General features: G+C 57.7%; 47 protein-coding genes, 1 other RNA gene and 1 pseudogene (2 of these 49 only partly in view). 33 read left to right on the top strand and 16 right to left on the bottom strand.

All coding sequences use genetic code 11. The annotated features are described in order from the left end of the window. The 11 genes from rsmH to AC1AWD_RS05395 form a co-directional block, all read left to right on the top strand. Positions 1–918 carry the 3' portion of a 16S rRNA (cytosine(1402)-N(4))-methyltransferase RsmH gene (rsmH, locus tag AC1AWD_RS05445; RefSeq protein WP_476564342.1) on the top strand. The gene continues 168 nt to the left of window position 1, outside the view, so 918 of the gene's 1,086 nt are visible here — the last part of the coding sequence; the start codon falls outside the window, past its left edge; its stop codon occupies positions 916–918. A 1-nt stretch (position 919) separates the two neighbouring features. After that, complete coding sequence (gene ftsL / locus AC1AWD_RS05440; protein WP_476564340.1) at positions 920–1,378, top strand: cell division protein FtsL; 459 nt, start codon at positions 920–922, stop codon at positions 1,376–1,378. Then, positions 1,375–3,171, top strand: coding sequence for a peptidoglycan D,D-transpeptidase FtsI family protein (locus AC1AWD_RS05435; RefSeq protein WP_476564338.1), 1,797 nt, complete (start codon positions 1,375–1,377; stop codon positions 3,169–3,171). Before ftsL ends, AC1AWD_RS05435 begins: the two co-directional genes overlap by 4 nt. A 95-nt stretch (positions 3,172–3,266) precedes the next feature. Continuing rightward, positions 3,267–4,154, top strand: coding sequence for a UDP-N-acetylmuramyl peptide synthase (locus AC1AWD_RS05430; RefSeq protein WP_476564336.1), 888 nt, complete (start codon positions 3,267–3,269; stop codon positions 4,152–4,154). A gap of 56 nt (positions 4,155–4,210) precedes the next feature. Then, positions 4,211–5,719, top strand: a complete 1,509-nt coding sequence (locus AC1AWD_RS05425; RefSeq protein ID WP_476564621.1) for a UDP-N-acetylmuramoyl-tripeptide--D-alanyl-D-alanine ligase — start codon at positions 4,211–4,213, stop codon at positions 5,717–5,719. 64 nt (positions 5,720–5,783) lie between these two features. Continuing rightward, on the top strand, positions 5,784–6,890 hold the full coding sequence (gene mraY, locus AC1AWD_RS05420) for a phospho-N-acetylmuramoyl-pentapeptide-transferase (protein ID WP_476564334.1): 1,107 nt from the start codon (positions 5,784–5,786) through the stop codon (positions 6,888–6,890). Between the two features lie 62 nt (positions 6,891–6,952). Beyond that, positions 6,953–8,386, top strand: coding sequence for a UDP-N-acetylmuramoyl-L-alanine--D-glutamate ligase (gene murD / locus AC1AWD_RS05415; protein WP_476564333.1), 1,434 nt, complete (start codon positions 6,953–6,955; stop codon positions 8,384–8,386). Then, on the top strand, positions 8,319–9,638 hold the full coding sequence (locus AC1AWD_RS05410; RefSeq protein WP_476564331.1) for a peptidoglycan glycosyltransferase FtsW: 1,320 nt from the start codon (positions 8,319–8,321) through the stop codon (positions 9,636–9,638). The genes murD and AC1AWD_RS05410 overlap by 68 nt, the downstream gene beginning before the upstream one ends. A gap of 108 nt (positions 9,639–9,746) precedes the next feature. Beyond that, positions 9,747–10,931, top strand: coding sequence for an undecaprenyldiphospho-muramoylpentapeptide beta-N-acetylglucosaminyltransferase (gene murG / locus AC1AWD_RS05405; protein ID WP_476564329.1), 1,185 nt, complete (start codon positions 9,747–9,749; stop codon positions 10,929–10,931). A gap of 87 nt (positions 10,932–11,018) precedes the next feature. Then, positions 11,019–12,587, top strand: a complete 1,569-nt coding sequence (gene murC, locus AC1AWD_RS05400; RefSeq protein ID WP_476564327.1) for a UDP-N-acetylmuramate--L-alanine ligase — start codon at positions 11,019–11,021, stop codon at positions 12,585–12,587. 410 nt (positions 12,588–12,997) lie between these two features. Beyond that, positions 12,998–13,870, top strand: a complete 873-nt coding sequence (locus AC1AWD_RS05395) for a cell division protein FtsQ/DivIB (protein WP_476564325.1) — start codon at positions 12,998–13,000, stop codon at positions 13,868–13,870. Positions 13,871–13,972: 102 nt separating this feature from the next. Here AC1AWD_RS05395 and dtd read toward each other — a convergent pair whose 3' ends face one another. The 4 genes from dtd to AC1AWD_RS05375 form a co-directional block, all read right to left on the bottom strand. Beyond that, positions 13,973–14,452 (bottom strand): D-aminoacyl-tRNA deacylase, encoded by a 480-nt coding sequence (gene dtd, locus AC1AWD_RS05390; RefSeq protein ID WP_476564323.1) that lies wholly within the window; start codon positions 14,450–14,452, stop codon positions 13,973–13,975. Positions 14,453–14,902: 450 nt separating this feature from the next. Further along, positions 14,903–15,300, bottom strand: a transfer-messenger RNA (tmRNA) gene (gene ssrA / locus AC1AWD_RS05385). Between the two features lie 278 nt (positions 15,301–15,578). Continuing rightward, on the bottom strand, positions 15,579–16,478 hold the full coding sequence (locus tag AC1AWD_RS05380; RefSeq protein ID WP_476564321.1) for a carbohydrate kinase family protein: 900 nt from the start codon (positions 16,476–16,478) through the stop codon (positions 15,579–15,581). 109 nt (positions 16,479–16,587) lie between these two features. Then, complete coding sequence (locus tag AC1AWD_RS05375) at positions 16,588–17,790, bottom strand: ROK family transcriptional regulator (RefSeq protein ID WP_476564319.1); 1,203 nt, start codon at positions 17,788–17,790, stop codon at positions 16,588–16,590. A 225-nt stretch (positions 17,791–18,015) separates the two neighbouring features. Here AC1AWD_RS05375 and AC1AWD_RS05370 point away from each other — a divergent pair, with 225 nt between their 5' ends. From AC1AWD_RS05370 to AC1AWD_RS05335, 8 genes are all read left to right on the top strand, one after another. Then, the gene (locus AC1AWD_RS05370; protein ID WP_476564317.1) at positions 18,016–18,777 is read left to right on the top strand and encodes a copper homeostasis protein CutC; all 762 of its coding nucleotides are present in this window, start codon (positions 18,016–18,018) and stop codon (positions 18,775–18,777) included. An 87-nt stretch (positions 18,778–18,864) separates the two neighbouring features. Further along, complete coding sequence (gene nagB / locus AC1AWD_RS05365) at positions 18,865–19,677, top strand: glucosamine-6-phosphate deaminase (RefSeq protein ID WP_476564315.1); 813 nt, start codon at positions 18,865–18,867, stop codon at positions 19,675–19,677. Positions 19,678–19,711: 34 nt separating this feature from the next. After that, entirely contained in the window at positions 19,712–20,965 is a 1,254-nt protein-coding gene (locus AC1AWD_RS05360; RefSeq protein ID WP_476564313.1) for an N-acetylglucosamine-6-phosphate deacetylase, read from the top strand. Between the two features lie 371 nt (positions 20,966–21,336). Further along, positions 21,337–22,968, top strand: a complete 1,632-nt coding sequence (locus AC1AWD_RS05355; protein WP_476564311.1) for an ABC transporter substrate-binding protein — start codon at positions 21,337–21,339, stop codon at positions 22,966–22,968. Positions 22,969–23,200: 232 nt separating this feature from the next. After that, positions 23,201–24,226 (top strand): ABC transporter permease, encoded by a 1,026-nt coding sequence (locus tag AC1AWD_RS05350; RefSeq protein ID WP_476564619.1) that lies wholly within the window; start codon positions 23,201–23,203, stop codon positions 24,224–24,226. A 2-nt stretch (positions 24,227–24,228) separates the two neighbouring features. After that, a complete protein-coding gene (locus tag AC1AWD_RS05345; protein WP_476564309.1) occupies positions 24,229–25,395 on the top strand; it encodes an ABC transporter permease in 1,167 nt (388 codons plus the stop codon). Between the two features lie 3 nt (positions 25,396–25,398). Next, the gene (locus tag AC1AWD_RS05340) at positions 25,399–27,123 is read left to right on the top strand and encodes a dipeptide ABC transporter ATP-binding protein (protein WP_476564307.1); all 1,725 of its coding nucleotides are present in this window, start codon (positions 25,399–25,401) and stop codon (positions 27,121–27,123) included. A gap of 244 nt (positions 27,124–27,367) precedes the next feature. Next, on the top strand, positions 27,368–29,374 hold the full coding sequence (locus AC1AWD_RS05335) for a glycoside hydrolase family 20 zincin-like fold domain-containing protein (RefSeq protein ID WP_476564305.1): 2,007 nt from the start codon (positions 27,368–27,370) through the stop codon (positions 29,372–29,374). Between the two features lie 167 nt (positions 29,375–29,541). Here the strand turns inward: AC1AWD_RS05335 and AC1AWD_RS05330 are convergent, their stop codons facing one another. The 5 genes from AC1AWD_RS05330 to AC1AWD_RS05310 all read right to left on the bottom strand — a co-directional run bounded on the left by AC1AWD_RS05330 (position 29,542) and on the right by AC1AWD_RS05310 (position 34,482). Continuing rightward, positions 29,542–30,063 (bottom strand): NUDIX hydrolase, encoded by a 522-nt coding sequence (locus AC1AWD_RS05330; protein ID WP_476564303.1) that lies wholly within the window; start codon positions 30,061–30,063, stop codon positions 29,542–29,544. A gap of 71 nt (positions 30,064–30,134) precedes the next feature. Then, entirely contained in the window at positions 30,135–31,724 is a 1,590-nt protein-coding gene (locus AC1AWD_RS05325; RefSeq protein ID WP_476564301.1) for an aminopeptidase P family protein, read from the bottom strand. A 32-nt stretch (positions 31,725–31,756) separates the two neighbouring features. Then, the gene (locus tag AC1AWD_RS05320; protein WP_476564299.1) at positions 31,757–32,149 is read right to left on the bottom strand and encodes a hypothetical protein; all 393 of its coding nucleotides are present in this window, start codon (positions 32,147–32,149) and stop codon (positions 31,757–31,759) included. Then, entirely contained in the window at positions 32,146–34,164 is a 2,019-nt protein-coding gene (gene feoB / locus AC1AWD_RS05315; RefSeq protein ID WP_476564298.1) for a ferrous iron transporter B, read from the bottom strand. The genes AC1AWD_RS05320 and feoB overlap by 4 nt, the downstream gene beginning before the upstream one ends. Before the next feature lie 105 nt (positions 34,165–34,269). Next, positions 34,270–34,482 carry a FeoA family protein gene (locus AC1AWD_RS05310; protein ID WP_476564296.1) on the bottom strand — a complete coding sequence of 71 codons (213 nt, stop codon included), beginning with the start codon at positions 34,480–34,482 and terminating at the stop codon, positions 34,270–34,272. Positions 34,483–34,781: 299 nt separating this feature from the next. On the opposite strand from AC1AWD_RS05310, the pseudogene AC1AWD_RS05305 reads away from it, so the two are divergent. After that, positions 34,782–36,197 (top strand): annotated as a pseudogene (locus tag AC1AWD_RS05305) (bifunctional folylpolyglutamate synthase/dihydrofolate synthase); the annotation flags it as partial. A gap of 8 nt (positions 36,198–36,205) precedes the next feature. Beyond that, a complete protein-coding gene (smc, locus tag AC1AWD_RS05300; RefSeq protein ID WP_476564294.1) occupies positions 36,206–39,766 on the top strand; it encodes a chromosome segregation protein SMC in 3,561 nt (1,186 codons plus the stop codon). A 245-nt stretch (positions 39,767–40,011) separates the two neighbouring features. Here smc and AC1AWD_RS05295 read toward each other — a convergent pair whose 3' ends face one another. Further along, positions 40,012–41,016 carry a lipid II:glycine glycyltransferase FemX gene (locus tag AC1AWD_RS05295; protein ID WP_476564292.1) on the bottom strand — a complete coding sequence of 335 codons (1,005 nt, stop codon included), beginning with the start codon at positions 41,014–41,016 and terminating at the stop codon, positions 40,012–40,014. Between the two features lie 30 nt (positions 41,017–41,046). Beyond that, positions 41,047–42,648 (bottom strand): UDP-N-acetylmuramoyl-L-alanyl-D-glutamate--2,6-diaminopimelate ligase, encoded by a 1,602-nt coding sequence (locus tag AC1AWD_RS05290; RefSeq protein WP_476564290.1) that lies wholly within the window; start codon positions 42,646–42,648, stop codon positions 41,047–41,049. Positions 42,649–42,920: 272 nt separating this feature from the next. Between AC1AWD_RS05290 and AC1AWD_RS05285 the strand changes: the two genes are divergently transcribed. Then, entirely contained in the window at positions 42,921–43,667 is a 747-nt protein-coding gene (locus tag AC1AWD_RS05285) for a sigma-70 family RNA polymerase sigma factor (protein WP_476564617.1), read from the top strand. Continuing rightward, positions 43,664–44,008 (top strand): hypothetical protein, encoded by a 345-nt coding sequence (locus AC1AWD_RS05280; protein WP_476564289.1) that lies wholly within the window; start codon positions 43,664–43,666, stop codon positions 44,006–44,008. Before AC1AWD_RS05285 ends, AC1AWD_RS05280 begins: the two co-directional genes overlap by 4 nt. A 236-nt stretch (positions 44,009–44,244) precedes the next feature. Here AC1AWD_RS05280 and AC1AWD_RS05275 read toward each other — a convergent pair whose 3' ends face one another. Further along, on the bottom strand, positions 44,245–44,319 hold the full coding sequence (locus AC1AWD_RS05275; protein ID WP_476508394.1) for a 50S ribosomal protein bL37: 75 nt from the start codon (positions 44,317–44,319) through the stop codon (positions 44,245–44,247). A gap of 136 nt (positions 44,320–44,455) precedes the next feature. Beyond that, on the bottom strand, positions 44,456–45,403 hold the full coding sequence (locus tag AC1AWD_RS05270; protein ID WP_476564287.1) for an aldose 1-epimerase family protein: 948 nt from the start codon (positions 45,401–45,403) through the stop codon (positions 44,456–44,458). 298 nt (positions 45,404–45,701) lie between these two features. On the opposite strand from AC1AWD_RS05270, the gene AC1AWD_RS05265 reads away from it, so the two are divergent. Then, complete coding sequence (locus AC1AWD_RS05265; RefSeq protein WP_476564285.1) at positions 45,702–46,727, top strand: 4-hydroxy-3-methylbut-2-enyl diphosphate reductase; 1,026 nt, start codon at positions 45,702–45,704, stop codon at positions 46,725–46,727. A 50-nt stretch (positions 46,728–46,777) separates the two neighbouring features. Here the strand turns inward: AC1AWD_RS05265 and ybaK are convergent, their stop codons facing one another. The 3 genes from ybaK to AC1AWD_RS05250 all read right to left on the bottom strand — a co-directional run bounded on the left by ybaK (position 46,778) and on the right by AC1AWD_RS05250 (position 49,709). Then, positions 46,778–47,278: a Cys-tRNA(Pro) deacylase gene (gene ybaK, locus AC1AWD_RS05260; RefSeq protein WP_476564283.1), complete on the bottom strand. Its 501-nt coding sequence runs from the start codon at positions 47,276–47,278 to the stop codon at positions 46,778–46,780. 415 nt (positions 47,279–47,693) lie between these two features. Next, positions 47,694–48,752: a type I glyceraldehyde-3-phosphate dehydrogenase gene (gene gap, locus AC1AWD_RS05255; RefSeq protein ID WP_476564281.1), complete on the bottom strand. Its 1,059-nt coding sequence runs from the start codon at positions 48,750–48,752 to the stop codon at positions 47,694–47,696. A gap of 198 nt (positions 48,753–48,950) precedes the next feature. Further along, on the bottom strand, positions 48,951–49,709 hold the full coding sequence (locus AC1AWD_RS05250) for a thiamine diphosphokinase (RefSeq protein WP_476564279.1): 759 nt from the start codon (positions 49,707–49,709) through the stop codon (positions 48,951–48,953). A gap of 376 nt (positions 49,710–50,085) precedes the next feature. Here AC1AWD_RS05250 and infC point away from each other — a divergent pair, with 376 nt between their 5' ends. The 9 genes from infC to AC1AWD_RS05205 all read left to right on the top strand — a co-directional run. Beyond that, entirely contained in the window at positions 50,086–50,763 is a 678-nt protein-coding gene (gene infC, locus AC1AWD_RS05245) for a translation initiation factor IF-3 (protein WP_476564277.1), read from the top strand. A gap of 41 nt (positions 50,764–50,804) precedes the next feature. Beyond that, entirely contained in the window at positions 50,805–50,999 is a 195-nt protein-coding gene (gene rpmI, locus AC1AWD_RS05240) for a 50S ribosomal protein L35 (RefSeq protein WP_476508242.1), read from the top strand. A gap of 56 nt (positions 51,000–51,055) precedes the next feature. Further along, the gene (gene rplT, locus AC1AWD_RS05235) at positions 51,056–51,439 is read left to right on the top strand and encodes a 50S ribosomal protein L20 (protein ID WP_476564274.1); all 384 of its coding nucleotides are present in this window, start codon (positions 51,056–51,058) and stop codon (positions 51,437–51,439) included. Positions 51,440–51,787: 348 nt separating this feature from the next. Beyond that, positions 51,788–52,855 (top strand): site-specific tyrosine recombinase, encoded by a 1,068-nt coding sequence (locus tag AC1AWD_RS05230; protein WP_476564273.1) that lies wholly within the window; start codon positions 51,788–51,790, stop codon positions 52,853–52,855. A 170-nt stretch (positions 52,856–53,025) separates the two neighbouring features. Then, positions 53,026–53,889, top strand: coding sequence for a ParA family protein (locus AC1AWD_RS05225; protein WP_476564272.1), 864 nt, complete (start codon positions 53,026–53,028; stop codon positions 53,887–53,889). Between the two features lie 99 nt (positions 53,890–53,988). Next, a complete protein-coding gene (locus tag AC1AWD_RS05220) occupies positions 53,989–54,891 on the top strand; it encodes a segregation and condensation protein A (protein WP_476564615.1) in 903 nt (300 codons plus the stop codon). Beyond that, positions 54,891–55,484 (top strand): SMC-Scp complex subunit ScpB, encoded by a 594-nt coding sequence (gene scpB / locus AC1AWD_RS05215; protein ID WP_476564270.1) that lies wholly within the window; start codon positions 54,891–54,893, stop codon positions 55,482–55,484. The genes AC1AWD_RS05220 and scpB overlap by 1 nt, the downstream gene beginning before the upstream one ends. A gap of 106 nt (positions 55,485–55,590) precedes the next feature. Further along, positions 55,591–56,421: an NUDIX hydrolase gene (locus tag AC1AWD_RS05210; RefSeq protein ID WP_476564268.1), complete on the top strand. Its 831-nt coding sequence runs from the start codon at positions 55,591–55,593 to the stop codon at positions 56,419–56,421. A 103-nt stretch (positions 56,422–56,524) separates the two neighbouring features. Further along, positions 56,525–57,671: the 5' portion of an MFS transporter gene (locus AC1AWD_RS05205; protein WP_476564266.1), read on the top strand. The gene runs 224 nt beyond the window's last position; only the first 1,147 of its 1,371 coding nucleotides appear in the window; the start codon lies at positions 56,525–56,527; its stop codon lies beyond the right edge, outside the window.

Raw genomic sequence — 57,671 nt, 5'->3', positions numbered from 1 at the left:
ATTGACCGCGATGAGGAAGCTCTTGCCTTGGCCACCGAACGTATGCGCCAGGAAGGCCTCGCCGATCGTTTCATCCCGGTGCATGCGGCGTTTGATGCGTTTTCCGATGTTCTCGATGCCCAGGGAATCGAATATGTGGATGCGGTGTTCATGGATTTGGGCCTGTCCAGTCTGCAAATCGATGAAACGGAACGCGGTTTTTCATATTCCCATGATGCGCCGCTTGACATGCGTATGGATGTAAGCCAGCCGCTGACCGCGGAATATGTGCTGGCACAGTATTCGTTCGAAGATTTGGTCCGTATTTTCCACACCTACGGCGAAGAACGATTCTCCAAGCAGATTGCTCGCGAAATCGTACGCCGCAGGGAAACCGAACCATTGACCACATCCGGTCAGTTGAATCGGCTTGTCGATGAAGTGGTGCCGCAGGCCCATCGCCCTGCCGGCAACCCCGCAAAGCGCGTGTTCCAAGCATTGCGTATCGAAGTGAACGGCGAATTGGACAAGCTGGCCTCCACTTTGCCGCAGATCGGCAATCATCTGTCTGTCGGAGGACGGTTGGTGGTTGAGTCCTACCATTCCCTCGAAGACAAAACGGTGAAAAGCTTCATGGCGCAAGGCCTGAGAATCGATGTGCCTCGGGGCATGCCGATGGTTCCCGAAGACGCCAAGCCATTCTTCAAGGAACTAACCCGCGGCGCTATCAAGGCCGACGAAGCTGAAATCGCCTCCAATCCGCGATCGGCATCAGTGCGCCTGCGCGCCGTCGAAATGATTCGACCGGTTCCGGATCGTTGGCGTGCGCAATTTGAAAGGGATAGCGTGCCACGCAGCGTCAGTCGCAGCGGCGCACGTGACTCACGCAAGCGTTTCAATGCTCATCAGACGGATCGTCGCCGTGTAAGGAAGGGCTGATATGACCGCGACACCAAGAAGCGTGCGCTCGAACGCCGTTCCTGCAGGGCGCAAACGCAGCAGTGTTGATTCCGCCCCCAAAAGGCCTGAATTCCGGACCGTGACCGGCGGCCGCATCGACAAGGAATCGATGCTGCACGGATTGGGTAAGGTCATGGAATGGACCCGTACCAGAAGTCTGCGTCTACTGCATTTGGGGCTTGCCGTGGTTTTTCTGGTGGCGTGCCTGCTGATTTCTCTGATGCTGCGTACGCAGATGGTGCAGGATTCCTTTGCTGCATCGGAAGCACAGTCGAATATCACACGTCTTGAACAGGACGTGGAGGCCGAACAGACCGAGCTCGACAAGCTTGAGGCTTCTTTGCTCAGCAAAGCCGAAGAAATGGGTATGGTTCCGCAAAGCGGATCTCTGTCCATTGACCTGAATGGATATAAGCCAAGCGAAGGTGGGACACAGTGAATCGTGTTACCCGTGGTGTCCGGCAGGGACAATATCGCCGGCGTTGCGTCACCGTTGGCATAATTCTCGCATTTATCGCGCTGGCTTGTTTCGGCAAGCTGGCGTATATCCAGCTATTCGCCGGCCAAGGCATCGCCCAAGCCGCCACGAGCATGCGTACGGTATCTGTGCCGCTTACCGCGCAGCGAGGCAAAATCCTCGATACCAATGGAACGATTCTGGCGCAGAGCGTGGAACGCTACAACATCATCGGCAATCCTGAAGCCGCGCAGCAGTTCAAACCGATTGAATGTGATACGGACAACCAAAGCTACTGCCATGAAATCAGCGGCAAGCCACTCGACGTGACCGGAGCCGCCGCCGTGGCACGACTGCTGGCCACTGTGCTTGATGGTTCAAATGCCATGGAACTTGGCGGCAAATTGTCTGGAAGTGGGCAATACGCCGTTTTAGCGAGGGACGTTACTCCGGAAGTCAAACGTAAAATCGACGATCTGCATTTAAGCGGCATCATTTACTGCGAACTGAGCAACGAGCGCGTGTATTCCGACGAATCCGTGATGGGCGCACTGCTTGGCGGCGTCAATGACGAAGGCGTGGGTGTCGCCGGTTTGGAAATGATGCAAAACGACGTGCTGACCGGCACCGACGGTTATGAGGTGTATCAGCAAGGCTCCACGGGCGAACAGATTCCGGGGACCGTAACCGAATCCAAAGCCGCCGTCAACGGTTCCGACGTGACGCTGACCATCGATCAGTACGTGCAGAGCTATTGTGAGAAGGTGCTGCGCGACGCGAAGGAGAAATACGGCTCTCCATGGGGCATTGCCGTCGTCGAAGAGGTCGGCACTGGAAACATCCTCGCGCTGGCCAGCAGCGACGAAGTCGAAGCCGGCAGCGACGAAGCGAAAATGGGAACGTCGCGCGCGGTCAGCGAAACCTTTGAACCAGGCTCCATTGGTAAGGTCTTCACCATGTCGGCGATGCTGCAGACGGGCTTACATAAGCTTTCCGATCAGTTCACCGTAACCGACACCATTACGGTGGACGGTCAGACCTTCAAGGACGCAAGCACCCACGGCACGCAGCATTGGACGCTTGCGGGCATTCTCGAACAATCCTCGAACGTCGGCATGATCATGGCCGGCGAGAATCTGTCGAATGACCAGCGATACGAATTCATCAGCAAATTCGGCATCGGACAGGGATCGGGATTGGACCTTCCGGGCGAATATGCCGGGTCGTTGACTTCTCCGGACACATGGGATCTGCGTACGCAGAATACGGTGCTGTTCGGCCAGGGCTATTCGACCAATGCGCTTGAAATCAGCAACGCCATCGCGGTCATCGCGAATAAGGGTGTTAAGGTGCAACCGAAAATCGTCAAATCCACCACTGATGCTGAAGGACGTACCACTGAAAGCCCGGCCGGGGACACAACCCGCATCCTTGATGAGGATGTCGCCAATCAGATGATGAACGCCATGGAATCCGTGGCCGAACACTATCAGGACTTCGCGGGCGTCAGCGGCTACCGCGTTGCGGCGAAGTCGGGTACAGCGGAAGTCGTGGGCGACGACGGACAACTGAGTTCGATTATCAGCGATTATTCCGCGATCATTCCGGCGGATAATCCGCGGTTCGTCGTCACCGTTGTCCTGAAAGATCCGCAAGGCGGCTTCGGCGGTCTGACCGCAGGTCCGGTATTCGCGGAAATTGGTGAATTCCTTATGCAGAAGTACGAAGTGCCGACTTCCAGCCCTCGCACTGATGCTATTCCGGTGACTTGGTGATTTGATAGCTTGAAGGTTTGGCGGCCGCCCGACGACCGCCGCGTGGCCTCGGCGATTTCGCGACATATGCAGACGAAAGGCAAGGTATATACGACATGAGTGCGGTCAGTGAATCCGCATCCCAACGGATGACTTTGGAATGGCTAGCCGAACATTACGGGTTTGAGTTGATACCTGATTTCGCCGGCGATGTGACGGTTACGTCGATTGCCGATGACAAGGATTCGGTGCGTCCGGGATGTCTGTATATGCCGTCGAAAACCATCGACGTCGAACGTCTGCGCCAAGCTCGCGACCAAGGCGCGTACGCCGCGGTCGTGCCACGTTCGATGCGTGATTGCGGAATCGCAGGTGATTTCCCGCTGCTGTGCGGCGAGCCGAGCGCCAGGCAATTGGGATTGATCGCCTCGGATATGGCTGGCGCTCCATCCGAATCTCTGGCCGTGTTCGTCGTGGCTGGGCGCAACGGCGAGGCGGTCGCCGAAGACGTGAGGACTTTGGCTGATTTCCTGCATATGCTGGGCAATCCCGTCGGCGTGATCAGCGCATCATATTCGCAGTCGCTTGACCGTTTCCTCGATCTGCAATATCCGTTGGGAATCCTTGACATGCAGCGCACTTTGTCGGTATGCGTTGAAGACGGCGCCTCCGCGATCATCATCGCCATGGACGAAGCCACATTGCGTCATGACGCATTGCAGGCGGTAAACGTGGACGTTCTCGGCATCGACGGCGCTCGCGGTGCGTCGGTTGACGATAGCATCATCAGCCGGTTGTGTTCACCGTACGGTTATGCGTCCGGTAAACAGACCCATGTGACGGCGCGCACGACGGAATCCGATTCGTTGGCCGCCCAAGCCGCCGTTTCGTACGAGCAGGGAAGTCTGAATTCGTTGTCATTGGCCATTGCGATGGTTTTGGCCGCAGGCGTGCGGAAAAACAACATTAAAAGCGCACTGCGCGTTTCACGGGACCTGCTGTGATCAGCATGGATGAAAAGCTTGCATGGAAAGGAAATAGTATGAACGACAATCCGACTATGATGCCGATGTCGCTGCGCCAAATCGCCCAGGCGGTTGCCGGTCGTCTGATCACGTCGGAATCCCAGTCGTCTCATGATCCGATTGCGACCAGCGCGGTCAGCGATTCCCGACAGGTTCGTGAAGGATCCGTATTCGTCGCCATAGCCGGCGAACGTGTTGACGGTCATGATTATGTTGCGCGCGCGAGCGGACTGGGGGCCGTCGTCGCCTTGGTCGAGCACGAAGTGAAGGACGCCGCAATCGCGCAGATCGTGGTGCCGAATACGGTTGAAGCGCTTGGTCTGCTTGCGAAATACAATATCGAGCTTCGCCGTGCGAAGGACACACCGTTCTCGGTTGTAGGCATTACCGGTTCGGTCGGCAAAACGACGACGAAGGACCTTCTTGCGGCGCTGCTGAGCGACATGGGTTCGACCGTCGCTCCCGTCGGATCATTCAACAATGAAATCGGTCTGCCGCTGACCGCATTGAAAGTGGGGGAGAATACCCGTTTCCTTGTCGCCGAAATGGGTGCCAATCATGTTGGTGAAATCGCGAATCTGACTTCGCTGGTGCCGCCGGACCTGGCGGTTGTATTGAAGGTCGGAGTCGCGCATCTGGGCGAATTCGGCTCTCCTGAACGCATTGTGCAGGCCAAGCGTGAAATCGTCGAAGGCCTGTTGCCGGGCGGGACGGCGATTCTGAACGCCAACGATGCGCGCGTGGCTTCCATGGCGAGCGCCGCCGCAGACGTGATCTGGTTCGGTATGGACGACGGAACGTTGCCGGAAGGTTCGATGCGTGCGGACAATGTGTCCACCGATGATGCCGACCGTCCGCATTTCACGCTTACCGCCCCGAACGGTGAGCGTTGCGATGTCACATTGGGTATTCGCGGCGCTCATAATGTGATGAATGCGTTGGCTGCCTCCACGGTGGCGTTGCATTTGGGGATGTCGTTGGATCGCATTGGCGAAGTGCTTGAAAGTGTTGCCAGCATCAGTCCGCATCGTATGGCCGTGTCTCACGTGCGCCGTGCAGGCGTCGCTTTTACGTTGATTGATGATTCATTCAATGCGAATCCGGATTCAACCAAGGCTGGTTTGGATGGTTTGAAGCGTTGGCGGGCGGGGCGTACGACTGCGCCGTTCCGCGTTGCGGTGTTGGGCGCGATGTTGGAGCTTGGCGGCGACGAGCGCGAATTGCATCGGCAGGTTGGCGCATACGCTGTTGAAAGTGGTGTTGATGCGCTGATTGCCGTTGGCAATGCTACGGATAAGCATTTTGATTCGTTGGCTGAGTCTCTGTCTGTGGGCGGCGTTGAAGCGCAGTCGGCATCCGGCGATGACCATGCCGTGATTCAGTGGGTGCATGACATTGATGAGGCCGATAAGGTCGTGTGCTCATTGGCTGGCGGACACGACGATGTTGTGGTGCTGCTGAAGGGATCGCATTTTTCCGGTTTAAGCGCTTTGGCGGAACGTTGGTCCGCGGATGCAATCGCAAATGCGAATGTACAGGTGTGAATTCACTCAATAGTTTTGAGGGAATAAGAGAGAACAAACGACATAGATCGATTGGAGAGTTCAGGTGATTTCGCTCATCATAGGCCTTCTGGTGTCGCTGATCGTCACGATCATCGGCACGCCGTTGCTGATTCGCTTGGTGCATCGGCTTAACTACGGCCAGTACATTCGCCAGGACGGCCCGCAATCGCATCTGGTCAAGCGTGGCACTCCGACGCTTGGCGGCGTTGTCATTAATCTGGCCATTGTGTTGGGTTGGGGTGCTTCGGCGTTGTACCGCTATCTGAATCATGGCGATAAGCCGTCATGGTCGGCGGTGCTCGTGCTGTTCGCGATGCTGTCGATGGGCGTGCTTGGCTTTATCGACGATTTTGCGAAGGTGCGCAAGAAGCAGAATGAAGGCTTGTCTGTACGCGGCAAATTCATCGGCCAATTCATCTTCGCCACCATCTATGCCGTGCTTGCGCTGATCGTGCCGACGAAATCCGGTTTTCCCAGTGCGCAGGCTGGTGTGAGCTTCATTGAGACGCCGTTTATCGATTTCTCCCTCGCCGGTCGTGTTGTGGAAATCATTTTGTTTGTGATTTGGGTGAATCTGCTGATGACCGCGTGGACGAATGCGGTGAATCTGACCGATGGCCTTGACGGTTTGGCGGCGGGCTCGTCGATGATCGCCTTCGTCGGCTACGCGCTGATCGCATTCTGGGAAAGCTATCATCTGAAGGGCTCCGGTCACCCCGGTTTCGCCTATGCGGTTTCCGACCCGCTTGATCTGGCCATTATTGCCGTCTGCGCCACGGTGGCTTGCTTTGGTTTCCTGTGGTATAACTCGAATCCTGCGACCATTTTCATGGGGGACACCGGCTCGCTTGCTTTGGGAGGTCTGTTCGCAGCCTTGTCGATTGCGACGCATACCGAAGTGTTGGCGGTGATTCTGGGCGGCCTGTTCGTTATCGAAGTCTGCTCCGACGTCATTCAGGTTGGCTATTTCAAGATGACGCATAAGCGCGTGTTCAAAATGGCGCCGATTCATCATCATTTCGAATTGGCCGGATGGACCGAAACCAAGGTTGTTGTGCGATTCTGGATGATCGAGCTGATGTTCGTGCTGGTCAGTTTGGTCGCCTTCTATGCTGACTGGGTCACACGTTCCGGCCTGTGGATGAGCTGAACATTGTTCTGAGACTGTTTTGAATCGACTTGAACTACATGATTGTGGGAAAGAGGAATGACATGGATGTGAACGGCAAAACGGTTCTGGTGGCTGGCATGGGTATTTCCGGCCGCAGCATGGCGCAGGTGCTTGCCGGCCGCGCCGCCCGCGTGATCACGGCGGATGAGATGAAGCCGGAAGCAGACATCCATGATTTCGCGAACATCGATTTCGATGATATCGATGTGGTCTGCACTTCTCCGGTGTTCAATCCTCGAACGCCGTTCATTGTCGAAGCGCAGCGCCGCGGCATTCCCGTCATCAGCGAAGTGGAATTGGCGTGGTGGTTGCGCGCGAATAACGCCACAACCGGAAAACCCGCGCAGTGGATTGGCATAACCGGCACGAACGGCAAGACCTCCACGACAGAAATGACATCGAATATGCTTGAAGCCTGCGGTTTTGACGCGCCGGCCGTCGGCAATATCGGCAAGGCCGTCTCTCATGCCGCAGTGGAATCCGATCATGATGTGCTGTGCGTCGAACTGAGCTCTTTCCAAATGCATTTCACCGAGTCGTTGGAATTGGATTGCGCGGTGATCACGAACATCGCCGACGATCATCTTGATTGGCATGGCGGCATTGATCATTATGCCGCTGACAAAGCGAAGGTGTTTCGCGGCGTAAAACGCGTACTCGCATATAATGCGGATGATGAGCGCGTCATACGTTTGGCTGAGGCGGCGTCAGCCGCTCCGGGATGCCGTCGGGTCGGGTTTACGCTGGGAGCTCCGGTCAGGGGATTGATCGGTGTCGACGATGGGTGGATTGTCGATATGAGCGGTGTCGCCGGTGGTGAGCCTGGCGTTGCGCAGCGTGTGGCGCCAGTGAAGGATTTCACCTATCTGACCGAGCCTGATGGCAGCGTCTACCCGCATTTGTTGGCGGATGCGATGGCGGCATTGGTGTTGGCGTTGGGTGTTGGCGCCGATCGAATGACGGCGGTGCATGCCTTGCAACAGTTCCGTCCGGGTGGCCATCGCATTCAGACGGTTGCGACATGGGAATCGCCTGATGGCGGCACGATTCGTTTTGTTGATGATTCGAAGGCGACGAATGCGCATGCGGCGAAGGCGTCTTTGGATAGTTTCGCCGATAATAGCGTGGTGTGGATTGCCGGGGGATTGGCCAAAGGCAGTCGTTTCGAGCAATTGATTGCTGATCAGGCGCATATTATCAAGGCTGCCGTCATCATCGGCAAAGACCAGGAGCCGATGTTGGAGGCTTTCGCGGCTTCCGCTCCGAATATTCCTCTGACGGTGATCGACCCTGCCGATAACGGTTCTGTGATGGCCAGGGCCGTTGACGTGGCCGGCCGATACGCCAAGCCGGGTGATGTGGTGCTTATGGCTCCCGCCTGCGCATCGATGGACCAGTTCAAGTCCTATGCGGAACGCGGGGACGTGTTCGCGGCGGAAGCCGAACGTTGGGTGCGTGAGCATGGCCAAAATTAGAACGCCCCGTACCGTGAGATCCCGCTCGTCGGGGGAAACGGAGCCTGTACGCCAGAAACGCCGCAAGAAAGCTGAATCCGCGGATCGCTATACCGGGCTGCGGAGCATATTCAACCCTTTGTGGTGCTACAACGCGTTCCGTGTAGGCGTGCTCATCCTCACGGCTTTCGGCGTGATCATGGTTTTTTCCAGCTCCACCGTATCGTTGGTGTCAGCCGGCAAATCACCCTGGGCACAGGCTTTCAAACAGGGGCTGTTCTGTGTCATTGGATTAGGCGCCGGCTTCGTGACGTCGAAGGTGCCCGTGAAGGTCTACCGCAGAATGAGCAACGCAATATTGCTGTTCTCAATGTTCCTCCAATCGTTGACGTTCACTCCGTTAGGCGTTGAGGTCGACGGAAACCGAAGCTGGATTGGAATCGGAACCTCCTTTACGGTACAGCCTGCGGAAGTCATGAAATTGGCATTGTGCATATGGCTGCCGCTGAAGGTCAGCAAAGCGACCAGACAAGCCGTAAAGCAAAAAGAGCAGTTGGAGGCTTTGAAGCAATACGCATTGCCGATCGGGGGTTTTGTGGCATGCGTCATCCTCATCCTGATCGGCAAGGATATGGGCACGTGCATCATCATCGGCTTCATCGGCCTTGCGGCGTTCACTCTTGGCGGCTTTCCCTTGAAATGGATAGGAACGGCCTGTGCGATCGGTCTTATCGGCGTGGTCGGTCTTGTAGCCATCAATCCAAGCCGCCTGAGCCGTGTGCTGGCCACGTATGGCACCTGCTCTGCGGAACAGGCACAAGGCGTGTGCTATCAGACGATTCATGCGAAGTACGCAATGGCCTCCGGAGGTCTGTTCGGCGTTGGAATCGGCAATTCAAGCGAAAAATGGGGCTATCTGCCCGCGGCGCATAACGATTTCATCTTTGCGATCATAGGGGAGGAGACCGGCTTCATCGGAGCGTCCTTGGTGATTCTCCTGTTCGTCGTCATCGGATGGAGCATGATCGCCATCGCAATGCAGACGAAAAACCATTATGTCGCAATGGTTCTGGTCTGCATCACGGTATGGCTGGTCGGCCAGGGGCTGGTCAATATCGCCGTTGTCGTTGGTTTGCTGCCTGCGATGGGCGTGCCGATGCCGTTCGTTTCCGCCGGCGGCTCTTCTCTGATCATGTGCCTGGGTGCTGCTGGTGTGGTGATCAGTATGATGCGCGAACAGGATCAGGTCAAAGACTCGCGTCGCATTCTGTGATTATCCGCTGTGATAATTTGAACCAGAACGCGATAAATGTGGCTATTATGTCATCCTGAAACGGATTTACGCATGTATGGCGGTTTTCGTGGACTAAGCTCGTGAACCATGAGTAATCATACGCGTATCGTTCTTGCCGGCGGCGGCACCGCCGGCCATGTCAATCCGTTGCTGGCCGTCGCCGACGCCATCCGCTCCATCGAACCGGATGCCGAAATCACGGTTATCGGCACCGAAGCCGGATTAGAACATGACCTGGTACCACAGGCCGGGTATCCGCTGGAAACCATCGAAAAAGTTCCATTCCCTCGCCGCCCCAATGCATACATGCTGAAATTCCCGGCAAAATGGGCGAAAGCGACGCGTACGGTACGCGGCATCCTCGGACGCAGCAAGGCTCAGGTCGTCGTCGGATTCGGCGGATACGCTTCGGCCCCGGTATACGCGGCGGCACATCGTATGGGTGTCCCCATCGTTATTCATGAACAGAACGCGCGAGCCGGCATGGCCAACAAACTGGGAGCCCGTTGGGCCGGCATGGTCGGCACCGCATTCGACGGTACCGGTCTGAACGTGCGCGAAGGCGCGAAGCTTGAACGCGTGGGATTACCTCTTCGCCCGGCCATCTCCCAATTATGCCAGTCCATGGAATCCAATCGCGTACAAGTGCGCATCAAAGCCGCGGAACGACTGGGCATTGATCCCAACCGTCCCACCGTGGTCGTCACAGGCGGCTCCCTTGGCGCGTTAAGCCTTAACCGAGCAGTGGCGGCCAACGCGAAGGAACTGGTCGAACACGCGCAAATCATTCACCTGACCGGCAAAGGCAAAGGAGATGAAGTTCGTGCTACAGTCGTGTCGATAGCCGGCGAAAACGCATTAGGTGATTTGGACCTTTCCCGCACCAACGCTCCTGCCGCAAGCGGCGGAGACTATCATGTCGCTGAATATTTGGAACGCATTGACCTCGCATTCGCGTGCGCCGACCTGGTCGTATGCCGCGCAGGCGCCGGAACGGTATGCGAATTAAGCGCACTCGGCCTGCCGGCGGTCTACGTGCCATTGCCCATCGGCAACGGTGAACAGCGGTTCAACGCGCAGCCCGTAGTCGACGCGCAAGGCGGACTCATGGTCCCGGATGCGCAATTCACCGCCGAATGGGTGAAAGAACACCTGCCAAGCCTGCTCGCCGATAAGGAACGTTTGGCAACATACGGACGCAACGCCTGGCGGTACGGCATTCGTGACGCTGCACAGACCATGGCGAAATACGTGCTCGACATGGCATGCTGACATATTCGCAAGCGCATGGCGGCGGCCGTTCATTGGCCTGAGGTACGGCCATAATAAAAAGGCATAACAGCGGTAAGGGGACGAATCGTGTGTGATAACAAGCAAGCAGCCGATCAAGTAGTGTTGGATCCGCCCACAGCGGCATTCCGTTCCGACGAAACCACATCCGACCTGGGCGTAACCCATTTCATCGGCATCGGAGGAGCAGGCATGAGCGTGCTCGCCGAAATGCTGCACGAACAAGGCGTGACCGTACAAGGCTCCGACCGGGAATCCGGCGCAAAAACCGATCGACTGCAGGCTCTTGGCATCGACGTACGCTTCGGCCAGCGCGAAAGCAATATCGAAGGCGTCAACACCGTCGTCTATTCCAGCGCGATCAAAGCCGACAATCCGGAAATCCAAGCCGCCCACGCTTTAGGCTGCCGCATTGTGCATCGCAGCGATATCCTGTCTCTGCTGATGAACGCCAAGCGTGCTGTCACCGTGGCGGGAGCTCACGGCAAAACCACCACCAGCTCCATGCTCGCCCATATACTCGTCCACGCCGGCACCGGCACGCTGGCAGACCCCAGCTACGCCATCGGCGGCTCCATTCAGGGCAAAGACGGCACCGTTCTTGACGGCGGCCACGCCGGCGCCGGCGACGTGCTGGTCGCCGAAGCCGACGAATCCGACGGCAGCTTCATGAAATATCATCCTGAAATCGCCATCGTCACCAACGCGGAAGCCGATCATCTCGACCACTACGGCGACGCCGCACACTATCGCGCCGCCTTTGCAGAACATGTAGGCAACGCGCGCCGCGCCATCATCATGTGTGTCGACGACGAAGGCGCGCTCGCGGTATTGCGCGCGCTCGACGCGGCCACCGCGCGCAAGGTCATCGCGTACTCGACGCAGCCGGCACAATCATTGGGCGATCTTAATGGCGCATCCTTCGTGCGCATTCTTTCCGAATCCACGAACGACAACGGGCAGGAACGCTTCACACTGGAACTTCCCGAATCCCTCGCATCACGTGGCGACGCTGGCAATACGAGCCTGCTCAACGTGTCGCTCGCGATTCCCGGCATTCACAATGCCCGCAATGCCACCGCGGCAATCATTGCGGCAGTCCTGCTGGGCGTGCTTGCACGTGAGGCCGCTGATGCCGCCGCAACCTTCCGCGGGGCCGCCCGACGCTTCGACATTCGCGGCTGCGAACATCAAGTGACCGTCGTCGACGACTATGCGCATCATCCGACGGAAATCGCCGCCCTTCTGGACGCTGCACGCCGTCGCTATCCGACGCAACGCATTCACGTTTTGTTCCAGCCCCATCTGTTCTCGCGCACGAAATTCTTCGCCAACGAATTTGCTGCAGCACTGGGCAAAGCCGACGACGTGATCGTCACCGGTATTTTCCCGGCACGCGAAAGGCAGGAAGACTATCCCGACGTGAACGCATCGACCATCGTGTCGTGTGCGCCCGAAAACGCAACGGCCAGAATGTTCGAAGCCGTCGACAACATGGATGAAGCCGCACACGCCATTGTGTCGCGCGCGCATGCCGGAGACGTTATTTTCACGGTGGGCGCAGGTGACGTCACGCGTATGGATCCTGTGATTCTTGACATGTTGCGCGATCGCGACGATGCCGGGATCGATGCCTAATGGCCCGTCGTATCTCCAGTTCGTCGGAAGGCAATCCGCACAAGACGGTGCGCAGCGCCATCGGGCACAGTGCTGCCGCACATAATTCGACCGCACGCAATACCGTTGAGCGGAATGCCGACATACGGCATTCCGCTGCGCAAAAGTCCTTCGGACATACGGCGAATTCAGCCGCCAAACCGAGGACGTTCGCGATGTTCGGCAAAACCAAACCTGCCGATCCATCGAACAAGCGCGCGCCTCGCAAGATTTCGAATGGAAAAGTCGGAAAACCCCGCCAAACGCGAGCGGTAAGCAGCAAAGGTCCGCGGGCTCATGACGCCGCGTCCTCTGCGAAGTCGTTGGCAAGGGCTTCGGCAAGATCTGCGTCATCGGCTTCGATCTTGTCTTCACAGTCGTCTGATTCGGCTTTGTCGCAGCGCTCCGAAGCCGGCAAATTCGTCGATGCACGCGCTTTGCACAGCGAAGATCTGGTCGCGAAAACCCTGAACGAAACTTCAGGCATATTGGGTGTTGCGACGCGTCCGAAAAACATCGATTTCAGCGCGCGTCTCAAAGAGCGTCGCCGTGCGCATATTCGCGTGATCGCCTTGCGTGTGCTGGTGATGATTGGCATAGCCGCTGTTACCGGCCTGCTGATATGGGTGCTGTTCTTTTCATCGGCTTTACGCTTGGACGCGTCGAAAATCACCGTCAAAGGCGCGAATGAGTGGGTGAGCGAAGAACAGGTGCTGGCCATTGCTGACGAGCAGGCTGGAAAATCCCTGCTACTGGTTTCCACGGGCGACGTCGAAAATAAGATCAAAGAGATTCCAGGCGTGACTGAAGCGTCGGCGGATAAACGATTCCCGCAAGGTCTGTCTGTTTCCGTCACCGCGCAGAAGCCGTCCGCGATGCTGAAAACATCCGACGGCGTGTTGACCGCAGTGGACAGCCAAGGACGAATCCTGAATTCCGTCAGCAACGCATCGGCGGATGGCATTCCTGTAATTGAGGTCAGCAATGTGGAATCCGCGGTGAAAAACCGCTCCATCAAAGCGGCCATCACTGTGGTGAGCTCCTTGCCGGAAACGCTGAGGTCGCGTATTAACGCGGTGACCGCAGCTACGCAGGATTCGGTGACAACAGTGTTGGATGGCGGCAATTACACGATTATTTGGGGCGATTCTTCCGATCTGGAGCTGAAAAAAGCCGTGGTCGACAAAATCATCAACGATCCCAATGTGATTGGCGACAAACATCAGATTGATGTGTCTGCGCCGCTAAGACCGATTATCAAATAAGCAAATAAGCAATATCAGTGCCGGTAGCGTGCAGGTTCTATCAATATTCGCCTGCCGCTACCGGCTTTTTGCATTGCCGATTGTTGGCGGATTGCACTGTGTTCAGTGCATCAGCTCATCAGTGTCGAACATGATGGTCACCGGACCGTCATTGAGCAGTTCGACGCGCATGTGAGCGCCGAACGAGCCCTCTTTTACGGCCAGGCCATTGTCGCGCAGCGCTTCATTGAAACGTTTCCAAACGGTTTGCGCATGATCGGGCGCGCCGGCTTTGACGAAACTTGGCCGATTGCCTTTGCGTACATCCGCATACAGTGTGAATTGTGAAACGGAGAGGATTTCGCCGCTGACATCCATGATGGAACGATTCATTTTGCCGTTTTCGTCTTCGAAAACACGTAGATTGGTGACTTTACGGGCTAGCCGGTCGATTTGCACCTGTCCGTCGTCGTCGGCCACGCCAACCAGCAGAAGATATCCGTGATTGATGGCCTGCGGAGTAAACGTTGGATCGATTTCGCCGGTCGCCTCATCTACGACGTCGACACTGGCACGTGACACGCGTTGCAATACGATTCTCATGAAGCTGATTGTAGGCCATACGTCGCCGGCAAAACCATCATATTTGTACTGATATGACGTTTATGGCCTGTGGCATTGCGGAGAATCGTGAAAAATGATGCCTGGCGATGCGGTGCAGGTATCGCACGCCGCCAGGCATGCGTGATGATGCTAATTGGAAGCCGTTGATGATTTATTGAATCAGGATTCCTTGGAGATGAATGCGGGGGGGGGTGCGGAACCCCCCCACCGGCAAAAGTGAGCGTTCCGACGTTGCATTTCGGTCACACTTGCGGGTTATGGGCCAAAACATGTGTCCGGAATAGCTTCTTGGCCCTTGTCGGATAACGCGTTTCGTGGTTTCGAATGTCCGGATGGCCTCTTTCGAAGCTAGCCAGAAGGTCAAGATGGTGAGGATATGGCATGGAAATGAAAAGACGTCGTTCCAACGAAAGGAGCGACGCCTGAAATTTGTGGAGCTGCGGGGAATCGAACCCCGGTCCGGTAACCGTACCCTCAGTCTTCTACGTGCGTAGTCTGCTGGCCGTGCGGCGGTTTTTCTGCCCCCATCTATATCGCAGACAACCGATGGCGGGCATATCCGCAGTTAGAGTCCCCGAACCACCCTGCAGCTCAATGGTTCGGGCAAGTCTTCTTAACGACGCTCAGCACCTTCCCAAAGACGAGGAAGGGTGAACGGAGCGGCTGCTCGCTGGATTAAATCTGGCGCGAAGCTCAGGCAGCGAGAGCGAACTCAGTGCGGTTAGATTTAGCACTTATTCTTTTGCAGGGGACATCCACGAGCGGACCCTGCGTTCTCGGCACGCTTCCCTGCGACGAACAGGTCACCGTCGAAACCGATCAGCCCCTTTTGAATTATCACATTCGATTCCTTGAATAATCAGCGCCGTCAAAAAACTGCCAAAGCGTCCTTTGGCGCCACCGACTTGCGGGAATCAGACACCATACTATACCCGTTCTGACGTTGTTTTGACAAATCCGGCTGTCTTCATGCTTCAAGCGAAAGACAGCCGGACTATGATCAAAGCCAATCGGTCATATATGCATATATTTAATTATATGATTGTTCGATTTCTTGATCGCGTTGCGCCGGTGAAAGCAGGGCGACGGCAACATGCGGGATTCGTCAGTATGCGGCTTCGGCCACGTAATCGGTGACTCCGCTTTCCGGGTAGGTCGGCCAAGCTCCGGATTGGGTGCAGACGAAGGCCGCGGTGTTAACGGCGGCGCGGTGTGCCTCCGCCATGGAATCACCGTTCAGAAGGCGGCCAGTGAACGTGCCGGAGAAGGAATCGCCGGCGCCGACGGTATCGACGACCTCAACGTGCGGCGTCTTGATGGTGGAGTGCTCGCCGTTCTTGGACACGATGGTGGAGAAGGTCGAGCCGCCGGTCAGGATGATGTAGTCCAGATCGTAGTTGTCGATAAACCACTGGCATGCGTCGTCGTCGGATCCGGCCGGAATGCTGAGCATGTCGCGCATCAGCAGCAGTTCGTCATCGTTGATTTTGAACACGGTGGCAAATCCGAGCAGCTCCTCGATCAGTTCCTTGGAATACTGGTCGCCGCGCAGATTGATGTCGAAGAATTTGAGTGCGCCCGGCTTCGCATGGCGTAGCAGCTCGACGATTGTGTCATGCGATTCTTCGGAGCGCAGGCCCAGCGTGCCGAAGCACACGGCGTCGGCCGTGCCGATCAGGTCGGTCAGTTCGTCGGTCAGATGGATGTGGTCCCATGCCACGTTCTTGACGATGGTGTATTCCGGAATGCCGTTGTTCAGGGCGACATCCACGATGCCGGTTGGCCATTCGTTGCGCTGCAGCATGGCGTTGATGCCTGCGGATTTGGCTGCTGCGGTCAGCTCGTCGCCGAGTTCGTCGTTGCCGATGGCGCTGATCGCATAGCCGTCAGCGCCGTTCTGTGCCGCATGATATGCGAAGTTAACGGGGGCGCCACCTGCGCGCTTGCCGGTGGGAAGCATGTCCCATAGCAGTTCTCCGAGGGAGATGACGATTGGCTTGGTCATGGGATTTCCTTTCTCTGTTGCTGTGTCTCTGGCGGGAAACGTTTTGGTTGTGTGTGATCGGGGTGAGTCCAGTCGGGCCAGGTCCGATCGGGTTTGGACTGGTCGGGCCCTAGGTGAATGCGAAGAACATCGAAGGGTGTTCCAGGAAATTCGTTATGGCCACGGCCGCGGCGCCGGAAGTGGTGGCGTCCGTGGGGAGGGTGGACAGGGATATTGTGGTCGTTCGTGCCAGTTGTGGTATGGCGCGGCGTTGTACCACATCATTGACTTCATCGAGCAGCATCTGCCCGGCTTGCGAAAGAATATCTCCCATAACGATGTGGGAAGGGTTGAACATATTAATGATGGTAATGCATCCGTAGCCGATGTATCGTGCCATCGTCTTCATGATGCGCAATGCGTCTTCGTTTCCATTGCTTGCCTGCTGGAACAGTGCTTGACAGGCTTGCGTATGTGTCATTGCGTCGCAGTCGGCGACGATGCTGGGAGCGTCGCGCAGTTGGTTGTGGATGGCGACTGCGGAGCAGTATCGCTCGAGGCATCCGACATTGCCGCATTCGCATGGTATGCCGTTGACATCGATGCTGATGTGGCCGAGTTCACTTGCTGTGCCTTGCGTGCCGTAGAACGGTTCACCGTGGTTGATGATGCCCAGTCCGATGCCTTCGCCGAGCAGATAGTAAGCGAGATCGTCGCCTGCTACGTCGGGGTTGAACAGGTATTGTGCCAGCGCGCCGGCTCGTGCGTCTTGTTCGATGAAGACGGGGATGTTGAATTGGTTGACAAATTCGTTAATGAAATTGACGTGCTTCCAGCTTTGCATTGAAGAGACGATTGCGGTGCGTCCCTCATCGCGTAGATACGGCCCGGGCACGGCCATGCCGACGGCGACGATTCGCCGGTCGTGTCGGATAAGCCTGTTGATGGTATCGCGAATCAGCTGTACGGTTTCGTTGATGCTGTTGTCGTGCACGGTGGGCAGGTTGGTGAGGCTGATATGGCTGCCGCGGATGTTGAAGACGCCGATTTGCACGAGGCTGCGTGCGAATTTAACGCCTATGAAGTGGTACGCGTCGTTGTCGAGGGTCAATCCGATGGAGCGTCGGTTTTTGCTGCCTTCAAGATCGCCTGTTTCTTCGATAACGCCTGCGTCAAGCAGCTTTGCGGTGATTTTGGTGATTGCGGCGGGGGTAAGGCCCAACGCTTTTGCGATTTGTGCACGGGAGCTGATGCCGTTGCGATAGAGGTGTTGCAGTATGCGGAACCGATTGGTTTCGGACATTGTGGCCTGCTGTGTGTTGGCGTTGGGCATATGACACCTCCTTTGCTGTCCTACTTGCGTTTTCCGTTTAATGTATGAACTGAATTTATATATTAACGCTGTTAATAATGTTGTGGCAATCCGACACGCCGTGATTATCGATGCTCCGGTAATCGTACGCCATCAGCCGCCGCTGACGGCGGTGACAAAAACGCTGTAAACGTCTCCACTACCGATGATACCTTGTAATACTAAAAGTGCATCAAAGGAGATGTCATGATCGTTGAAATCGCCGTCCAAGACCCCGAAGGCGCGAATATCGCATACGAAGAAGGGGCTGGTCGCATTGAATTATGCGCGGCATTGGGGTCGACGGGAGGATTGACGCCCAGCCGCGCAATGATTGAAGCATGCGCCGCAGTGGGATTGCCGCATGGCGTGCAGGTGTTGATCCGCCCGCGAGCGGGATCCTTCGTTTTTGATGACGCCGAAAAACAATTGCAATTACAGGATGTTCGATATGCGATTGAATCGGGAGCCGAGGGTGTTGTCGTTGGAGGCTTGGATACCGATAGGTGCGTCGACGTTCCATTTGCGTCCGCTTTGGCTGAAGCGGCGCGCGATGAGACCGCTCGATTGGGGCGCGACGTGCAGATCACCTTCCATCGTGCATTCGATATGGTACCTGATCGCATCGCCGCCTTGGATGCATTGATTGAGCTTGGATATACGCGTGTGCTGACCTCGGGAGGCGCACCCGATGTGGCAAGAGGGACCGAAAGACTTGCGGAGCTTGTGAGGCACGCGGCCGGTCGCATTGAAATACAGGCCGGTGGAGGCGTCAATCCCAATAACGTCAGGCAAATACTGCGATGCGGGGTCGATGCCGTTCATTTGTCCGCGAAGCATGTTGTCGCCGGTAACGGCGGGCCGGGCGGAGGGGGAGATGCCGGGGTCGAACGCACCGACAGAGATACCGTGCGTCGAACCATTGAAATCGTTCACCGATGGCAGGGAACGCCGGTTCGTTGTGAATGACAATGCCACAGCGTATTGTTGATTAGGCAAGGTGCTTAACGATTTGACAAAGCAGTCGAATCGTCTAATTAAGGAAAGGCCGATATCATGCCTGAAGTCATTATTGTGAAGAATGAGGCCGAAGCCGGCGAGCTGTACGCCCGCTGTGTCGCTGATTTGATCAAGACGAAGCCGAACGCGGTGCTGGGCCTGGCCACCGGTTCCAGCCCGCTGGCCGCCTATCGGGCACTCGCCAAGATAGTCAAGGACGAATCGATTGATGTTTCCGGTGTGCAGGGCTTCGCATTGGACGAATACATCGGTTTGCCGCTGACCCATCCCGAGTCCTATCACAGCACGATTCACCGTACGGTGGTTGAGCCTCTCGGACTCGACCCGGAAAAGGTTCATGTTCCGGGCGACGTGCTGAACGGCGCTCCTCTGGAAGACGGCGAGTTGATCCGCAATGCCGGTGCGAACTATGACGCCGCCATTGCGGCCGCCGGTGGCATCGACGTGCAGATTCTCGGTATCGGCACGGACGGTCATGTCGGCTTCAACGAGCCGGGGTCCTCACTGTCGTCCGGCACCCGAATCAAGACCTTGGCGGAGCAGACCCGAGTGGATAACGCCCGTTTCTTCGATGACGACATCAACCAAGTCCCGACCCATTGCATCACGCAAGGCATCGGTACGATTCTGCGCGCTCGCCATCTGGTGCTGCTGGCTTTCGGTGCCGGAAAGGCCGAAGCGATTGCGGAAACAGTTGAAGGCGGCGTTTCCGCGTTCTGCCCGGCCTCGGCATTGCAGCTGCATCCACATGCAACCGTCATCGTTGACGAAGCCGCGGCTTCGCGCCTGCGCCACAAGGACTACTACAAGTACGCATTCGAGCACAAGCCGGCATGGCAGGGCATCTGATCGTTCTTGAGGAATCGTCAATAAAGGAGCATATATGGAATCCCGTGAGCAAATCGTTGCACACGTGACGTCGGCGTTGGAAGGCGAAGCTGGAAAGCTCGCCATTCGCGGCGCTCGCAAGGTGGACGCCCGCGGCGTTCAAGATCATTTCTGGATTGTCTCCGACGATGGTATAATCACCGCTGTCGGCACGAATGAAGAGGGATTTGAATCGGCATGTCGTTCAATCGGCATCGACCCCGCCGAATCTTCCGCTATCATTGACGCCGCCGGTCAGATCATGACGCCAGGCTATATCGATATTCACGCCCATGGCTCATGGGAGAAGTCCTTCGATGATGGCCCTGACGGCATCGACATCGCCCGCGCCGGCCATGCGGTGCATGGCACCACGCGTCAGGTGCTTTCGTTGATTACCAATCCGATTGATGTGATGTGCGACAACCTGCGCAATGTGCGTGCGAAGATGGGTGAGCGTCCGGACGTGCTTGGCGCGCATCTTGAAGGCCCGTTCCTTTCCATTAAGCGCAAGGGTGCCCATGATCCCGAGTGTCTGAAGGATCCTGTTCCGGAATTGGTCGATGAATTGCTTGAGGCCGCCGATGGGTGCCTGCGCCAGATCACGATTGCGCCGGAACTGCCACACGGCATCAGCGCCATCAAACAGTTCACCGCTGCCGGCGTGGTGCCGGCGGTCGGCCACTGCGATGCGGATTATGACATGGCCAAGCGTGGCTTTGATGCCGGCGCGGGGCTCATCACCCACATGTTTAATGCGATGAACGGATTGCATCACCGCGAACCGGGACCGATTCCGGCAGCGGTTGAAGACCCGCGCGTCACCATTGAACTGATCAACGACGGCTTCCATGTCGCCAATCCGATGGTCAATCTCGGTTTCGCCTTCGCCCCCCATCGCACCGCGTTCGTCACTGACGCCATGGCGGCCACCGATTGCCCGGATGGCCCGTATAAGCTGGGCGCTTTGGATGTCAATGTGGTCGACGGGCATGCGCGACTGGTTTCGAACGGTGCCATCGCTGGTTCGACTTTGCTGCTTGAAGTTGCAGTGCAACGTGCCGTGCTGGAACTCGGCATCGGCGAAGCCGAAGCCGTGGAAGCGGCAACGTTGACAGGAGCGAAGGTGTTTGGATTCGACAAACCGAATCCGGTTACCGGAGCTCCGATCGGCCTGCTCGCCCCCGGTTTCGCCGCGGACGTGCTGCTGACCGATCCGGCGACATGGAAGGTGAATTCCGTGTGGTGCGCAGGTAGGAAGCTGCGCTGAAATCCGCAGGCTGAAATAAAAAATGATGGGATAGCGGTATCTGGTCGATTCCCTATATAACGGTTGGGCGCTCAGCTGCATATGCGGTTGGACGCCCAACCGTTTCATTATGTAGAATCTTTTTCTTTTCTGTCTCAAGATATGAAAGTTACGAGTCGGTTACGCATACTAGAGCAATACGTTATTACACAGCCAAGGTTGCGGGAGCCAAAAGCATCTGCCCTTCGCGATTCCATCCTCGGTAGGCGAAACATTTCATAGCCTGTGATTGGGTTCGCAGGTTTTCGGAAGCATATTGCGATTGCTTGCCCAACGTTTTTCTGTTCGCATGCGTACGAGGAATCGATGCCAGATAGAGAGAGGATTCCATCGTGAATCATAAGAAGATTTTTGCGGCGATCGCATCCGTCGCGGCCGTGGCCTCCTTGGCCGCCTGCGGCGTGAAGGATGGCGGCACCACTACGGCCACCACCGATTCGAACGTCATTACCATCGGCACCACCGATAAGATCACCAGCCTCGATCCTGCCGGCTCCTACGACAACGGTTCCTATGCCGTTCAGATTCAGGTGTTCCCGTTCCTGTACGCCCAGGACTACAACACCTCGGAGTTGTCTCCGGACATCGCAGCCGATGACGGCACTTGGAACGAAGACGGTACCCAATTCACCGTCAAGCTGAAGGAAGGCCTGAAATTCGCCAATGGCAATGACCTGACCTCCTCCGACGTCAAATTCTCCTTCGACCGTATCAAGACCATCAATAACGAGAACGGTCCCGTTTCCCTGCTTGCGAATATTGACTCTGTCGAAGCCCCGGATGATACCACCGTCGTGTTCAATGCGGCCGTCCCGTTCGACGTGACCCTGAAGCAGGTGCTGTCCAGCCCGGCCGGGCCGATCGTCGACGAAGACGTGTTCAGCGCGACCGAACTGACCGATGCTGACACCATCATCGAAGGCAATGCGTTCGCAGGCCCATACACGCTGACCTCCTTCACTCTCAACGAATCCGCGGCATATGCCAAGAATGATGCTTATGAAGGCCTGACCCCGGCCAAGAACGACGCCGTTCAGGTGCAGTACTATGCTGACGCCTCCAACCTGAAGATGGCTGTCCAGCAGAGCCAGATCGATGTCGCCTACCGCTCCCTGAGCCCGACCGACATCGAAGATCTGTCCAAGGACGACAACGTCAACATCGTTTCCGGTCCGGGCGGTGAGGAACGCTTCATCGCGTTCAACATGAAGATCATGCCGTACGGCGAATCCCAGCCGGATGCCGACTCCAACAAGGCCAAGGCCGTGCGTCAGGCCGTCGCGAACCTGATCGACCGAGAAGAGTTGGCCACCAAAGTCTACAAGGACACATACACGCCGATGTACTCCTTCATCCCGGATGGTCTGGAAAGCCATGAAGACACGCTGAAGGAAGCATACGGTGAGGACGGCGCGCCGAGCCTGGAGAAGGCCAAGAAGGTTCTGGAGGACGCCGGTGTCGAAACCCCGGTGAAGCTTAGCCTGCAGTATAACGGCGACCATTATGGCTCCAGCTCCGCTGACGAATACGCGGCCATCAAGAACCAGCTTGAAGAAGGCGGCCTGTTCGAAATCGATCTGCAGCAGACCGAATGGACGCAGTACAACGAACAGCGTCTCGTGACCGAAGACTCCGACGGCGCGTATCCGGCCTACCAGCTCGGCTGGTTCCCGGACTATTCCGACCCGGACAATTATCTGTCCCCGTTCTTCCGTGATGGCAACTTCGTTATGAACGGCTATTCCAACTCCGAAATCAACGATCTGATCGTGGCCCAGGCCGGAGAACAGGACAATGACAAGCGCATGGAGATGCTCAAGCAGATTCAGCAGCTCGAAACCGAAGACCTGTCCGTCATCCCGCTGCTGCAGGGCGCCCAGACCGCCGTCACAGGCAAGAACATTGACGGTGTGGTGCTCGATGCATCCTTCCGCTTCCGTTACTCGTCCGTGACGAAGTCCTGAACGACTTCCAGCTGACAACCAGCCGATGATGAGTGAATGCCGGGCCTTCCGAACGATTCGGAATTCCCGGCATTCGCCATCGGCAGACCGTCGTTATCTTTTGTTTTTTCGTACTCACATGCATCAAGCCAAGGAGCTTTGAGTGTCCCAGAACAACACCAAGGCTGAAGCAGTCGATCGGGACGCCGCGCAAAAAAAGGCGACGGATCGGCCGCAAGCCAAGAAAAACAGAATCTCCAGCGGATTCTTCAAATTCGTTTTGACCCGGTTCCTGTTGATTATCCCGACAGTGTTCATCCTTGTCACCATCGTGTTCTTCGTCATGCGCGCCACCGGCGATCCGATTTCCGCCGCCATGGGTGGCCGCCTGACCCCTGACGAATTGCAACGACGTATTCATGAAGCGGGCTATGACCGACCTCTAATCGTGCAGTATATCGAATATCTGTCTAATTTGCTGCACGGTGATTTGGGCACTACCCTGACCGACAATCAGCCTGTTATCTCCATCCTTACCCACTATGGCGCCGCTACATTCGAACTGGCTTTCCTGTCTCTGATCGTCGCTCTGATTGTCGGCATCGGCTTGGGCCGTGTCGCAGCCAAGCGCCGTGACCATGGCGCGGATGCAGGCATCCGTACTTTCGCCATTTTGTGCTATGCTACGCCGGTGTTCTTCCTAGGCTTGGTGCTGAAGCTGATTTTCTCCGTGTGGATGGGTGTACTGCCGAGCTCCGGCCGCGCCTCGCTGTCCAGTCAGATGCAGTTCGAGCGCCTGATTTCTCCCACAGGCTTCTATATCATCGACGCATTGCAGCTGGGCGATATGAATGTGCTTATCGACGTGCTGCAGCATGCCGTATTGCCGGCTCTTGCGTTGGGACTGTTGACAGCAGGCGTGTTCATCCGTCTGGTCCGCACCAATGTGATCTCCACTTATAACTCGGGTTACGTCGAGGCTGCCCGCTCCCGCGGCGTTTCCGAAAAACGCCTGCTGTCCAAGCATGCATGGAAGCCGGCCTTGATCCCGATTATCACCGTCATGGGCATGCAGATCGCTTTGATGCTTGCAGGTGCCGTGCTCACCGAGACTACCTTCGAGTGGAAAGGCCTGGGCTTCATGCTGTCCAACTATCTGAAGGCGCGTGATTTCGCCGCCGTGCAGGGCATTGTGATTCTGATCGCCATCATCGTGGCCGTCGTCAACTTCATCGTTGATGTGATCAGCGCCCTGATCGATCCGAGAGTGAGGTACTGACGATGAGCGAAACCACAGTCACCGTCCCGGGCGATAAGCGCCTGAAGAATCTGAAAGTCACCAAGCCTACGCCATGGTTTTCCAAGCTTCCCGTCGCCCGCGATCTGAAAATCGCAGTCGGCTGGCAGAAGGCCATGCTGATCGTCGGCTTGTCCATCACCGCCATCTTCTTGCTGATTGCCATCTTCGCACCGCTGATTGCTCCATACGGATACGCGCAGCTGAAGGACGATAACGGTGTGGCGTTCCCGGCGCAGGCCGCTCCAAGCGCAGAACATATCTGGGGTACCACTGTCGGAGGCTATGATGTGTTCAGCCGTACCATCTGGGGTGCACGCACCGCGGTCATCGCCATCATCATCGCGGTGCTGCTGTCGATCTTCGCCGGTGTGCTGCTGGGTCTTGTCTCCGGATATTTCGGAGGATGGATCGACCGCATCCTCGTCGTAATCGCCGATGCGGTGTACTCCTTCCCTTCGCTGCTGCTCGCCATCCTGATGGCAATCATGATCTCCGGCGGCCAGTCCAGCCTTTGGGGCGGCATCCTCGCTTCCGGCATCTCCATCACTGTTGTGTACATTCCGCAGTATTTCCGTACCATTCGTGCCGAAGTCATCCGCATCAAGAATTCCGCGTATGTGGAATCCGCGAAGGTCGTCGGCGCCTCGACGTGGCGTATCATGACCCGCCACCTGTTGAAGAATTCCACGCGAACCCTGCCGGTTATTTTGACGCTGAACTCCTCCGAAGCGATTCTGACGCTCGCAGGCCTGGGTTTCCTGGGCTTCGGCATCGAACCGACCGCGGCCGCCGAATGGGGCTATGATCTGAACCGTTCCGTCACCGATGTCACCGCCGGCATCTGGTGGACCGCGATCTTCCCAGGTCTTGCAATCGTGCTGATCGTGTTGGGCATCACCCTGGTCGGCGAATCGCTTAACGATTTGGCCGATCCGCGTCTGCGTGCCCGCAAGTCTGCTGGCGAAGTGGTCGGATCCATCGAAGACACCTCCGTCGATCCGAACGAAAAGCCAAGCAGCGATAATCAGGTGATGGCTGAATTGGCCTCACGCAATCCGAAGGCTTCCGCCGATGATTTCGCCAGCGTCGTCACCGACGCGCCGGGCGATTTGGCGGATGCTGCATACGAGGCAGGAAAGGGACAGTAAGCCATGAGCGACGAAAACACTACTGTGGCAGACGGCAATCTCGCCGAAATCAAAGGCCTGAGCGTTTCGTTCATGACGGACGCCGGTTCCATTCGAGCCATCGACAACATCGACTTCGTCATTCCGCGTAAAACCGTAGTCGGCGTGGTCGGCGAATCCGGCTCCGGCAAGTCCGTGACCGCTCGCTCCATCATCAAGCTGCTGCCGGAAACGGCAACCACATCCGGTGCAATCTATCTGTCGAACCGTGAAGGCACCGACCAGATGGATGTGCTGGCATTGAGTGGCGAAGATCTTCGTCGCATGCGCGGCGAAGAAGCGGCTATGGTGTTCCAGGAGCCGAATTCCGTGCTGAATCCGGTCTATACGATCGGCTGGCAGATCGAGGAAGGCCTGCGCGCCCACGGCTGCACCGACAAGAAGGAACTGCGCGCCAAGTCCATCGAAATTCTGAAGAAGGTCGGCATTCCGGACGCGGAAACCCGCATCGACTACTATCCACATCAGTTCTCGGGCGGTCAGAAGCAGCGCATCGTCATCGCCATGGCGTTGGTGCTGAATCCCGGCCTGATTCTGGCCGACGAACCTACCACCGCGCTTGACGTGACCGTTCAGGCTGAAATCCTCGACCTGTTGCGTTTGGCCCGTGACGAATTCGGCGCCTCCGTGCTGATCATCACGCACAACATGGGCGTCGTCGCCGATTTGGCCGATCAGGTCGTGGTCATGTACCGCGGCCATGTGGTCGAACAGGGCACCGTGGAACAGGTCTTCTACAATCCGCAGGACGATTACACAAAGCGTCTGCTTGCCTCCGTGCCGCGCATCGGTCAGAAGTTGATTGTGCGCGATAAGGAAGGCAATGTCGTCGAGCGCAAGAAGGATTGGCATGAACAGCCGGTGGTGGTCAAAGCCAAGGGACTGACCATCATGTATCCAGGTCACCTGATGCAGCCTGACTTCAAGGCCGTTGATGGCATCGATTTCACGATTCGCCGTTCCGAGGTATTGGGTCTTGTGGGCGAATCCGGTTCCGGCAAGTCCACCACGGGTCGCGCCATCGCAGGCCTGCAGAAGGTTTCCGGCGGCTCCCTGAACGTACTCGGCGTGGAAATGAACGGCGTGAGGGAACGTCAGTTCAAGCAGAAGCGCGCCGATATCGGTTTCGTGTTCCAAGATCCGGGCAGCTCCTTCAACCCTCTGATGACCATCGCCGAAAACGTGGCCGAGCCGCTGTTGGTGCATAAGAAGTATTCTTCGGTCGCCGACGCCCGCAATTATGTGGGCGATCTGCTGGAAATGGTGCAGTTGCCTCGTGCATACATGAACCGTTTCCCGCACGAGCTTTCCGGCGGCCAGCGTCAGCGTGCCTCCTTGGCCCGTGCACTGGCGTTGAAGCCGAGCCTGCTGATCGCCGATGAGCCGACTTCGGCTCTTGATGTTTCCGTGCAGGCCAAGGTTCTGGAACTGTTCAAGACCCTGCAGGTCGAAATCGGTTTCGCCTGTCTGTTCATCACCCACGATCTCGCCGTCGTCGACATGCTCGCCGACCGCATCATGGTGATGCACAAGGGCAAAATCGTCGAACATGGCGATGCCGATCAGATCATGCAGCATCCGAGCGATCCGTACACGCAGAAGCTGCTGGCTTCGTTGCCGGTGCCCGATCCGCGAGAACAGCGTCTGCATCGCGAACATCTGCACGAGCTGCTGGCCTGCGAGGCGTGAGCTCGCACAGCCGATCATGTGATGGGAAAGAACGTGACCGGCGAGAGATTTGCCAAACTTACCCTTCCCTCTCCTAATCAATCAGCGTATATCGTGTGCGCGGCGTCCAAAAGATTGCCGTTGCGCATGGTGTGCGCTGATTTTGTATTTCGGCGGAATACGGTTTTATCCAGGAATTCTTATAATGGGATTCTTATAACGACAATGCAATGCCGCATGGTTACAGGGCGACGAGGAGGTTCCTTTGCTGTACCGAAATGAAAAGGCGGTCGCACATACCGGTGCCCGCTCACAGGAATCCGTTCCGATACTGATTCCCCGGCCGAAATCAGCTGATTTCTCCGGCGAAACCTTCCTGCTGCCATATGCCGGAAGAATCGTTGAATATGAGGAATGTGGCGATAGCACCAACGTGTACGCCCGCCAATTGGCCGATGACATCGAACAGGCGACCGGCATCGCCTGGGATATCGCCAAAGGCCGGTCGTGGCGTGCGATCATCACATTGCGCATCAACGCTGCCATTGCAGCGCAAGGCTATCATCTGCGCATCGCCTCCGACGGCATCATCGTGGAAGGCGGCGATGAGGAAGGCCTACGCAACGGCGTGCAGACACTGCGTCAAGTCATCCGTCAATTCGCGCCTGTAATGCCGGTCGGCGACATCGAAGACCTTCCTGACTACACGACGCGCAGCTACTATCTTGACGTCACCCGCGGCCGCGTGCCCACCATGCAATGGCTGAAGGAGTGGGCCGACAGGCTGTGCCTGTACAAGTACAATCAGCTGCAGCTGTATATCGAGCACACGTTCATGTTCGACGGCATGAGTGAAACATGGCGTGGAACAAGCCCTCTCACACCGACGCACATTATGGAATTCGACGAATACTGCGCGGCCCGCGGCATTGAATTGGTGCCGTCCATGTCCACATTCGGGCATCACTATATGGCGTTGCGCACGAAGGAGCTGCGCGGCTTAAGCGAGTTCCCACAGGACGCGGATCGCAGGTACAGCTTCGTTGAACGCATGGAGCATCACACGCTGAACGTCACCGACGATGAGGCATTCGCATTTTCGACGCGGCTGATCGAACAATATCTGGAATTGTTCCGCACGAAGAAGTTCAACATTTGCGCGGATGAGACCTTTGATCTGGGCAAAGGCGCATCGAAGGCGCTCGCCGACGAAATCGGTGTGGGTACGATGTATGCGCAGTATGTGACGCGCCTGTGCGAATATCTTTCCGAGCGTGGCCGCGAGCCGATGATGTGGGGCGACATCGCAGTGCAGATGCCGCAGATCCTGCCACGGCTTCCGAAGAACGTGACGTTGCTTAACTGGCAGTATGACGCCGCGGTGACGGAGGAAAAAGTGCGGCTTGTCGCTCAATCCGGCGCGCGGCAAATCGTCTGCCCTGCGGTGCAGTGCTGGAATTCGCTGCTGCCGCGTCTGGACGACGCCTGGCATAACATTTCCCGAATGGCGCTGTACGGCGCGCAATATGGTGCTGTCGGCATCCTGATCACCGATTGGGGAGATTACGGACATGTGAACGATCCGCATATGGCGGTGCCCGGCATGATATATGGTGCGCAATGCTCTTGGAATGCTGCGAGTTCCGATGATGATGCGGATGCGATGAACGCTGCCGTTTCGACATTGGAATACGGCGATGCCTCCGGCATGATGCTGTCGGCGTTGGCCAAGACCACGCGCGAAGTGTCCTTTGGGTGGGACGACGCCGTCCGATACGTGGAATTGGATGCCGGAAACGGCATGCTGAACACGGATGTACTGCATTCGATTTGGAATTTGAAGGATGAGCAGCGCGCATGGCTGCGTGACAGCGATATGTTGGCGCAGGCACGGGAACGCTATCTGATCGCGTTCGCGAATCGAATCGGCCGTGCCGAAAGCGCGAACGCCGCATTGGATGGCATTGAACGGCGGACATGTGCAGCGTTGGCCGGCGCTCGTGGTGAACATGCCATGATGATGCGCGCGTTACGTATAGCATTCGCAGGCCAGCGATTACTGAATCTGACGGGCCTGCATTTGCTGCAGCAAGTCGACGTGGCAACAGGCCTGGATGATGATGCGGATGGCGGCATAACCGATATCGAGCTGGCCCGTGCATTGGAAATGTGGGGCGAACAATATGCGACCGCATGGCGTTCCGTCAGTGAAGAATCGGAATTGAGGCGCGTCCTCAGCACGGTGTGGCGCTGTGCCGACGCATTGCGGTAACGCCATCACGGCCCCGCGTCACATAAGCCGTGGAACACGACGGTTGACGCGAACGCCTGCGAAGCGTCGCCTATAATCGCAACTAGCCACGGATAATTGAGTGGGCTGAGACGCGAAGATCGTCGTCCCAGCCCACGTTTCTGATACCAATATTAAATGGTCATCAATCAATATTGTTTGCCGCCACAGCGAAACAGCGCATGCACATCGCCATTGGCCTTATTCACCATGTACTGACGGAACAAAGCGAGACGTTCGACGCTGCTGGGCACCATCGGCTCCGGCAGATCATCCAGATCGAACCATCCGACTTCAAGGCTTTCCTCGTCGCCGATGAACGGTTCATGATTGCCACCGGGCCGTAACGCGCACAGGAACGAATGATCCATATACTGCGTGACATCGCCATTGGCATACACGACCTGTTGTGCGTCGGACGTGACCGACACCAGATCGGTGACGATGACATCCAATCCGGTCTCTTCCTTCGCCTCGCGCATCACCGTATCGGCGGGCTGTTCGCCGGGTTCGTTGATACCGCAGATCAGTGCCCACTTGCCGTTGTCCGAACGGCGCTCCAACAAAACCTGGCCTTCGCCATTAAGCAGAATGCCGGTGACGCCGATCAGCCATAAAGGATCATGGCCGATCTTCTTGCGCAGCTCCAACACGAAATCCGGTGTAGGCATGGCAATACCTCCTTGCTGTTATGACAGGGCCGGCCGCGCGAAGTCACACAGCCGGCCCTACAACACCGCCGTCAGTTCTTCTGGGCAGCCATATCGGCCATCCAGGCCTCAACATCCTCGATGGTCTTCGGGATATCGATGGAAATCCACTCCGGGCCATGCTCGGTCATCAGCACATCATCCTCGATACGAACGCCGATACCGCGGAACTCCGGCGGAACCAGCAGATCGTTCTCCTTGAAGTACAGGCCCGGTTCAATCGTGAAGATCATGCCCGGGCGAATCTTCGCGCCCTGATATTCGTCGTAGCGGGCCTGCGCGCAATCATGCACGTCAAGACCCAGATGATGCGCGCAGCCGCACGCATGCCAACGACGATGCTGCTGGCCTTCGGGGGAGAGGGACTCCTCGACGCTCACCGGCAGAATGCCCCAATCATGCAGCTTCTCAGCCAGCACACGCATCACCGCATGGTGGATGTCGGAATAGGTGGCACCCACCTGAGCGGCCTCGAAGCCGGCGGCCTGGGCATCCAGCACGGTCTGGTAGATGTCGCGCTGCAAATCGGTGAACTTGCCGTTCGTCGGGAACGTGCGCGTGATGTCGGCCGTATACAGGCTGTCGGTTTCCACACCGGCGTCGATCAGCAGCAGGTCGCCGTTGCGCACCACGCCGGTGTTACGCATCCAATGCAGGATCGGCGCATGAGGGCCGGACGCGATGATCGTGTCATAGCCGACCTCATTGCCCTCTTCGCGGGAAACAGCATTGAACGCGCCCTCCAGCATGCGTTCGGAACGCGGCAGGTCGACGACGCTTGGCAGCTTGCGCAGAATATTGTCGAAGCCCTTCTTCGTGGCGGCCACGGCCTTGCGCATTTCGCCGATCTCATACTCATCCTTGCACATACGGGCCTCGGCGGCGAATTCGTGCAGCTTGTCGTCGTCGGCGGCGTTCTTATCCGGATCGGCATAGCCGTTGGCCTCACGGGCCTGCTCGACCAGCGCGGTGATTTCGGTATCGGCCTCGCGGATCACACGCACACGCACGGCGCCGGCTTCAGTACCGACATCCTTGCCTAACGCGTCCGGCAGCTGCGCGATGTCATGCGTTTCGATGCCGGTCATCGCGGCCAGCTCCTTCAGGCCTGCACGGGCACCCACCCAATACTCGCCGTAATGCGCGTTCGTATAATATTCCTCGGTGGAATTGTCGGCACGAGGCGCAACATACAGCACGGCGTCATGCGTCTTGCCGGCCTTCGCCTCATCCGAATCCGGATCGACCGGATTCAGCACCAGCACGGCCCCCGCCTCATAATCCTGGCCCAAGCCCGTATAATAGGCGAACGTCGTATCCGGACGGAACGCATAATCGCAGTCGTTGCTGCGCACCTTCGGCTGGCCGGCCGGAATCACGATGCGCTCGCCGGGGAAACGGCGGCCCAATGCCTCCAGACGTGCCGGCGTGTACTTGCTGGATTCCAGCGGTTCGATTTCAGGCTCCTGATTGTCCCAGCCGGTGGTCATGAATTCCTTAAACGTTTCCCCGGTCGGGCGCAACGTACGGTTATTGACACGGTCATCAATGGCCTGGTCCTCGCCCGGAGCCTGCTCGGCTTCGAGCGCCTCGTATTCCTTGTCCTTTTCGGTGATGCTCATCGCTACTCCTCATTGACGGTTATGTACCGGTCCTATCCTAGTCGCAGTTCAGTCGCATCCAGCATGTTGTCCATTGCGCGTTCCCGGCGCGACGGATCGTTTCGCTTTGTCGGGATAAGCGGGTTTTGTCTCATGCGCGTCACTGGAAGTTGCGGATCCGACCCGATGAAAGGCGTTGTGGAGGAACCGCGGGCTGTGGTTTTACGGAAGCCGTCCGATACGCCGCTTCGCCCGGATGAGGCACCGCAGCAGGACGAGGATCTGCCGGCGGAGGTGCCTTTTCGTACAACGGCATCCTTCACGGCGCAGGTGCGGGCGATTGGGCATCCCACGCACTTGACGCCGTTCCTTTTGACTCGGTAGACGTACCCGCCGGCCGCGAACACGATGACGGCGATGATGAGGATGAGAACGATGTCGATCATGCCGCCTTGACCTCCTCCAATGCGTATTCGCGGGCGATGTTCCTGTCGGCGTGCAGACATAGTCCCGTGACGACGGCGACGAACGCCAGCACAGCGATAAGACCCGGCGCGAATCCGGGGCCGGTTGCGCCCGTGGTGACGAGCGTGCCGATCTGATACACGAGGAAGCCGACCGTGTAGCCGATACCGAGTTGCAGGCCGATGCCGCCGAACAGCCATTTTTTGCTGTGCAGTTCGGAGTTCATGGCACCGATGGCGGCGAAACACGGCGGCGTGTACAGGTTGAACATCAGATACGCCAATGCCGCGGCCTTGGTGATGGCGATGACGCCGGCAACCTGGGTGCCGGCGCCGTCCACCGCGGCCAGTTCGTTGTCGGCGATGAGATTCTCCAGTCCCACGAAGCAGACGGCCAGGGTGCCGACCACATTTTCTTTGGCAATGAAGCCGGTGACTGCGGCTGCCGCCATCTGCCAGCTGAGCACGCCCACGATGGGCACCAGCAGATAGGCGAAGGGATGAGCGATGGAGGCCAGGATGGAGCCGTCCGCGCTTTCGGCCACCTGAAGGTTCCAGGTGAACGTCTGCATGATCTGCACGGCGGTGTTGCACAGCAGGATGATGGTGGCGGCCTTCACGATATAGGCCCATCCCCGTGCGCACATGGCCTTGAACGCAAACCAGAGGGAGGGGACCTTATACTCGGGCAGCTCGATGATGAAGAAGGACTTGCGGTTCTTATATCCGACTATCCTGTTGACCAGCAGAGAGCCTAGGAAGATCAGTGCAATGCCGGTGAAGTACATGGTAAAGCTCACCCAGCCGGCATTGTCGAAGAACGCGCCGGCGAATAGGGCGATGACCGGGATCTTCGCGCCGCAGGGCATGAAGGGGGTCAGCATGGCGGTGACTCGGCGTTCGCGCTCGTTGCGGATGGTGCGGCTGGCCATGACGCCGGGAATGGCGCAGCCGGTGCCGATGACGAAGGGGATCACCGACTTGCCGGACAGGCCCACTTTCTTGAAGATGGGGTCCAGCACCACGGAGACGCGGGACATATAGCCGCAGTCCTCCAACAGGGCGATGAGGAAATACATCACCATGACCAGCGGCAGAAAGCCGACTACGGAGGAAACACCGCCGATGATGCCGTCCACCAACAAGGCCCGCAGAATGGGGGAGGCTTCCTCCAGCTGATCGCCCACCCATCCTTGGAATTGATCGATCCAGCCGGTAAAGACGCTTTCCAGCAGTTTTCCAAGCCCTAGGGGGCCTTCCGCCTGGGAGATATGAAACACAAGGAACATGACGGCGGCGAAGATGGGGATACCCAGGAGCCTGTTGGTCAGGACGGCGTCGATGACGTCGCTGGCGTTTCGCTGCTGCGCCGGGACCGCACGCTGTTCGACGTCCGCGACGAGCGTGTTGACGAAGTCGAAACGTCTGCGGTCGCTTTGCTCCACGGCATGCTTGTCGGTAAGGTCGACGTCGCCTTCGTGGAACGGCGCGTGCTGGGATTTTCCGGCGTTTGCGATCGCCGCGTCCACTGCGGCCTGCAGTCCCTCGCCGGTGGTCGACACGGTTTCGACGACGGGGCATCCGAGACGTTCGGACAGCGCCGCCCTGTCGATGATGGTCCGCTGTTTCCTGCTGACGTCGCTTTTGTTGAGCGCCACGACCAGTGGGATGCCCAATTCCAGCAGCTGTGTGGTGAAGAAGAGCGCGCGGTCCAGATTGGTGGCGTCGACGATGTTGATGATGACGTCCGGCCGCTCATACCTGACGTATGCGCTGGTGATGCTTTCCTCGGAGGTGAACGGCGACATGGAATAGGCGCCGGGAAGATCCACCAAAATCAGTTCCTGCGCATCGCCCTGATACGCTCTGCGTACGGCGTGCTCCTTTTTGGAGACGGTGACGCCCGACCAGTTGCCGACTTTCTCGTTGCGCCCGGTCAACGCGTTATACATGGTGGTTTTGCCGGAATTCGGATTACCGGCCAATGCGATGCGCATAGTGCTCCCCTGATGGTATGACAGGTTTCCCGCTGCCGGTGCGGCGGCGGGCCGGCAGATGATGGCGGAATATGAGGGCGGATTCCCGTCGGTCCGAGGTCTCAGTCAGACCTGGATCAGCGCCGCCAGCTGATCGTCGATGCCGTATCGTCCGTTTTTGACGGCGATCACGCATCCGCTGCGGCGACGCGACACCACGGTGACGGATTGCCCCACATAGCATCCGAGCGAGAGCAGAAAGGAGAGCAGTTCGTCGTCATCGCTGTCGATGGCACGAACGATGTACTCTTTCCCCTCCTCGGCGTCAGCCAACGTCATATTCACATCCTTCACCTGCTGTAGGAAACGAATCATGCATGCGTGGAAGGTGTGCGGCGGCATCCGCGCATGGCGCCGCACACCCTGTTCGTATTCATTGCACATTGCCGGTGGGGAAAAGTCAATACCCCAGCCAAAAAATTTCTGCATGGTGGAATGCGGTCCGGGGCGCATAGCCGCGTCGTACTGCATTCGGCGCACGGAGAAACCCAAGTTCGCACACGCCACTAGAATGGTGAAGGTTTAAGCGTAACCGTAGCGCAGAACAGTAAGGCGTGGCGCAGATACAGAGGAGCCGTATGTCATTCGAACATCCCAACCGTGAAGGCCGCAGCATCATCGAAGTCGAGCGTGACATCATGAAACGCCCGCCGGAACACAACACCACGAATCTGGATCTTGACCGCATGAACCTGATGCTGGACGTTCTGGGGCACCCGGAGGAATCCTTCCGCGTCATCCACGTGACCGGCACCAATGGCAAAGGATCCACGGCCCGCATGGCCGAAGCCATCTGCCGCGCTTACGGCATGCGCACCGGTCTGTACACGTCGCCGCATCTGGAACACATCAACGAGCGCATCGCCATCGACGGCCAGTCGTTGTCTGACGATGACTTCATCGACGCATGGGATCAGGTCAAGGATCTGGTCGATCTGGTCGACGCGAAAATGGAAGAGCTCGGCAAACCGAAGATGAGCTTCTTCGAAGTGCTCACAGCCATGGCCATCTGGAAATTCGCCGACGCGCCCGTCGACGTGGCCGTCGTCGAAGTCGGTATGGGCGGCGCATGGGACGCCACGAACGTGCTTAACGCGGACGCCGCCATCATCGGACCGATCGACATGGATCACATGCAGTGGCTCGGCGGCACCGTCGAACAGATCGCACAGGAAAAGGTCGGCATCATCAAGCCGAACTGCACCGCCGTCATCGGCCCGCAGCCCCATGAGGAGGCCGTGATGCCCATCATCGAACAGGCAGCGCGGGCCAATCATGCGACCCTCATCCGCGACGGCTACGAATCCGAAGTCATCTCCCGCGTTCCCGCCGTCGGCGGTCAGGTCGTCACCCTGCGCACGCCGAACGGTACGTATACGGAAGTGCCGGTCGCGAAATTCGGCCGGCATCAGGCGCATAACGCGCTCGCCGCGCTCGCCGCATGCGAAGCCGTCATCCCCGTCAACGGCCCGCTTGACGGCGACGTCGTGGCCGAAGCCCTGTCCGGCGTGAAGGTGCCGGGCCGCATCGAGCAGATCCGCACGTCGCCGACCATCATTCTCGACGGCGGCCATAATGCGAACGCCGCCGAAGCGCTGCGCGCGGCCATCGAGGAGAACTACGACTTCCAGCAGCTCGTCGGCGTCGTCGCCATGATGGGGGACAAGCAGGTCGAAGAGTATCTGGGCGTGCTTGAACCGTTGCTGAGCCACGTGATCGTCACGGAAAATTCGTGGCGTGAACGCGTCATGCCCGCCGAGGACCTGAAGAAGATCGCCGAGAGCGTGTTCGGCCCCGACCGCGTCACCTGCATTCCCGAACTGCCGGACGCCATTCAGGAAGCCGTCAACATGGTGGACTCCGAAGACGAATTGGGCGTCGGATACGGTCATGGTGTGCTTATCTGCGGCAGTTTCGTCACGGCCGGTGACGCCCGCACCATGCTCAAGGAACGCATCAACCCTGATTTGGCCAAGCCGAAGTCGGAGCGCGTGTAAGACATATGTACTTAAAAGAACTCACCCTACGCGGTTTCAAATCGTTCGCATCCGCAACGACGTTGCGATTCGAGCCGGGCATCACGGCGGTTGTCGGCCCGAACGGCTCCGGAAAGTCGAATATCGTCGACGCGCTGGCCTGGGTCATGGGCGAGCAGGGCGCGAAAAACCTGCGCGGCACTTCCATGGAGGATGTGATCTTCTCCGGCGCGCCGGGCCGTGCCCCGCTGGGCCGCGCGCAGGTGTCTCTGACCATCGACAACAGCGACCGCACGCTCGACATCGACTACACGGAAGTGACGATTTCCCGCACCATCTTCCGCAATGGCGGCTCCGAATACGCCATTAACGGCACGCCCTGCCGACTGCTTGACATTCAAGAGCTGCTTAGTGACACAGGTCTCGGCCAGCAGATGCATGTCATCGTCGGCCAAGGTCGGTTGGACGCCATTCTGCAGGCCGATCCAAGCGGGCATCGCGCGTTCATCGAAGAGGCTGCCGGCATTTTGAAGCATCGCCGTCGCAAGGAACGCGCATTGCGCAAGCTCACCAGTACGGAAGCGAATCTGAACCGTGCCGACGACATGCTGCGCGAACTGCAACGCCAGATGGGGCCGCTCGGCCGGCAGGCGCGCGTGTGGAAGCGTGCTGAAACGATACGACTGACCATTCGTGACGCGCAGGCTCGCATCTGGGCAGATGACGCACAGAACGCCATGAAGAACCGCGAACGCGTCAACAACGAAATCGCCGAAGTGCGCGCCCAATTGCAGCATCATCAGCGTGAATTGGCCGATGTACGTCTCAGCATCGAACGTTTGGAAGAGGCGAGCACGAAGGCCAGTCCGAAAATCGCGCAGGCGAACCGCATGCTGCAGGAATTGTCACGCATTCAGGAGAGGCTGCGTTCGCTGGCCGAGCTGGCGAAGGAACGTTCCGCCATGTTCGCTTCGCAAATCGTCACTGATTTCGGCGAGGATCCGGCGGTAATCGCGAAGCAGGCCGAGGAGGCGTCGTGCGCCGCCGAAAACGATTGCGCGAAGGTTGAAGCTGCCAAAACAGCGTCCCAACAGGTCTCTGCGAAGCGCGCTGAAATCGAACAACGTCTGGCTCAGGTGCGCCGCAGCATGCAGGAATTGCAGCAGTTGGCGAAGCAGCGCGACGATCGTACTGCGAATCTGCGTGAATTGATGACACGTGAGGAATCCGCACGGCAGATCGCTCAGGCGCGTTCGCATGATCTGCAGACGCAGCACGACGAGTTGACGCGTCAAATGGATGAGCTGAAAGTCCGACGCGAAGCACTGGTCGTGCAGCGGCAGGCCCTTACCGACGATGACGGCGCAGCGTTTGAAAACGCTCGAAAAACGTTGGAAGAACGCCAGTTGGCAGCGCAGAAGCTGACGGCGCAATGCCGGCAGATGGAAAGCCGTATTATCGCGTTGCAGTCCAAGGCCGATGCGATTGCCGACACGTTGGCAGGCCGCGGCGGCGCCGGTGCGTTGGATACGAACGCCGGAATCGACGTGTTGGGCCGTCTTGCCGACTACATCCATATCGAAGAGGGCTGGGAGGAGGCCATCGCCCGCGCTTTGGACGGGTACGCCGGCGCACTGGTCGTGCCGGACGGCGGTGATCTGCTGCGCGCTATGCAGCAGGTCGGCCGATCCGGCTCCGGCAGAGTCGCGGTGTTGACGCCTGCACATGGCGACGCTGCCGACGGCGCAATCACCGGTGGCGAGATCGGCAATGTCGCCAGTGGCTGTGCCGCCGCGCTGATTCATTCCAAGGATGGCGTCGACCAAGCGTTGGCTGCATCCGTTGTGAAAGCCGTACGCCTGCTGCTTGCCGATGTCGCAGCAGTTGCAACGCCGCAAGAGGCGGCACAGGCTGTCGGACACGGCTGGCATCGCGCCATCACACGCAACGGCGAAGTGTTTGCGGCAGGCATCGCCGCATATGGTGGCGCCGCCGCGCAAAGCGATCTGTCGCTGGCCGCCCGTCGTGATCGCGCGTTGCATGAGGCCGAAACGCTTGAAACTTCGCTGCATGACATGCAGGCGCAGTCTCAAGCCGCTGAGCAGGCTGTCTCCGACGCGCGCGCCCAGGTCGAAGCGGAACAGACGAAGCGTTCGGAAAATCGTCTGCGCATTCGTCAATTGGAAGATTCCTTGCAGGACGCGGATATGCGTTTTGCGGATTGCAGGCGCAAAATCGCTGCGATTGATGTCGATTTCGCACATTCGCAGGAAGATGTGCGGTCTCATGCGCAGCGTCTGGAAGAATTGCGGATTGCTTGTGATGCGTTGCAGCAGTCGCAGCATGATGAGGACGATATTGATGGTCTGACGTTGCGACAGCGCGAGTTGGAACAGACGCTGGAGCGTGCACGTGAGGATGAGATCGCTGCACGAATCGCTTTGAATGATGCCTCGCATAAGGCCGAGGCGTCGCAAAAGGCTGCGAATGCGCTTGCTGATAAGGCGTTTCGTGCGGCGAATCGTCGTGAACGGTTGGAACAGCAGAACAAGGACCGTCGCAATAAGGCAGCATATGCGCAGCTTGTCGTGCAGGATGCCGTTGAAGTGGCGGCGGTGATGCAGCAGAGCATCGATCGGGTGATTGCGCGCCGCGACCTGTTGCATAAGGAATCCGCTGGGCATGATACGGAATTGAAGACACTGCGTGAGCGGCGTGACGCCGTTGAACCGCACGTGGAACGGCTGCGTTTGAACGAGCATGAATTGGCTGTGGAACGCGAACGCGTGACCGCCGACCTCGATCGTTTGGCCGAACAGGTTGCGGAGCGGATGTCCTGCGATCTTGAAGCATTGGTGGCCGAATATGGTCCCGATCAGCCGGTGACGCCGATCACGACGGCGGATGATGATGCTCAGCCGACGGTGTATGTGCGTCAGGAGCAGGTTGCCCGTCTGAATCAGGCGAAGCGTGACCTTGACAGGCTAGGCAAGGTCAATCCTTTGGCCGTCGAGGAATTCGAAGCCTTGGAGGCGCGCGACCGGTATCTGAGGGAGCAGCGTGACGATGTCGCCAAGAGTCGTGACGATCTGATGCGCCTGATCGGCCAATTGGATGAGCAGATGACAGAAACCTTCCAGGCGGCGTTTGATGATGTCGCCGAAGCGTTTGAAAAGATGTTCGCCACACTGTTCCCCGGCGGCAAGGGACGTCTGCGCTTGGAGAATCCGGCCGATCCGTTGACCTCCGGCGTGCTGGTGGAGGCGAACCCGGCTGGTACGAAGGTGCGCCGACTGAGCCTGCTGTCAGGCGGTGAACGCTCACTGACCGCATTGGCCCTGCTGTTCGCCATCTTCGCTGCGCGACCCAGTCCGTTCTACGTGTTGGACGAAGTGGAAGCGGCCTTGGACGATGTGAATCTGACACGACTGCTGACCGCTTTGAATGATCTGCGCGACCAGGCGCAGCTGATCGTCATCACGCACCAGCAGCGCACCATGAGCATCGCCGACGCCTTGTACGGCGTGACGATGCGCGCCGACGGCATCACCGCCGTGGTCAGTCAACGATTGGATCGTGTGGCGTAATCGCATGTGGCAAACATCCGCACAACAATCGGCGGCGTTCAAAGATCTTCTCTTGAACGCCGCCTTCGCGAATCCTTTATACCGTCCAAAAGTATCATCAACAAACGAAGGGCTTATGCACAAACACCCGCAAAAGGCATTCTCAGCGGGTGCTTGCGCACAAGCCCTTCATGCAAAACGGTACAAAGGGACACTGTCAATCATATCGCGCCCAAAACGGGCGCGCAATCGCGCGATCAATGCGATCAACGCTTGCGCAGCTTACGGCGCACCGACTGCAACGTGCGCAGCATCGCATAAAACGTCTTCTTCACGGGAACATCGCGCGCCGGAGCGACCTGTACCGTTTCTTCGGCGAACTTCGTCTTGAACGTATTCAATGAAGAAAGCGATGGGGCGAAATCATTGCCGATGCCCATCAAATCAATCTGCGTGCAACCGCGTTTGCCCAGCGTGCAGCAGATGGTGTACAGCAGCTTGTCGGGAACCTGCTGACGCATGACTTCCGTACGCATGGACGCATAGTAGTAGACGGCGTGGACGCCGTTGACGGTGACGATCGACCAAGCGACCACACGCCCGTCGATACGAGCGGCGAATACGCGGCAATGTTCCGGACCAAGCGCTTCGATCATGTCGGTGTAATCGCTCATCGGAGCGGGCGCGAAACCGTCACGCTGCGCGGTTTCAACCATCACCTCATAGAAGGGCGAAAAATCGCGTACGGCGATTTCGGTCTCATCTGCGCATTCGGCTGGACTTTCACGCAACGATTTACGTACATCGCGGCGGCCGCGCTTCTTCATACGGGCGAGGATCTGCTCATCGCCACCGGTCAGGTCGACGATGACGGTTTCGTTGTATGGAATCGTCGACAATACCGGGAACGTGCCGGCCTCATACCACGTGTCCAAACGCAGGAAGGCGACGTTCTTATCGGCTCCGCGTGCATATGCCACAATCGCGGCGACGACTTCACGCTCTTCGGCTTCGCTCGGTTTGCCGTCCACCCATACCGGGCCATGCATGGAACGCAGATAGTGGTAGCCGTGCGTGGCGAAATCGATCAACGACAGCAGCGCCACGGTATTCCCGTCGCGTTTAACCAGCAGACACTGCCACGGAGTACGGCCTTCGATATCGGCTTGGAACGCCGACCAAACTTGAGTCTGCTCAATCGGCAGAACGACGCCAAGCTCCTGGGCAACCTGTTCAAAATTCGTAAAATCAGTCTGTTCAATGGTAATCATGCTGGTCTCCTCGCTTCTACGTTTCCTCCGTCACATGCCGAACACACGTGCGATCACACGGTCGTCGCCTTCATACGGCACATGCTTGTTCAACGCTTTGACCCAACGTTCGTCGCCCTTGCCGATGACCAGCACGACATCAAGTCTTTCGGCATCGTCGCGGGCCTCTTGCACCGCGGTTTCAATGGCCTGCGTGCGGTCAAGAATAATCGACGCGTCAAGCGTTGGATTGACGACATAGCCAAGCATGTCGCAGCAAATTTGTTCAACTGGCTCGGTATCGGTATCCTCGTATGTCAAAATCAGGCGTTCGATGCGATGCTGCGCCGCATCGACGATTTCCTTACGGCGGTCAACCGCCTTATTGCCTGCCGATCCCGTAACCAGCGTGATGCGCGGATCGCGGTCGCCATAGCGCTGCTCGACATAATCCAGCAGTGCCGTGGTCGACAGGTAATTATGCGCGTAATCGACGATTGCGACAGTATCCGACTGTGGATCTTGAAAATGTTCCATACGGCCGGCGATACGCACCGATTCCATTGCATGCAGCGCGTCCGAATCCTCGATAGCAATGCCGGCGGCCTTCGCGATGGCAATCGCCGCGGCGGCATTCGCATAATTGAAATCGCCGTCGATCGACAGGCTGATTTGCCCCACATTACGGTCGTCGCAATCGATTGCAAACGTGGTATGCGCGTTATCAAGAGGACGTGTGATAACGCGATGCGCGATGGCGGCGTCGGCAATAGCGGCGGCGTCATCAGAAGCGGTGCCTGCACAGGCATCATCGTGGGCGGTATCAAGCGCAAACATCGTAACGGGAATGCCGCAACGCCGCGCATCCTGCATAATCAAATCGGCATGTTCAAAACCGGTGCCCAATACCAGTGATTTCGCATTGTTCACGATTTGACGTTTGCAATGCAGATAATCTTCGAAAGTAGGATGCTCGATTGGGCTGATATGATCGGGCGACACATTCAAAAACGCGGCCACGTCAAAGGTCAGGCCGTACACGCGATTGACTTTGTACGCCTGCGAGGAAACTTCCATCACCAGATATCGCATGCCATTGTCGGAGGCGGTGCGCATCATGCGGAAGGCATCCATCGACTCCGGTGTTGTCAAATCGGATTCGGTATAGGTGTGGCCGTCCAGGCAATTGTCGACGGAGGAAAACAGCGCGGCCTTGCCGTGTGAATACGCGTTCAGCAACGCGTGCGTGAAGTAGGCGGTCGTCGTTTTGCCTTTCGTGCCCGTAATGCCGATCACCGTCAGCTCGTCTTGCGGGCGGCCGTAAAACGCGGCGGACAGAAGACTCATCGCCTTACGCACGTCGTCGACGATCAGGCCGGGAGCAGTGGTGTACTGCGAAAAATCGGTTTCGGCAACATATGTGGCCAAACCATGCGCGTCAACATCAGTCAAATATTCGCCCTTGAAGCGACCTTTGCAACACAGCAGCGTGCCGGGCTCCACCTGCCTGGTGTCGTATGTGATCGCGTCGAACGGAGCGTTGGCGCCCTCGATGGCGTCGGCATCCATGGTCCAGACGTCGCCGTGAATGATCTCACGAAGCAGATGATGTTCGTCCAGCAGCGCCGCAGCGGATTGCAAAGTCAAAGGCATGACATGTCTCCCTTAAATTCGTACCGACTAGCAATTCTACAGTCCGACATGTGCGTGTTTCATGGTGTCGGCTTCCGAATTGGCTTACATGCCGCCTTCCATTCCGTCATATCAGTACTGGTATGACGGAATGGGGCCTGCGGGGCTTGAAACTGTCACATCAGTACTGTTATGACAGTTTTGAGAGCGCGGGTTGTATGGCGCGTCGGGGCGTTTGGCGGAGCAGACGCCCCGATACAATGGGGCACGTGACGAATGAGCAAACCGAGACCATGGCGCACAGAAGGGCGCGATTTGAACGGTTGGCCATGCCTGCCGTCGACGCCCTGTACCGGCAGGCGATGAAACTGACCAACAATCCCGACGACGCGCAGGATCTGGTGCAGGACACGTTCGAAAAAGGATTCAAAGCCTTCGACTCATTTGAGGAAGGAACGAATTTCGAAGCGTGGATGACCACCATCGAGCGCAACGCCTACTTCAACCAGTACGCCAAAGCGAAGCGACGCCCGCAGCGAGCCAACGATTCCACCGGCGAATACGACGATTGGGATATCTATTCCGCTTCCGCGCACAGCGGGGAAGGCCTTAAATCCGCCGAAGACACATATCTGGACGGATTCGCCCCCGAGGAGATCATGGCGGCGCTCGCACGCCTGACGCCGGAGCGCCGGCAGGTGTTCATCGACGCGGCGATTGATGGCAAGTCGTATCAGCAGGTTGCCGATGAGCAAGGTGTCAAAATCGGTACGGTGATGAGCCGATTGAATCGTGCACGCACGCAGCTGAAGCGCGAATTGGCGGCGTATGCAAGGGAGCGCGGGTACGGGAAGCCTGCTGCCGCTTCAAAAGCGAACGCGAAAGCGGATTCCAAAATGAATGCTGAGGCGAATACCGAGGTGAATTCACTATCCGCGAACTCCGCGCACGCGATAAACAGTGATAATGGAATGGAGAAGAGCTTGGCGGCTGCGACGTCAACAGTGTCGGCAGCACACAACAGGAAGGAGCGGTCATGAACGGCCCGATTGAACGATGCGAGCATGTCCGCATTATTCAGCGCGATTGCGATGGCGTCACACAGACCGAAGTGCGCGTTTCTTCGACGGCCTATGCCAATACGCCCGCTGACTCATCCCAGATGCCTCGTGCTGATTTTTCCGGGGATTGCGCCGAGCTTATTGCGCGATACGGCGACTGCTTTGATCCGGAAACCTGCTGCGATGAACGTGAAAAAGCGCTGATTAAGATGATGCGCGCATATTTGAGGCCACAGCAGGCGCCGGAATGTCTGTTGGAGCGGTTGCATGCGACGCTGGATCATTGTTGCTGCGATGAGAGAAAGCAGCGACACGTGTGAAGTTGATGGTGGTGTCCGATCGTTGCCGGCGCAAAGTTGTTGACTTGGTGACAGTGTGAAATCGGCGGTTGCTGCTGTGGGACTGTGACGCGTATGGTGCCACCGTTGCGGGCGAGCCGCACGGTTACTGCAAGACCGCCGTCAGTTGGATGACTGGATAAGAAGAACCCTCGGAATGTGTTGCATTCCGAGGGTTCTTTAATGCTTTGTTTGGTGGGTTACACCGAACAAGGATCTCAGCAATTCGGGCGCTTGCCGTGGTTAGCGGCCTTCTTACGACGATCCTTGCGCTTGCGTCCGCGCATGCCCATGATGGACTCCTTTACTTACGATTAATAAGCCTTCGGGATTATCGCACATCGACAGGACGTTTACAAATCGTTTTTGTCGATGCGCGTTGACGCTGTGCTCGCATGGTTGGAATTTTAGCGGATTCCAAACGGGAACTCACTCGGTGACGGCGCCGATGAACAGCGATGTGGAGGAGGTTTTACCCGGTTCGATGACAATCAGTTCGTTGCCGGTGTTGAATGCGTTCGCGTATGCGGTCTGCGGTTCGACGGCGACGCCGGCCGGATGCTGCCAAGCCGGGAATCCGGTACCGGTGCACACCTGGAAGGATGTGATGGTTTCATCGCCGCCGATGCGTACCGTCAGTCCATCCGGGCGGGTGAAGATTGCGGTTACGGTGCCGTCGGAATCATGATCGAGATCGGTCCAGGCGTCGTCGAATGGCTGCTCGGTGAGCTTGACACCGCCTCGCAGATCGTACTTGGTGCCGTCAACCGGCTCGGTGCCGGTCGGAATCAGATTTTCATTGACGGTGACGTGCGTGTTGCCGGGAAGGGCCAGGCTGCACTGTGCATTGTGGCCGTCGATTTCGTCGCCGTAGCCGTTAAGACCGTTGGCAAGCCACGGGTGGATTGCCAAAGCCCATGGAGCGCGCTTGCCGCCGTTGTTATATGCGCTGATGGTGATATGCAGACCGTCTTCGGCCAACGTGTAGGTGGCGGTGACGATGAGATCGAACGGGTAGCCGGCCATATTCGGCACGCGCCAGTTCAGGGTGACGGAATCCTCGGTCAGGCTTTCCAGCTTCCAATTCGAGCGGTAGCCGTAACCATGGATGGCGTTGTTCATTTCATGCTCATCGATCGGCAGCGTATACGTCGTGCCGTCGAAGGTGTAGACGCCACCCTCGATACGGTTCGGGAACGGGACCAGAATCTGACCATGGCAGCAGGAGACGATGTCGTCGGCTCCCAGCGGAACGATTAGATCTTCGCCCTTATAGGTGAACTTGCGCAGCGTTGCGCCCAATTCGGTGATGACGGCCTTGTAGTCGCCGAAGGAAACCGCGTACTGTTGACCAGTGCGGGGAGGCAGAGTCGACATAATAAATCACTCCTATGTTGTGTTGTGTCGTGTTGCCGCGTAGGCATGCTGTCACACTATCGACAGCAACGATTGTTATCGCTCACAGCCATGGTACGCAATATTCCGGATGAAATCATTCATGCTGTCGTGTCATGTCATCGCAATATCACGATGTCATATCGTGCCTTCGCATCAACGAATCCTCGCGCATCGAAGCAGCATAAAAATCATCATCCTCGCGATATCGCATCGGCATATTGCGGCGAACAATGTAATATGGCACGCTACTATGGTCGGAGACCATGACGAAAGGACGATGATGGGCAGCATTATTCTGGCTGATCCGCGCGGTTTCTGCGCTGGAGTGGACCGCGCGATCCTGACTGTGCAGACGATTCTCAAAGCGGTCGACGCGTCGCTCCCTGACGGATTGCCTCCGGTATATGTGCGCAGACAAATCGTCCATAATCGTCATGTTGTGCAGGAGTTGGCCCGACAGGGCGCCGTATTCGTCGAAGAGCTTGACGAAGTCCCCGACAAGGCGGCCGCGGCCGGCATCCCCATTGTGTTTTCCGCGCACGGCGTATCCCCGGAAGTGCGCGAACAGGCCGATGCACGTGGCCTGCATGTCATCGACGCGACCTGCCCGCTGGTGAGCAAAGTGCATCGCGAAGTGCTGCGATTCGTTCGGGAAGGCTACGAAATCATCTATATCGGTCATAACGGCCACGACGAAGCCGTTGGCGTGGTGGGTGAATCGCCGGAACATGTGCACCTGATCGAACATGCCTGCGATGTCGAAAAGCTTGATTTTGACGAATCCACGAAGTTGGTGCTGCTCACGCAGACGACATTAAGCGTTGATGAGACGGCTGATACGATCGCCGCATTGAAGTCGCGCTTCCCTTGGTTGCAGATGCCGCCGAATTCCGACATCTGCTATGCGACTTCGAATCGACAGGCCGCAGTCAAATTGGTGGCGGAAAAGTCGGATTGCGTGGTGATCGTCGGATCGGCGAATTCGTCGAATTCCGTGCGATTGATGGAGGTTGCGCAGGAAGGATTGAATGCGCGATATGACGGCGCGTCTGTCGACACACCCATCGACGGGGGAAACGGAAACCATGGTCGCGCATATCGCGTGGATGATGCGTCCGAATTGGATGCTGCGTGGTTTGAAGGCGTACAGACCGTTGGCGTTTCATCGGGAGCGTCCGTGCCGGATGAATTGGTGGCGGGCGTTATCAATACGCTGAAACAGTGGGGATATGATCGCGTGTTTACTGTTGAAACGATTAAAGAGAATATGCATTTCGTGTTGCCGGCGGAATTGCGACGATAATTGATATGAAAATGCCCAGGACCTAAGTCTTGGGCATTTTATTACCACATTTACCACGTGCCGATTGGGGCGGCCACGCCATCCAGCACTTTCAACAGGTCATTGGGATTGACGCCAATCGAAAAGCCGCGTTTGCCGCCCGATACCAGAATCGTGTCATATTGCAGCGCGCTTTTGTCAAGAACGGTTTTATGGTGCGTACGCTGGCCGAGAGGGGAGATGCCGCCGACGACATAGCCGGATTCGCGCATCGCCACCTTCGGGTCGGCCATAGCCGCCTTCTTCGCGCCGACCGCTGCGGCTAACGCCTTCAAATCCATGTGTCCGCTGACCGGAACAACGCCGACCACGCGTTCGCTGCCAGTGTCGGCCATCAGTGTTTTGAACACCTGGTGTTCGTCGAATCCCAGTTTCTTGGCCGCTTCAATACCATAGCCATCATCCATATGATCGTTGGAATGTTCGTATTCGTATATGGTGAACGCGATGCCGGCCTTCTCCAGCTCGACCGTCGCCGGAGTTGAACCCGCGCCCTTCTTTTTCTTTGCCATGACTCCCCATCATAGGCGCCTGTTGTATATCCGTGTTGTTGTGTGGAGCTGAATGGCGTGATTGGTTGCTGTTGGCTGGTGCTGTCTGCTGTCTGTCATCTGCGACGGAATGCGGAGGTCAAAACGTGGGCTGTCTCCGCAAACCGTCGCAATAGGAGCGTGTCGTGACGGTTTGCGGAGGTCGGGTGCTTTTTAAGCTCCGCAAACCGTCACCAATAGGTCGGTTCGCGACGGAATGCGGAGGTCAGGCCTGTTATAGGCTCCGCAAACCGTCGCAATCGGAATATTCGTCTGCGTAGATCAGTGCAGACGGGAACGCATGTGGGACACAGAAGGCCCAATGAATGCGAAAAAGGCTCCCACGCGTAGCCGTGAGAGCCTTTTTTATGTCAGAACTCCGTTGGAATCAGTTGACTCACTCGGAGATCTCGGCGAAGTACATCAGGGTACGCACCATGTTGGAGGTGAAGCCGTACTCGTTGTCGTAGAAGGCAACGGTGCGGACCATGGTGGTGCCGTCCACTTCGTTGACGTCGGTCTGGGTCGGATCGAAGACGCCACCGTGGGTGTCGCCGACGATGTCACCGGAGACGATGCCATCCTCGTTGTAGCCGTAGTATTCGCAGTCGGAGAAAGCGGCCTTGAAGGCGGCGTTGATCTCGTCGGCGGTGGCCGGCTTCTCCAGAACGGTGGTCAGCTCGGTGATGGAGCCGTCCGGAACCTGGATGCGCTGGGCGTGGCCCTGCAGCTTGCCATTGACTTCCGGAACGACCTTGCCGATGGCCTTAGCGGCACCGGTGGAGTGCGGAATGGTGTTGACGGCGGCGGCGCGCAGGTCGCGGCCGTTCTTCTTGCCACGCGGGCCGTCGAGGATCATCTGGGTGCCGGTGTAGGCGTGCACGGTGGTCATGAAGCCGACCTTGATGCCCCAGTTGTCGTTGAGCAGCTTGACCATGGCGGCCATGGAGTTGGTGGTGCAGGAGCCGGCGGAGACGATGTTGTCTTCAGCCTTCAGGATCTCATGGTTCACGCCGTAGACGACGGTCGGAGTGGTGGCGTCCTTGGCCGGAGCGGAGATCAGGACCTTCTTGGCGCCAGCGTTCAGGTGAGCCTGGGACTTCTCAGCGGAGGTGTAGAAGCCGGTGCACTCAAGCACGAACTCAACACCGTCGTTCTTGACCCACGGGATGTTGTTTGCATCCGGTTCGGCGTAGACCGGATATTCCTTGCCGTCCACCACGATGGCGGATTCGGTGGCGGAAACCTCGACCGGGGTGCCGTCGACGTGCTTGAAGGTGCCATGGGTGCTGTCGTACTTCAGCAGGTAGGCGAGGGCCGAAGGCGAAGTCAGATCGTTGATGGCGGTGACTTCGATGTCGCCAGCCTGGCCGCCCTTCTGCTGCAGCTCGAAGATACGACGGAAAGCGAGACGACCGATACGACCGAAGCCGTTGATACCAATCTTAACTGTCATGTAGTTCTCCCTTAGGGATCCGACCTCGCACGTCGATGACGTAATGAGGCCATTTGTTACCAACAATCCATACTCTAATGCGCTACCTGTACTTCCAGCAACGTTTTTCGGGGTGTTTTCCACATAAAGAACGATTCATAAGTGAACGTTCACATGATTTCGTCGCCCGAAAACCGTTATGCGCATCGTCACCTTGTTTCATGCGGCGTTTGCAGCCTGCCTGAGCGTCAACGCCTGCGAAACCGAAGTATCCAGTCGTCCCAAGTCTCCCGAGAACGCATGACGGCGCGTCACGGTCGGCAGCGGCGCCTCAATCGGGAAGGTCACAATTAATGTGCCATGTTCGACGCCGATCAAAGCGGCGCCCCCGTCAAGAAATTCATTGCTTACGCCATTGACTTTCGTATTGTTCATTGTCGCGTCGGTCAGCTGGTATTTCAGGCCACGTTCATTGACACCGGTTGACACGTCGCCGTGGGAGAAGACCGACACCATCCTGCCGGGCTTCACATCGTTGGCGGCGAATCGCAGGTCGCCATCGCAGATTGCGGTGACGACGTAGTCGTCTCCATACAGAAACCCGATTGCTCCGCGCTCGGCCAACAGCGCCAACAGCTGAATATTCGAAATGGTGTGGTCGATGCGCCCGCCCAGCGCACCGTAAATATGGAATTCGCGCGCGCCGTGCGCCCACCCGATCTTCAACGCCGACAGCATGTCGGGGTCGTCCTTTTCCGGCGGCAATGCGATGGTGTGCTCGCCGCTTTCGGGCCGGTGGCCCTGCAACGAGTCGAAATCACCGACGGCAAGGTCGGCGGCGATGCCCAGTGCGCGGGCATGGTCAAGGCCTCCGTCGGCGGCGATGATGAAAGCGCCGTCGGGGATGCGTGGGGTGTCCTTATAGTATTCGCCTGCTGCGAAGATGACGCAGGTCGTGGATTCTTGTGATGCTGTCATACTGCGACAGTGTAGTTTTCTATGGCGTGCGATGCGTGATTCTCTATGGCGTGCGATGCGTGATTCGGACCTGACTATGCTGGACGGATGCGCTGCAGCGCCTGCGACACGCAGAAGTCGGGGCATGTGGTATTATCTTTGAAGCTTGAGAAATCAAGAAAGCGGGGCAACCCCACCTGGAAGCCTTTCAGGGCTTCGGGTTCAAGGCAACAGCCTTTCGATTTTCCATAAAAGTTCCCAAGTGGTCGGAGTCGAGTGGAGCGTCGTGAACGACGTTGCATGGTGTGATGCGGATTTGAAACGTTCGCATGATGTTGTGTTGCCGTGAATTCGAAGTGATTGTAAGACATCCGTCCGGGGCCCGCTGAGAGAACTTATGAGGATTGGAGTCATCATCAGCGACGAACCACGCATTAACGACGAGATTCGCGTCTCCCAGGTACGCCTGATCGGTCCGAACGGCGAACAGGTGGGAGTCATCGCGACTTCCGTCGCACTGAACCTGGCCAAGGAAGCGAACCTCGATCTCGTCGAGGTGGCGCCCAACGCGAAGCCTCCGGTCGCCAAGCTTATCGATTACGGCAAGTTCAAGTACAACGAGAAGATCAAGGCTCGTGAAGCTCGCCGTAACCAGAGCACGGCCGAAATCAAGGAAATTCGTTTCCGTCTGAAAATCGACGACCACGACTTCGAAGTGAAGAAGGGGCATGTCGTGCGTTTCCTGAGCGGCGGCGACAAGGTCAAGGTCACCATCATGCTGCGTGGCCGTGAACAGTCCCGTCCGATCGGCGGCGTCGAGCTGCTGCGTCGTCTCGCCGACGAAGTGCAGGAATACGGCACCATCGAATTCGCACCGAAGCAGGAAGGTCGCAACATCATCATGACGCTTGCGCCGAAGGGCAAGAAGGTGCACACCCAGTCCGAGCAGCGTCGTCGTGGCGATCAGTCCCGTGCAGAGCGTCAGGCCCGTCAGGCGGCACGCTTGGCCGCCAAGCAGGAAGCTCAGGCGCAGGCTGCGGCAGAAGCAAAGGCCGCAGTGGCCGGCGCTGAATGATAACGACTTCCGAACAGAAGTAACAAACAAGGAGGGCAGCAATGCCGAAGATGAAAACCAATTCCGCCGCTTCCAAGCGCATCCGCGTCACTGGCTCCGGCAAGCTTGTGCACGCCGGCTCCGGCATGCGCCACAACCTCGAGCACAAGTCCGCTCGCAAGCGTCGCGCTCTGAAGGCCGATGAGGTGCTCGCTCCGAACCAGGTCAAGCGCATGAAGGGCCTGCTCGGTCGCTGAACCGCTCGCGACGAGTCGACAAATTAGACGTACATAGAAAGCTGAGGAAATAGATTATGGCACGTGTCAAGCGCGCAGTGAATGCCCACAAGAAGCGTCGCGTTGTTCTGGAACGCGCTTCCGGTTACCGCGGTCAGCGTTCTCGCCTGTACCGCAAGGCCAAGGAACAGCTGCTGCACTCCTTTACTTACAACTTCCGCGACCGTAAGGCTCGCAAGGGCGACTTCCGCAAGCTGTGGATCCAGCGCATCAACGCTGCCGTCCGCGCTGAAGGCATCACCTACAACCGCTTCATCCAAGGCCTGCACCTCGCTGGCATCGAGCTGGATCGCCGCGCTCTCGCCGAGCTGGCCGTTTCCGATCCGGAAACCTTCAAGGCCATCGTCGCTGAGGCCAAGGCTGCTCTGCCGGCCGATGTGAACGCTCCGGTCGAAGCCTGAGTCGCATAGCTGCCAAGCTAAGCCAAACTTCTCGAAAATCCTGGGTATGGTGCCGCATATGCACCTCCCGGGATTTTTTATTTCATTCCCCTGTCCATCTGCTGTCTGCCTGCATGTCCATTCCTCCTGCTCGCTTTTCCTCCGTCTACTTCAGCAAATGTGACCGTTTTTAGCTTTCGTTTCGGTCACTTTTGCTGGTGGGGTGGTTTTTCTTCAGCAGATGTGACCGTTTTCGAACCTTGTTTCGGTCACTTTTGCTGATGTACATGGTTTTCTTCAGCAAATGTGACCATAATGGTGTTGCAGTGTGCGTATGCGTGTGAGTATGTGCGTATATACTCTATGTCCATGCCTCATGCCGGATCATACGACGCCCTCCATCAGCTGCTGACGCAGTTTCTCGCGCATATCGATGTGGAACGCGGCCTGTCGAAAGCGACGGTCGCTGCATACGAGTCTGATTTGAACCGCTATATTGACTGGCTGCAGGCCAGTGGTATCGATGATTTGAACGACGTGAAAACCGGTGATGTTGAGGATTACGTCGCCACATTGGATGCTGCGGGGGAGAGCGCCCGCAGCAAGGCGCGCCGCTTGGCGAGCCTGCACGCATTTCATCGTTTTGCATTGGCTGAGAAGGCTGTTTCCGATGATGTCTCCTCTTCTGTGAAAGCGCCGAAAGGCGCCGATACGCTGCCGGATGTGCTGTCGATTGATGAAGTGACGCGATTATTGGATGCGGCGATGCCGGTCGCAAGGCGCGCCTCCGTCGATGATGGCGTTGCTGATGGCGCGATTGACAACGATTGTTCTGATGACAGCGCCCCTGATGATCGTGCTGTCGACGATGTTGCCGGTGGCGACGCAAAAATCACGGCATCTCCTTTTGCATACGCGGTAATGTTGCGTGACAAGGCATTGTTGGAATTCCTGTATGCGACGGGCGCGCGCGTTTCCGAAGCGGTCGACGTCGATATGAACGACATCGATTTCAACGAACATGTCGTTCGTCTTACCGGCAAAGGTTCGAAGCAACGTTTGGTGCCGGTCGGCAGATACGCAGTTGCCGCATTGCTTGACTATCTCAACAATGGTCGCGACATATTGGAGAACAAAGCCAAGTCGGCGCATGAGCGCAGGGCGGTGTTTCTGAACAAGCGCGGCAAACGTCTGTCACGGCAATCCGTGTGGGAAATCATCAAGGTCACGGGCGAACGCGCGCATATTGCCAAACCGTTGCATCCGCATACGCTGCGCCATTCCTTCGCCACGCATCTGATTCAGGGTGGCGCCGATGTGAGAACGGTACAGGAACTGCTCGGCCACGCTTCGGTGACGACAACGCAGATCTACACGCATATCAGTCCGGAAAGCCTGATTGAAACGTATTTGACGGCCCATCCTCGTGCACGCTGAATATGTCCGAAGCTTATGCGGAACACGGCCGTTGCTGAACTCCTGATGTGCAGTATGATTGGTTGACGCATGGCGGAGTATGCGATGTGGTGTTGGGAGAGATCCGGTTTGTTGGGGAACAAACTGTGAAACACATTTTCGACACGGCTTTCGGCAGTCCGCTGTGAGCTATGGATATTGATAAGGTTGACAGTATGCCTACGGATTTGCTTGGACGTGATTATGAAACGTTTCCTGCCCCGGAGCCGTTGCATCAGCACGGGCCGGCGCGGGTCATCGCCATGTGTAATCAGAAGGGTGGCGTCGGCAAGACCACCAGCTCCATCAATATTGCTGGCGCGTTGAGCCAGTATGGCCGTCGTGTGCTGATTGTTGATTTCGATCCGCAGGGTGCCGCCACAGTAGGCCTTGGTATTAATGCGAATACGGTGGAAGACACTGTGTATACCGCGTTGTTCAATCCGCGTATGGACGCGCATGAGGTGATTCATCACACCGAATTCGAAAATCTTGACATCATGCCGGCCAATATCGATCTTTCCGCCGCTGAGGTGCAGCTGGTCACCGAGGTCGGACGCGAACAGGTGCTTGCCGGCGTGCTGCGCCAGGTGCGCGATGAATACGATGTCATCATCGTTGACTGCCAGCCGTCGTTGGGCCTGTTGACGGTGAATGCGCTGACCGCCGCCGACGGCGTCATCATTCCGGTCGCCGCCGAATTTTTCGCGCTGCGTGGTGTGGCGCTGCTGATGCAGTCGATTGAAAAAGTGCAGATGCGCATTAATCCGGGATTGCAGGTGTATGGCGTGCTGGTCACGATGTTTACTCGTACGCTGCATTGCGAGGAAGTGCTGCAGCGTATTTATGAGGCCTTCCAGGGCAAGGTGTTCCATTCGGTGATTTCTCGTTCGATCAAGTTGCCGGATTCCACCGTCGCCGCCGCTCCGATCACGATTTACGCGCCAAATCATAAAACCGCGAAGGAATATCGTGAGGTGGCGCGTGAGCTGATTGCCGAGGGCGTGATTGCCTGAATGACGCAACGTTTTCCGTCCGCCGACATCGCCGGGGCGGGCGATGCCGCTGCGATGAATGATGTTTTTCCCCCGTCCGGCAACGCGTCTGCTTCTGGCATGCACGCTGATAATGCGTACTCCGGTGATGCCTACACTGATGGTGCGCGCGACGATAACGCGCCTGCTGGTGGTGAAGCGGATAAGGTCTCTGATAATACCCACGAAATCGGTTTCAGCGTCGATCTGGACGTATATTCCGGGCCGTTTGATGTTCTGCTATCGATGATCGCCGAGCGCCGTCTTGACGTTTCCCAAGTCGCGCTGTCGACGATCACCGAGGATTTCTTCAACTATGTGCGTGGTCTCGACGCCTCGCGCAATATGGATGAGGCCAGCGCGTTCATTGATGTCGCGTCGGTGTTGGTTGAGACGAAAAGCGCGACGCTGCTGCCCTCTGCGAGCGATGGCGCCGATGATGGCCACGCCGCCGAGGCGCTTCGCGAGCGTGATCTGCTGTTCGCCAGATTGTTGCAATACCGTGCCTTCAAGCAGGCGGCCTCCGATTTTCGCGCCCGTTTGGACGCCAACAGCGGCTGGTTTGCGCATCCTGCATCCTGTGATTGGCGGGAATCGAAGCCGCTGCCTGAATTGGTGTGGAAGGCGTCGCCTTTGGATTTGGCGTTGCTTGCGGTGAAGGCCTTCTCGTCGGCGCCGTCACGGCCGAGCATGCCGTTGCGTCAGTTGCATGTGCCGTTGGCTGATCTTCGCGAGCAGGCCCGTGTTGTGCGCGAACGGTTGAGTGGCCTCGGCGAGGGCGATTCGATGACGTTCGATCAGCTTATTGAAGATGCCGATGATCAGGCCGAAGTCGTCGCACGTTTTTTGGCGGTGCTCGCGTTTTTCAAGCAGGGCGTGCTGCGTTTTCGTCAGGACGGCCCGTTCGCCGGCCTGCATTTGCGTTGGGAAAAGACGGATTGGACGCAGGCTGACGATTTGGATGTAGGGGAGATGCAGTTTTGATGGTGGATGCAACGATGGATAGGGCGATGGGCAACGATGATATCGACGCTCGTATTGAAGCGGTGCTGATGGTGGCCGACCGTCCGGTTTCCGCGCAGGAATTCGCGCAGGTGTTGGGCGTGGACGTGCGGCTTGTGCGCGATGCATTGCTGCGTTTGCAGGATGAATATGACGGCGATGCCGCGCGTGGCGTTCGTGCGCGTGGTTTTGCGTTGCGTCATACGGCGAAAGGTTGGCGTTTGACGAGCCGCGTGGAATATGAGGATGTGGCTTCGCTGTTTGCGGCGGAGGGCCGCGAGACGACGTTGAGCCAGGCGGCGCTAGAGTCGTTGGCGATCATCGCATACCGGCAGCCGGTGACGCGCGCGCGGGTCGCGTCGATTCGCGGCGTGAATTCGGATGGCGTGATCCGTACATTGATGATTCGCGGGCTGATTCGCGAGGACGGTTATGACGCTGATTCTCATGCGACACTGCTGGCGACGTCCGATATGTTCTTGGAAAAAATGGGATTGAATTCGTTGGATGATCTGCCGGATTTGGCGCCGTTCATGCCGGCGCTGGAAGGCGTCGACGATGATTCGACCCTGTGATTCCGATATGTGACCACATAACGTGTACCACTTATAGTCATGATGACTATAAGTGGTACACTCGTGCATGACGACACGAGTGACGCTAGATGATGAAAGGAGAGCCATGGTATTCGGCAACGTTTCGGAACGACGCGCACAATCGCCGGAAGTCGGCGTTTCCGTAGTCATTTTGGCGTTGGAGCCGGGAGTGTCGGATGGTGCCGCATCATCCGGCCGTGGCCGTCTTTGGATGCCGCTGGTCAAACGAGTCAGGCAACCCTTCCTGGGCGCCTGGGCCCTGCCCGGCGGCAAGCTCAGGGCGGATCGCTCTTTGGAGGAATCCGCCTATCAGGCATTGGAATCAACCACCGACCTGCATCCGAAATATTTGGAACAGCTCTACACCTTCGGAGAGCCGGGCCGCTCGCATGGCGGACTGCCCATGGTGTCCGTCGTGTACTGGGCGCTGGTCGGCCGCGCCGAAGCCAAAGACCTCACGGCAAACGACAACGTCGCATGGTTCCCGGAAGACGAATTGCCCGAACTGGCCTTCGACCATCGGCAAATCGTCGACTACGCGTTGCAGCGGCTGCGTACGCGCATCGAGTATCCCGAAATCGCGACCAGACTCGTCGGTGAAACCTTCACGCTGCGCCAACTCCATGACGTATACGAGGCAATCACCGGCCAGACCATCGACCTGGCCAACTTCCGCCGCAAAATGCTCGCATCAGGCGAGCTGGAGGAAACCGGCGAAAAACTGCGCGAAGGCAAATCGCGCCCCGCATGCGTCTACCGGTACGCCCCGGCACGGGAAAGCATCACCGCGTGGAAGCCTTTCCAAGAGGAAACGCCAGACAATCCGGCGGATCCAAGCAGTTCCGCGAATCCGTCGACCGACGGTGCTGTCGGCTCATCGCATATCGATGATGCGATGAGCCCACTGATGCCGTAAAACGCGTCCAACCACGCCACGCCAATGCCGTAATCGGCTCAAAGTCGTGCGTCATCGTCATAGCCGTGCAACACCACGGCCACATTCAAGAGAAGGAATGATGATGGCACAGTCATCAACACAAGCGGCGCAAGCCGCACAGGCCGCCCCGCAGCGGCTGACCCGCAACGAACGCCTCGACAGGCTGCCGTTCAACAAAGCGCATCGCAAGCTGCTCGCCGCATCCGGCATCGGCTGGGCCTTCGACGCCATGGACGTCGGCCTCGTCTCCTTCGTCGTCGCCGCAATCGCAGTCGACCCGCATTTCAACCTGACCGACACCGAAAAATCGTGGGTGCTGTCCATCGGCTTCGTCGGCATGGCCATCGGAGCCGCCCTCGGCGGCTACATCGCCGACCGCGTAGGACGCAAAACCGTATTCACAGCAACCCTCGTCATCTTCGGCATCGCCAACGGCGCAATGGCGCTATCCTGGTCGCTCGGCATGCTGCTCGGCGCACGACTGATCATCGGCCTCGGTCTCGGCGCCGAACTGCCAGTCGCCTCAACACTGGTCTCCGAATTTTCACCGACCAAACAGCGCGGCCGCATGACCGTCCTGCTCGAATCCTTCTGGGCCATCGGCTGGATCATCGCCGCCATGATCGGCTACTTCGTCATCCCGAACACCGGCGACTGGGGTTGGCGCTGGGCGCTCGCCATCGGCGCGCTGCCGCTGCTGTACGCCATCGTCACACGTATCCATATCCCTGAATCCGTGCGCTTTCTCGAAGCGAAGGGCCGCGATGAGGAAGCCGAACAGGCCGTGCGCTATTTCGAAGCCGCCGGTGGCGTAACCCCCGTCGAATCCCCGAAGGGCATGGCGCTGCCGAAGATTCGCACCAGCGAACTGTTCGGCAACAAGTATCTGGCCCGCACCATCGCAATCTGGGCGACCTGGTTCTTCGTCAACTTCTCCTATTACGGCGCATTCACGTGGATGCCGAGCCTCCTGGCCGACGAATTCGGATCCCTTACCAAATCCTTCGGCTACACGCTGGTCATCTCCATCGCGCAGCTGCCCGGCTACTTCCTTGCCGCATGGCTGGTGGAGATCTGGGGACGCCGCAAAACTTTGAGCGTTTTCCTCGCAGTCTCCGCCGTAGCCGCCTTCGCGTTCTCGCAGGCCGGTTCCGTGGCGATGGTACTCGTGTTCGGCATGCTGCTGAGCGCCTCCAACCTCGGAGCGTGGGGCGTGTTGTATGCGGTGA

The organism is Bifidobacterium sp. LH_512 (genome assembly GCF_056356435.1).
The sequence above is the reverse complement of the archived record's forward strand: the minus strand, read 5'-3'. Positions and strand labels throughout refer to the sequence as shown.

Excerpts from the sequence above, each read along its gene's own strand:
- ftsL (WP_476564340.1), top strand. The coding sequence starts at position 920 with ATGACCGCGACACCAAGAAGCGTGCGCTCGAACGCCGTTCCTGCAGGG.
- AC1AWD_RS05430 (WP_476564336.1), top strand. The coding sequence starts at position 3,267 with ATGAGTGCGGTCAGTGAATCCGCATCCCAACGGATGACTTTGGAATGG.
- AC1AWD_RS05425 (WP_476564621.1), top strand. The coding sequence starts at position 4,211 with ATGATGCCGATGTCGCTGCGCCAAATCGCCCAGGCGGTTGCCGGTCGT.
- murD (WP_476564333.1), top strand. The coding sequence starts at position 6,953 with ATGGATGTGAACGGCAAAACGGTTCTGGTGGCTGGCATGGGTATTTCC.
- AC1AWD_RS05410 (WP_476564331.1), top strand. The coding sequence starts at position 8,319 with ATGCGGAACGCGGGGACGTGTTCGCGGCGGAAGCCGAACGTTGGGTGC.
- murG (WP_476564329.1), top strand. The coding sequence starts at position 9,747 with ATGAGTAATCATACGCGTATCGTTCTTGCCGGCGGCGGCACCGCCGGC.
- dtd (WP_476564323.1), bottom strand. The coding sequence starts at position 14,452 with ATGAGAATCGTATTGCAACGCGTGTCACGTGCCAGTGTCGACGTCGTA.
- AC1AWD_RS05380 (WP_476564321.1), bottom strand. The coding sequence starts at position 16,478 with ATGACCAAGCCAATCGTCATCTCCCTCGGAGAACTGCTATGGGACATG.
- AC1AWD_RS05375 (WP_476564319.1), bottom strand. The coding sequence starts at position 17,790 with ATGCCCAACGCCAACACACAGCAGGCCACAATGTCCGAAACCAATCGG.
- AC1AWD_RS05370 (WP_476564317.1), top strand. The coding sequence starts at position 18,016 with ATGATCGTTGAAATCGCCGTCCAAGACCCCGAAGGCGCGAATATCGCA.
- nagB (WP_476564315.1), top strand. The coding sequence starts at position 18,865 with ATGCCTGAAGTCATTATTGTGAAGAATGAGGCCGAAGCCGGCGAGCTG.
- AC1AWD_RS05360 (WP_476564313.1), top strand. The coding sequence starts at position 19,712 with ATGGAATCCCGTGAGCAAATCGTTGCACACGTGACGTCGGCGTTGGAA.
- AC1AWD_RS05345 (WP_476564309.1), top strand. The coding sequence starts at position 24,229 with ATGAGCGAAACCACAGTCACCGTCCCGGGCGATAAGCGCCTGAAGAAT.
- AC1AWD_RS05340 (WP_476564307.1), top strand. The coding sequence starts at position 25,399 with ATGAGCGACGAAAACACTACTGTGGCAGACGGCAATCTCGCCGAAATC.
- AC1AWD_RS05330 (WP_476564303.1), bottom strand. The coding sequence starts at position 30,063 with ATGCCTACACCGGATTTCGTGTTGGAGCTGCGCAAGAAGATCGGCCAT.
- AC1AWD_RS05325 (WP_476564301.1), bottom strand. The coding sequence starts at position 31,724 with ATGAGCATCACCGAAAAGGACAAGGAATACGAGGCGCTCGAAGCCGAG.
- AC1AWD_RS05320 (WP_476564299.1), bottom strand. The coding sequence starts at position 32,149 with ATGATCGACATCGTTCTCATCCTCATCATCGCCGTCATCGTGTTCGCG.
- feoB (WP_476564298.1), bottom strand. The coding sequence starts at position 34,164 with ATGCGCATCGCATTGGCCGGTAATCCGAATTCCGGCAAAACCACCATG.
- AC1AWD_RS05310 (WP_476564296.1), bottom strand. The coding sequence starts at position 34,482 with ATGACGTTGGCTGACGCCGAGGAGGGGAAAGAGTACATCGTTCGTGCC.
- smc (WP_476564294.1), top strand. The coding sequence starts at position 36,206 with ATGTACTTAAAAGAACTCACCCTACGCGGTTTCAAATCGTTCGCATCC.
- AC1AWD_RS05295 (WP_476564292.1), bottom strand. The coding sequence starts at position 41,016 with ATGATTACCATTGAACAGACTGATTTTACGAATTTTGAACAGGTTGCC.
- AC1AWD_RS05290 (WP_476564290.1), bottom strand. The coding sequence starts at position 42,648 with ATGCCTTTGACTTTGCAATCCGCTGCGGCGCTGCTGGACGAACATCAT.
- AC1AWD_RS05285 (WP_476564617.1), top strand. The coding sequence starts at position 42,921 with ATGGCGCACAGAAGGGCGCGATTTGAACGGTTGGCCATGCCTGCCGTC.
- AC1AWD_RS05280 (WP_476564289.1), top strand. The coding sequence starts at position 43,664 with ATGAACGGCCCGATTGAACGATGCGAGCATGTCCGCATTATTCAGCGC.
- AC1AWD_RS05270 (WP_476564287.1), bottom strand. The coding sequence starts at position 45,403 with ATGTCGACTCTGCCTCCCCGCACTGGTCAACAGTACGCGGTTTCCTTC.
- AC1AWD_RS05265 (WP_476564285.1), top strand. The coding sequence starts at position 45,702 with ATGATGGGCAGCATTATTCTGGCTGATCCGCGCGGTTTCTGCGCTGGA.
- ybaK (WP_476564283.1), bottom strand. The coding sequence starts at position 47,278 with ATGGCAAAGAAAAAGAAGGGCGCGGGTTCAACTCCGGCGACGGTCGAG.
- gap (WP_476564281.1), bottom strand. The coding sequence starts at position 48,752 with ATGACAGTTAAGATTGGTATCAACGGCTTCGGTCGTATCGGTCGTCTC.
- AC1AWD_RS05250 (WP_476564279.1), bottom strand. The coding sequence starts at position 49,709 with ATGACAGCATCACAAGAATCCACGACCTGCGTCATCTTCGCAGCAGGC.
- infC (WP_476564277.1), top strand. The coding sequence starts at position 50,086 with ATGAGGATTGGAGTCATCATCAGCGACGAACCACGCATTAACGACGAG.
- rpmI (WP_476508242.1), top strand. The coding sequence starts at position 50,805 with ATGCCGAAGATGAAAACCAATTCCGCCGCTTCCAAGCGCATCCGCGTC.
- rplT (WP_476564274.1), top strand. The coding sequence starts at position 51,056 with ATGGCACGTGTCAAGCGCGCAGTGAATGCCCACAAGAAGCGTCGCGTT.
- AC1AWD_RS05230 (WP_476564273.1), top strand. The coding sequence starts at position 51,788 with ATGCCTCATGCCGGATCATACGACGCCCTCCATCAGCTGCTGACGCAG.
- AC1AWD_RS05225 (WP_476564272.1), top strand. The coding sequence starts at position 53,026 with ATGGATATTGATAAGGTTGACAGTATGCCTACGGATTTGCTTGGACGT.
- AC1AWD_RS05220 (WP_476564615.1), top strand. The coding sequence starts at position 53,989 with ATGCACGCTGATAATGCGTACTCCGGTGATGCCTACACTGATGGTGCG.
- scpB (WP_476564270.1), top strand. The coding sequence starts at position 54,891 with ATGGTGGATGCAACGATGGATAGGGCGATGGGCAACGATGATATCGAC.
- AC1AWD_RS05210 (WP_476564268.1), top strand. The coding sequence starts at position 55,591 with ATGGTATTCGGCAACGTTTCGGAACGACGCGCACAATCGCCGGAAGTC.